55 protein-coding genes, 1 tRNA gene and 2 pseudogenes (2 of these 58 running past the window's edge) are annotated in these 54685 nt (G+C 68.5%); 23 read left to right on the top strand and 35 right to left on the bottom strand.

What is annotated here, in order from left to right; genetic code table 11:
- The 7 genes in view from deoC to H531_RS0103020 are tightly spaced (at most 9 nt apart) and all read left to right on the top strand, a layout consistent with a single transcriptional unit that may run on beyond the window.
- Positions 1–434, top strand: the 3' portion of a protein-coding gene (gene deoC, locus H531_RS0103050) for a deoxyribose-phosphate aldolase (protein ID WP_022797891.1). The gene continues 226 nt to the left of window position 1, outside the view; 434 of the gene's 660 nt are visible here — the last part of the coding sequence; its start codon lies off the left edge, out of view; the stop codon is at positions 432–434.
- Positions 424–1527, top strand: a complete 1104-nt coding sequence (locus H531_RS0103045) for a phospholipase D-like domain-containing protein (protein ID WP_022797890.1) — start codon at positions 424–426, stop codon at positions 1525–1527. Before deoC ends, H531_RS0103045 begins: the two co-directional genes overlap by 11 nt.
- Positions 1503–2066 carry a Maf family protein gene (locus H531_RS0103040; protein WP_022797889.1) on the top strand — a complete coding sequence of 188 codons (564 nt, stop codon included), beginning with the start codon at positions 1503–1505 and terminating at the stop codon, positions 2064–2066. The genes H531_RS0103045 and H531_RS0103040 overlap by 25 nt, the downstream gene beginning before the upstream one ends.
- Positions 2063–2851, top strand: coding sequence for a rod shape-determining protein MreC (mreC, locus tag H531_RS0103035; protein ID WP_022797888.1), 789 nt, complete (start codon positions 2063–2065; stop codon positions 2849–2851). Before H531_RS0103040 ends, mreC begins: the two co-directional genes overlap by 4 nt.
- Positions 2848–3300: a rod shape-determining protein MreD gene (mreD, locus tag H531_RS0103030; protein WP_022797887.1), complete on the top strand. Its 453-nt coding sequence runs from the start codon at positions 2848–2850 to the stop codon at positions 3298–3300. The genes mreC and mreD overlap by 4 nt, the downstream gene beginning before the upstream one ends.
- Positions 3297–5027: a penicillin-binding transpeptidase domain-containing protein gene (locus tag H531_RS0103025; RefSeq protein WP_022797886.1), complete on the top strand. Its 1731-nt coding sequence runs from the start codon at positions 3297–3299 to the stop codon at positions 5025–5027. The genes mreD and H531_RS0103025 overlap by 4 nt, the downstream gene beginning before the upstream one ends.
- Before the next feature lie 9 nt (positions 5028–5036).
- Complete coding sequence (locus tag H531_RS0103020; RefSeq protein ID WP_022797885.1) at positions 5037–5564, top strand: septum site-determining protein MinC; 528 nt, start codon at positions 5037–5039, stop codon at positions 5562–5564.
- Here H531_RS0103020 and H531_RS0103015 read toward each other — a convergent pair.
- From H531_RS0103015 to H531_RS14235, 9 genes are all read right to left on the bottom strand, one after another.
- Positions 5554–5991 (bottom strand): DUF420 domain-containing protein, encoded by a 438-nt coding sequence (locus tag H531_RS0103015; protein ID WP_022797884.1) that lies wholly within the window; start codon positions 5989–5991, stop codon positions 5554–5556. The genes H531_RS0103020 and H531_RS0103015 overlap by 11 nt on opposite strands.
- Positions 5988–6263, bottom strand: coding sequence for a hypothetical protein (locus tag H531_RS0103010; RefSeq protein ID WP_022797883.1), 276 nt, complete (start codon positions 6261–6263; stop codon positions 5988–5990). Before H531_RS0103010 ends, H531_RS0103015 begins: the two co-directional genes overlap by 4 nt.
- Before the next feature lie 20 nt (positions 6264–6283).
- Complete coding sequence (locus tag H531_RS0103005; protein WP_022797882.1) at positions 6284–6859, bottom strand: hypothetical protein; 576 nt, start codon at positions 6857–6859, stop codon at positions 6284–6286.
- Between the two features lie 28 nt (positions 6860–6887).
- Positions 6888–7280: a hypothetical protein gene (locus H531_RS14700; protein WP_245540653.1), complete on the bottom strand. Its 393-nt coding sequence runs from the start codon at positions 7278–7280 to the stop codon at positions 6888–6890.
- 87 nt (positions 7281–7367) lie between these two features.
- Entirely contained in the window at positions 7368–8513 is a 1146-nt protein-coding gene (gene argJ, locus H531_RS0102995; RefSeq protein ID WP_022797880.1) for a bifunctional glutamate N-acetyltransferase/amino-acid acetyltransferase ArgJ, read from the bottom strand.
- Positions 8504–9550: an N-acetyl-gamma-glutamyl-phosphate reductase gene (gene argC, locus H531_RS0102990; RefSeq protein ID WP_022797879.1), complete on the bottom strand. Its 1047-nt coding sequence runs from the start codon at positions 9548–9550 to the stop codon at positions 8504–8506. Before argC ends, argJ begins: the two co-directional genes overlap by 10 nt.
- Complete coding sequence (locus H531_RS0102985; RefSeq protein ID WP_022797878.1) at positions 9544–9723, bottom strand: hypothetical protein; 180 nt, start codon at positions 9721–9723, stop codon at positions 9544–9546. The genes argC and H531_RS0102985 overlap by 7 nt, the downstream gene beginning before the upstream one ends.
- A 4-nt stretch (positions 9724–9727) precedes the next feature.
- Positions 9728–10633: an ornithine carbamoyltransferase gene (gene argF / locus H531_RS0102980; RefSeq protein WP_022797877.1), complete on the bottom strand. Its 906-nt coding sequence runs from the start codon at positions 10631–10633 to the stop codon at positions 9728–9730.
- Between the two features lie 197 nt (positions 10634–10830).
- Positions 10831–11352, bottom strand: coding sequence for a PadR family transcriptional regulator (locus tag H531_RS14235; protein ID WP_033399256.1), 522 nt, complete (start codon positions 11350–11352; stop codon positions 10831–10833).
- Between the two features lie 80 nt (positions 11353–11432).
- Here H531_RS14235 and modA point away from each other — a divergent pair, with 80 nt between their 5' ends.
- The 3 genes from modA to H531_RS0102960 are packed head-to-tail and all read left to right on the top strand — an operon-like array spanning position 11433 to position 13812.
- A complete protein-coding gene (gene modA, locus H531_RS0102970) occupies positions 11433–12185 on the top strand; it encodes a molybdate ABC transporter substrate-binding protein (RefSeq protein ID WP_022797875.1) in 753 nt (250 codons plus the stop codon).
- Positions 12182–12844, top strand: coding sequence for a molybdate ABC transporter permease subunit (modB, locus tag H531_RS0102965; RefSeq protein WP_022797874.1), 663 nt, complete (start codon positions 12182–12184; stop codon positions 12842–12844). The genes modA and modB overlap by 4 nt, the downstream gene beginning before the upstream one ends.
- Positions 12820–13812 carry an ABC transporter ATP-binding protein gene (locus tag H531_RS0102960; RefSeq protein ID WP_022797873.1) on the top strand — a complete coding sequence of 331 codons (993 nt, stop codon included), beginning with the start codon at positions 12820–12822 and terminating at the stop codon, positions 13810–13812. Before modB ends, H531_RS0102960 begins: the two co-directional genes overlap by 25 nt.
- A gap of 79 nt (positions 13813–13891) precedes the next feature.
- On the opposite strand, the gene H531_RS0102955 is transcribed toward H531_RS0102960, so the two are convergent.
- The 3 genes from H531_RS0102955 to H531_RS0102945 are packed head-to-tail and all read right to left on the bottom strand — an operon-like array spanning position 13892 to position 17673.
- Positions 13892–14884 carry an ABC transporter permease gene (locus H531_RS0102955; RefSeq protein WP_022797872.1) on the bottom strand — a complete coding sequence of 331 codons (993 nt, stop codon included), beginning with the start codon at positions 14882–14884 and terminating at the stop codon, positions 13892–13894.
- Positions 14884–15912 (bottom strand): ABC transporter permease, encoded by a 1029-nt coding sequence (locus H531_RS0102950; RefSeq protein ID WP_022797871.1) that lies wholly within the window; start codon positions 15910–15912, stop codon positions 14884–14886. The genes H531_RS0102955 and H531_RS0102950 overlap by 1 nt, the downstream gene beginning before the upstream one ends.
- Before the next feature lie 51 nt (positions 15913–15963).
- Positions 15964–17673: an ABC transporter substrate-binding protein gene (locus H531_RS0102945; RefSeq protein ID WP_022797870.1), complete on the bottom strand. Its 1710-nt coding sequence runs from the start codon at positions 17671–17673 to the stop codon at positions 15964–15966.
- Between the two features lie 71 nt (positions 17674–17744).
- Between H531_RS0102945 and hisS the strand changes: the two genes are divergently transcribed.
- The 5 genes from hisS to asnS are packed head-to-tail and all read left to right on the top strand — an operon-like array spanning position 17745 to position 23816.
- Positions 17745–19001, top strand: coding sequence for a histidine--tRNA ligase (gene hisS, locus H531_RS0102940; protein WP_022797869.1), 1257 nt, complete (start codon positions 17745–17747; stop codon positions 18999–19001).
- Positions 19002–19025: 24 nt separating this feature from the next.
- The gene (aspS, locus tag H531_RS0102935) at positions 19026–20771 is read left to right on the top strand and encodes an aspartate--tRNA ligase (RefSeq protein ID WP_022797868.1); all 1746 of its coding nucleotides are present in this window, start codon (positions 19026–19028) and stop codon (positions 20769–20771) included.
- Complete coding sequence (locus H531_RS0102930) at positions 20764–21660, top strand: PhzF family phenazine biosynthesis protein (RefSeq protein WP_022797867.1); 897 nt, start codon at positions 20764–20766, stop codon at positions 21658–21660. The genes aspS and H531_RS0102930 overlap by 8 nt, the downstream gene beginning before the upstream one ends.
- A complete protein-coding gene (locus H531_RS0102925) occupies positions 21657–22487 on the top strand; it encodes an HAD family hydrolase (RefSeq protein ID WP_022797866.1) in 831 nt (276 codons plus the stop codon). Before H531_RS0102930 ends, H531_RS0102925 begins: the two co-directional genes overlap by 4 nt.
- Positions 22488–22499: 12 nt before the next feature.
- Positions 22500–23816, top strand: a complete 1317-nt coding sequence (gene asnS, locus H531_RS0102920) for an asparagine--tRNA ligase (protein ID WP_022797865.1) — start codon at positions 22500–22502, stop codon at positions 23814–23816.
- On the opposite strand, the gene pdxT is transcribed toward asnS, so the two are convergent.
- The 6 genes from pdxT to H531_RS14230 all read right to left on the bottom strand — a co-directional run bounded on the left by pdxT (position 23813) and on the right by H531_RS14230 (position 27122).
- On the bottom strand, positions 23813–24388 hold the full coding sequence (pdxT, locus tag H531_RS0102915) for a pyridoxal 5'-phosphate synthase glutaminase subunit PdxT (RefSeq protein ID WP_022797864.1): 576 nt from the start codon (positions 24386–24388) through the stop codon (positions 23813–23815). The two genes, asnS and pdxT, sit on opposite strands and share 4 nt — an antisense overlap.
- 23 nt (positions 24389–24411) lie before the next feature.
- A complete protein-coding gene (uvsE, locus tag H531_RS0102910; RefSeq protein WP_022797863.1) occupies positions 24412–25248 on the bottom strand; it encodes a UV DNA damage repair endonuclease UvsE in 837 nt (278 codons plus the stop codon).
- Positions 25245–25760: a YceI family protein gene (locus H531_RS0102905; protein WP_022797862.1), complete on the bottom strand. Its 516-nt coding sequence runs from the start codon at positions 25758–25760 to the stop codon at positions 25245–25247. The genes uvsE and H531_RS0102905 overlap by 4 nt, the downstream gene beginning before the upstream one ends.
- Positions 25761–26291 (bottom strand): flavin reductase family protein, encoded by a 531-nt coding sequence (locus tag H531_RS0102900; RefSeq protein WP_022797861.1) that lies wholly within the window; start codon positions 26289–26291, stop codon positions 25761–25763. It lies immediately after the preceding gene.
- Positions 26292–26915, bottom strand: coding sequence for an SDR family NAD(P)-dependent oxidoreductase (locus H531_RS0102895; RefSeq protein WP_028490611.1), 624 nt, complete (start codon positions 26913–26915; stop codon positions 26292–26294).
- Positions 26916–26993: 78 nt separating this feature from the next.
- Complete coding sequence (locus tag H531_RS14230) at positions 26994–27122, bottom strand: bacteriorhodopsin-like (RefSeq protein WP_245540652.1); 129 nt, start codon at positions 27120–27122, stop codon at positions 26994–26996.
- 53 nt (positions 27123–27175) lie between these two features.
- On the opposite strand from H531_RS14230, the gene H531_RS13805 reads away from it, so the two are divergent.
- Positions 27176–27430 carry a hypothetical protein gene (locus H531_RS13805; RefSeq protein WP_245540651.1) on the top strand — a complete coding sequence of 85 codons (255 nt, stop codon included), beginning with the start codon at positions 27176–27178 and terminating at the stop codon, positions 27428–27430.
- Here the strand turns inward: H531_RS13805 and H531_RS0102885 are convergent.
- Positions 27351–28796, bottom strand: coding sequence for an SDR family oxidoreductase (locus H531_RS0102885; RefSeq protein WP_022797860.1), 1446 nt, complete (start codon positions 28794–28796; stop codon positions 27351–27353). The two genes, H531_RS13805 and H531_RS0102885, sit on opposite strands and share 80 nt — an antisense overlap.
- A 96-nt stretch (positions 28797–28892) precedes the next feature.
- Here H531_RS0102885 and H531_RS0102880 point away from each other — a divergent pair, with 96 nt between their 5' ends.
- Positions 28893–30296 carry a phytoene desaturase family protein gene (locus H531_RS0102880; RefSeq protein WP_022797859.1) on the top strand — a complete coding sequence of 468 codons (1404 nt, stop codon included), beginning with the start codon at positions 28893–28895 and terminating at the stop codon, positions 30294–30296.
- On the opposite strand, the gene H531_RS0102875 is transcribed toward H531_RS0102880, so the two are convergent.
- The 9 genes and pseudogenes from H531_RS0102875 to fsa form a co-directional block, all read right to left on the bottom strand.
- Complete coding sequence (locus H531_RS0102875; RefSeq protein ID WP_022797858.1) at positions 30211–31482, bottom strand: alpha/beta fold hydrolase; 1272 nt, start codon at positions 31480–31482, stop codon at positions 30211–30213. The two genes, H531_RS0102880 and H531_RS0102875, sit on opposite strands and share 86 nt — an antisense overlap.
- Positions 31483–31487: 5 nt before the next feature.
- Complete coding sequence (locus H531_RS0102870) at positions 31488–32228, bottom strand: class I SAM-dependent methyltransferase (protein WP_022797857.1); 741 nt, start codon at positions 32226–32228, stop codon at positions 31488–31490.
- Positions 32215–32880, bottom strand: a complete 666-nt coding sequence (locus H531_RS0102865; RefSeq protein ID WP_022797856.1) for a DUF4397 domain-containing protein — start codon at positions 32878–32880, stop codon at positions 32215–32217. The genes H531_RS0102870 and H531_RS0102865 overlap by 14 nt, the downstream gene beginning before the upstream one ends.
- A gap of 112 nt (positions 32881–32992) precedes the next feature.
- Positions 32993–33115, bottom strand: coding sequence for a hypothetical protein (locus H531_RS15075; protein WP_022797855.1), 123 nt, complete (start codon positions 33113–33115; stop codon positions 32993–32995).
- An 18-nt stretch (positions 33116–33133) separates the two neighbouring features.
- Positions 33134–33997 (bottom strand): annotated as a pseudogene (locus tag H531_RS14435) (cation transporter); the annotation flags it as partial.
- A 25-nt stretch (positions 33998–34022) separates the two neighbouring features.
- Complete coding sequence (gene pdxS, locus H531_RS0102840) at positions 34023–34904, bottom strand: pyridoxal 5'-phosphate synthase lyase subunit PdxS (RefSeq protein ID WP_022797851.1); 882 nt, start codon at positions 34902–34904, stop codon at positions 34023–34025.
- Between the two features lie 152 nt (positions 34905–35056).
- Positions 35057–36199: a peptidoglycan DD-metalloendopeptidase family protein gene (locus tag H531_RS0102835; protein WP_439332788.1), complete on the bottom strand. Its 1143-nt coding sequence runs from the start codon at positions 36197–36199 to the stop codon at positions 35057–35059.
- A 115-nt stretch (positions 36200–36314) separates the two neighbouring features.
- The gene (rho, locus tag H531_RS0102830; RefSeq protein WP_022797849.1) at positions 36315–37595 is read right to left on the bottom strand and encodes a transcription termination factor Rho; all 1281 of its coding nucleotides are present in this window, start codon (positions 37593–37595) and stop codon (positions 36315–36317) included.
- The gene (gene fsa, locus H531_RS0102825; RefSeq protein WP_022797848.1) at positions 37592–38263 is read right to left on the bottom strand and encodes a fructose-6-phosphate aldolase; all 672 of its coding nucleotides are present in this window, start codon (positions 38261–38263) and stop codon (positions 37592–37594) included. Before fsa ends, rho begins: the two co-directional genes overlap by 4 nt.
- 404 nt (positions 38264–38667) lie before the next feature.
- Here fsa and ileS point away from each other — a divergent pair, with 404 nt between their 5' ends.
- The 4 genes from ileS to nfo all read left to right on the top strand — a co-directional run bounded on the left by ileS (position 38668) and on the right by nfo (position 44333).
- Positions 38668–41799, top strand: a complete 3132-nt coding sequence (gene ileS, locus H531_RS0102815) for an isoleucine--tRNA ligase (RefSeq protein WP_022797847.1) — start codon at positions 38668–38670, stop codon at positions 41797–41799.
- 165 nt (positions 41800–41964) lie between these two features.
- Positions 41965–43002: a M24 family metallopeptidase gene (locus H531_RS0102810; protein WP_022797846.1), complete on the top strand. Its 1038-nt coding sequence runs from the start codon at positions 41965–41967 to the stop codon at positions 43000–43002.
- Positions 43003–43509, top strand: a complete 507-nt coding sequence (locus H531_RS0102805) for a septal ring lytic transglycosylase RlpA family protein (RefSeq protein ID WP_022797845.1) — start codon at positions 43003–43005, stop codon at positions 43507–43509.
- Positions 43509–44333, top strand: a complete 825-nt coding sequence (nfo, locus tag H531_RS0102800) for an endonuclease IV (RefSeq protein ID WP_022797844.1) — start codon at positions 43509–43511, stop codon at positions 44331–44333. Before H531_RS0102805 ends, nfo begins: the two co-directional genes overlap by 1 nt.
- 2 nt (positions 44334–44335) lie before the next feature.
- On the opposite strand, the gene H531_RS0102795 is transcribed toward nfo, so the two are convergent.
- Genes H531_RS0102795 through H531_RS0102785 form a run of 3 tightly spaced genes read right to left on the bottom strand, consistent with a single transcriptional unit; the run spans position 44336 to position 48055 of the window.
- Entirely contained in the window at positions 44336–44995 is a 660-nt protein-coding gene (locus H531_RS0102795) for a site-2 protease family protein (RefSeq protein ID WP_022797843.1), read from the bottom strand.
- Positions 44992–45597: a zinc metalloprotease gene (locus H531_RS0102790; protein WP_022797842.1), complete on the bottom strand. Its 606-nt coding sequence runs from the start codon at positions 45595–45597 to the stop codon at positions 44992–44994. Before H531_RS0102790 ends, H531_RS0102795 begins: the two co-directional genes overlap by 4 nt.
- Entirely contained in the window at positions 45572–48055 is a 2484-nt protein-coding gene (locus H531_RS0102785; RefSeq protein ID WP_022797841.1) for a CBS domain-containing protein, read from the bottom strand. The genes H531_RS0102790 and H531_RS0102785 overlap by 26 nt, the downstream gene beginning before the upstream one ends.
- 65 nt (positions 48056–48120) lie before the next feature.
- Here H531_RS0102785 and H531_RS0102780 point away from each other — a divergent pair.
- Positions 48121–48195 (top strand) — tRNA-Val (locus H531_RS0102780).
- Between the two features lie 200 nt (positions 48196–48395).
- On the opposite strand, the gene H531_RS0102775 is transcribed toward H531_RS0102780, so the two are convergent.
- On the bottom strand, positions 48396–49085 hold the full coding sequence (locus H531_RS0102775; protein WP_022797840.1) for a metallophosphoesterase: 690 nt from the start codon (positions 49083–49085) through the stop codon (positions 48396–48398).
- Positions 49086–49199: 114 nt separating this feature from the next.
- On the opposite strand from H531_RS0102775, the gene ftsH reads away from it, so the two are divergent.
- Positions 49200–51044 carry an ATP-dependent zinc metalloprotease FtsH gene (gene ftsH / locus H531_RS0102770; RefSeq protein WP_022797839.1) on the top strand — a complete coding sequence of 615 codons (1845 nt, stop codon included), beginning with the start codon at positions 49200–49202 and terminating at the stop codon, positions 51042–51044.
- On the opposite strand, the gene H531_RS0102765 is transcribed toward ftsH, so the two are convergent.
- From H531_RS0102765 to galT, 3 genes and pseudogenes are all read right to left on the bottom strand, one after another.
- A complete protein-coding gene (locus tag H531_RS0102765) occupies positions 51041–52579 on the bottom strand; it encodes a glycerol-3-phosphate dehydrogenase/oxidase (protein WP_022797838.1) in 1539 nt (512 codons plus the stop codon). The genes ftsH and H531_RS0102765 overlap by 4 nt on opposite strands.
- Positions 52551–54060 (bottom strand): annotated as a pseudogene (gene glpK, locus H531_RS15070) (glycerol kinase GlpK). The gene H531_RS0102765 and the pseudogene glpK overlap by 29 nt, the downstream one beginning before the upstream one ends.
- Positions 54057–54685, bottom strand: the 3' portion of a protein-coding gene (galT, locus tag H531_RS0102755; RefSeq protein ID WP_022797837.1) for a galactose-1-phosphate uridylyltransferase. It continues 418 nt past the right edge of the window; the window shows 629 of its 1047 coding nt (coding positions 419–1047); its start codon lies beyond the right edge, outside the window; the stop codon is at positions 54057–54059. Before galT ends, glpK begins: the two are co-directional and overlap by 4 nt.

Genomic DNA, 54685 nt, shown 5'->3' with positions numbered 1-54685 from the left:
AGGCCGCCCTCGCCTTCGCCCGAGGCGCGGACGAGGTGGACATGGTCCTCCACCTGGGCCGGGCCAAGGCGGGCGACCTCGCCTACCTGGAGGAGGAGGTCCAAGCCGTGCGCCAGGCCGTGCCGCGGGCCGTTTTGAAGGTCATCCTGGAAACGGGCCACTTCTCCCCGCAGGAACTCCGGGGGGTCGCGGAGGCGGCCCTCCGGGGCGGGGCCGACTTCCTGAAAACCTCCACGGGCTTTGGGCCCCGGGGGGCAAGCCTGGAGGACGTGGAGCTCCTGGTGGGGCTGGCCCAGGGGCGGGCCCAGGTGAAGGCGGCGGGGGGCATCCGCGACCGGGAGACCGCGCTCCGGTTCCTCCGGGCCGGGGCCACCCGGTTGGGCACCTCCAGCGGGGTGGCCCTGGTGCAGGGGGGGGAGGGCCATGGGTACTAGGGGGCTTCCCGGGTACCTCGTACTCCTGGCCCTCCTCCTCTTCTGGCTCTTCCAGGAGCTCCGCCCCGCCCCCCCGCCCACCCCGGGAACAGGCCAAGCCGAGGCCTACTTCATGCCCCAGGACGGCGAGAAGGCCAAGGCCCGGCTCCTTTCCCTCATGGAAGGGGCCAGGGAAAGCCTCCTGGGCGCCTTCTACGAATTCCGGGATCTAAGGATCGCCAGGGGCCTCCTCGAGGCCCACCGGCGCGGGGTGGAGGTGCGGATCTACGGGGAAAGCGACCACCGCCAGGACTTCCGCCGCTATCTCGTGGCGGCAAGCCTTGGCCAGACCCAAGAACCCCCCCGGGTACCCCAGGCCCTCCTCCGGGAAAGGGTGCGCCCCACCTCAGCAGGGTGTGAGGAGATCGCGGGGATCCCCGTTTGCTACGACGAGCGGGAGGGCTTCATGCACCACAAGTTCCTGGTGGCGGACGGGGAGAAGGTCTGGACGGGGAGCACCAACATGACCTGGAACGCCTTCGCCCAAAACAACGAGAACAGCCTCTTTTTCCCCTCTCCCACCCTGGCCAAAGGCTACGCCCAGGAGTTCCGAGCCCTCTTTGGGGGGGAGAAGGAGGGCCTGGGCCGGCCCGTGGCCTTTGCCCTGGAAGGGGTGGAAGGCACCGCCTACTTCAGCCCCAAAGGGGGGGAGGCGGCGCGAAGGGCCCTCCTTAAGGCGGTGCGGGGGGCGAGGCGGGAGATCCTGGTGGCCGCCTTTGTCCTCACGGACCCGGAGGTGGTGGAGGCCCTGAAGGAGGCCCACCGCCAGGGGGTCGCCGTGAAGGTGCTCCTGGAAACCCGGAACCTCGCCGATAGCCGCGAGAAGGAGCTTCTCCTCGCCGGGGTCCCCGTGAGGGGGGACGGCAACCCCTACACCCTCCACCACAAGGTGATGGTCCTGGACGGGGAACGGGTGGTCACGGGGAGCTACAACTTCTCCACCCGGGCCTGGCGGGTGAACAACGAAAACCTCCTGATCCTGAAAGGCTCCGCCCTCGCGGAGCGCTACCGAAAGGAGGTTTTAAGGCTGTGGGAGGAAGGGAAAGCCCTCTGATCCTGGCCTCGCGAAGCCCCAGGCGCAAGGCCCTCCTGGAGGCCCTAGGCTACCCCTTGCGCGTCGTCTTCCCCGAGGGGGAGGAGGAGGACTTGGACCTCCCCCCAAAGGCCCTGGCCCAGGCCCTGGCCCGCAGGAAGGGGGAAGGGGTGGAGGGGGACTGGGTCCTGGCTGCGGACACCGTGGTGGACCTGGAGGGAAAGGTCCTGGGAAAACCGCAGGACCCGGAGGAAAACCGCCTCTTCCTCCGCCTCCTCTCGGGGCGGGCCCACCTGGTCCACACGGCCCTCTACCTGCGCACCCCCCATGACGTGGTGGAGGAGGTGCACACGGCCCGGGTGCGCTTCCGCTCCCTGAGCGAGGAGGAAATCGCCTGGTACGTGGGTAGCGGCGAGGGACTGGACAAGGCGGGAGGCTACGGGGCCCAGGGGTTAGGCATGGCCCTTTTGGAGGGGGTAGAGGGGGATTTCTACACGGTGGTGGGCCTGCCCGTGTCCCGGGTCTTTGCCCTGCTTTGGGAAAGGGGGTTCCGCCCGTGAGGGAAACCGCCCTCCGCCGCGGGCTCTTCCTTACCCTCCTCCTCCTCGGGCTTGGGCTTGCCGCCCTCACCCGGCCCATGGCCCCCCGCCTCTCCCTGACCCTTTCCCCCCTCACCGCTCCCTTGCCCGCCCTGGGCTACCGCCTGGGGCAAAACGTTAGGGCCGCCTGGAGCGCGCTTTGGAACCGTCAGGACCTCTACGCGGAGAACCGCGCCCTGAGGGCGAAGGTGGCCCTCCTGGAGTCGGAGAACCGCCGCTTGGCCCTCGAGGTGGCTCGGCTTGAGCGGGCCCTGGCGGTGCGCCAGACCCAGGCCCCAGGCCTCCTCGCCGTGGCCCCGGTGATCGGGGAGGACCTCTCCGGGCTCTACCGCCGCCTCCTCCTGGGCATGGGGGAGCGGGAAGGCCTCCGGGCGGGCATGCCCGTCATCGCCCCGGAGGGGCTGGTGGGCCTCATCGTGGAGGTGGGGGAACGGCAGGCCCTGGTGCGGACCCTTTTGGACCCGGAGAGCCAAGTGGGGGTGCGTCCGGAGAAGAGCCCCGGACGGGGGGTGGCCCGGGGAGCCCCCCCCGACCACCTGGTGGCGGAGTTTCCCCCCACGGTGAGGGTGGCCCCCGGGGATCTCCTCCTCACGGGGGCCCCTCTGGGCCTCTTTCCCGACGGTATCCCCGTGGGAAGGGTAGAGCGGGTGGAAAGGGTGCAGGGAGGCTTGAAGCAGCGGGCCTGGGTCCGCCCTGCGGTGGACCTCTCCCTGCTGGAGGAGGTGCTGGTCCTGAGGCCCCTATGACCCTCTTCGCCTTCCTCCTCACCCTCTTTCTCTCCGGCTTCCTCGCCGCCTTCTGGCCCCAAGGGGCCATGGCCCCCGACCTCTTCCTGGTCCTCGCCCTCTGGTACGCCCGAATGCGGCCCTACTACCTGGGCCTCCCCGGGGCCTTCCTCCTGGGGCTTTGCCAGGACCTCATGGGCTACGGCCTTCTGGGCCTCCATGCGGTAGGCCTCCTCGCCGCCGCCTACGCCCTCTACGCCGCGGGCCGGCGCCTGGCCTTGGAAGAGGGCCTCACCGCCCCCTTAGCCTTCTTGTGGGCCTTCTCGGCCAAGTGGCTGGGCTATTTCCTCGTGGCCTACTGGCTCAGGCTGGCGATCCCCCCCCTTGCGCCCCTGGACCTCCTCCTCGAGGGCCTCTTCACCCTGCCCCTCTTCCTCCTGGCCCTGCGCCTTCGGGCCCAAGCGCCATGACGAGCCGCCTTTACGCCCTCATGGCCTTCTTCCTCCTGGCCTTTGGCCTCCTGGGCCTTAGGGCGTGGCAACTCCAGGTACTGGAGCACGAGAAGTACGCCCTGAGGAGCCAGGGGAACTACCTGAAGACAGAAAGGATCCCCGCACCTCGAGGGCGCATCCTGGACCGCAAGGGGCGGGTGATCGCCCAGGATCGCCTGGTGGTGGACCTGGTCTACGAGGGGGGAGAGGTGGCCTTCAAGGAGCGGCTTCTCCCCCTCCTCGGCCTGAAGGAGCTCCCCCCAGGCCCCGCTGTGCTCCTAACAGGCGTCCCCGAGCCCCTCCTGCCGACCCTGGCTGAGCTCACCGCCGGGCAGAAGAACCTGAAGCTCTCGGAGCGCATTGAGCGCACCTATCCCAACCCCATTTCCGGGCCGGTCCTGGGCTACGTCCTCCTGGCCAACGCCGAGCAGGTCAAGCAGGGGTACGGCCCCGAGGAAGAGGTGGGCCAGGCGGGCCTCGAGGCCGCTCTGGAGCCTTACCTCCGGGGCAAGGCGGGGGTGAAGGCGGTGGAGGTCAACGCGCGGGGGGAGCGCCTGAGGGAAACGGTCCTGGAGGAGCCCACCCCGGGGAAGGACGTGGTCCTCACCCTGGACCTGGACCTGCAGAAGGCGGCGGAAAAGGCCCTGGAGGAGGCCCTGACGGACATCAACGCGGGCCGGCGCCTCCACGGGCTTCCCCCCGCCCACCGGGTCAAGGGGGCCATCGTGGCCCTAGACCCCACCACGGGGGAGGTGCTGGCCATGGCCAGCGCCCCCTCCTTTGACCCCGGGCTCTTCGCCCGGCGGCCCGTGCCCAAGGAGGTCCAGGCCCTCCTCCAAGACAAGGACCTCCCCCTCCTCAACCGGGCCCTCCAGCCCTATACCCCCGGCTCCACCTTCAAGCTGGCCACGAGCTACGCCCTCCTGGAGGAGGGGTACGTGAGCCCCTCCACCACCTACCGCTGCAGCCCCTACATCGTCTATGGCGGCCAGGTGCGGCGCAACTGGGCCCCCCGGGATATGGGTCCCATGACCGTGAGGGAGGCCATCGCCTTTAGCTGCAACACCTGGTACTACCAGGCGGTGGCCACGGACCCCTTAGGCTTCGTGGACCGGCTGGCGCAGAGGGCCCGGTGGCTCGGACTCGGGGAGGCCACGGGCCTCGAGGTGGCCGAAAGGACGGGCCTCCTCCCCACCCGGGCCTGGAAGCAAAAGACCCTGGAGGAACCCTGGTACCCCGGGGAAACCCTTTCCGTGGCCATCGGCCAGGGGCCCGTGCTCGCCACCCCCGCCCAGATCGCCCGGATGCTGGCCACCCTGGCCAACGAGGGGAAAAAGCCAAGGCTTCACTTGGTGAAGCGCCTGGGAGAGGAGCCCGTGGCCCCGCGCCTGGACCCCGTGCCTGGCCGCTACTGGCAGGTCCTAAAGGAGGGGCTAAGGGAAACCGTCACCCAGGGCACCGCCCGCCACATCCTGGGGGATTTCCCTGTCCCCACGGGAGGCAAGACGGGCACCGCGGAGACCCCGGGCAAACGTCTGGGCCTGGAGCACGCCTGGTACATGGGCTATGGCCCCGCAGAACCCGGTACGCCCTATCCCCCCCTGGTGGTGGTGGCCTTCTTTGAGAACGGGGGCGAGGGGAGCCGGGTGGCCCTCCCCGCCGCGAGGAAGGTGATGGCCGCCTACTGGAAGGTGCCCTCCCCGTAAAATGACCCCATGCGGCTCCGCGCCACGCCCAAATCCCTCGCCCTCCGCCTGGACGGGGACGAAGCCCCCGAGGACCTGAAGGCCCTGAACCTCCCCGAGGGCCTGCCCCTCGAGGTGGAGGTGGCAGGCCCCGTGGCGGAGGAGGTCCTGAGGGCCCTCCTCTCCCTGGGAAGGCCCCTCACCCTGGTGCCCCCAAGGGGGCACAGGCCCACGGGGACCCTGGTGGTGCCCAAGACCCTAAGGGCCGGGGAGCGGGTGGAGCATCCCGGGACCGTGGTGGTCCTCGGGGACGTGAACCCCGGGGCCGAGGTGGTGGCGGGGGGGGACGTGATCGTGGTGGGGAAACTCCGCGGCCTCGCCCACGCCGGGGCCTTGGGGGACGAGGAGCGTTTTATCTTCGCCCTCGAGCTTTCCGCCAAGCAGGTGCGCATCGGCCCCCACCTGGCCCAGGCCCCGGAAGGGGGAAAGGGCCGGGGGGCGGAGCTCGCCCGGGTGGAGGCGGGCCGGGTGGTGGTGGAGGCCTGGGCTAGAAGGTGACGCTCCCCTTCTCCACCCCGTAGCGCTTCAGCACCAGGTAGATGACCCAGCCCGTGAGGGCCACATAGAGCCAGATGGGCACCAAAACCCTCGCCCAGCGCTTGTGGGAGGCAAACTCCCCCCTGAGGGCCCGGGAGATGACGTAGAGGGCCAAGGGGGCGTTCAGGGCCGCAAGGAGGGTGTGGGTGAAGAGGAGGAAATAGTAGGCTCCCCGCCAGGCCTCAGGCCCCCCATAGGCCGTGGTGCCGTAAAGCCCCCAACGGGCCAGGTAGAACCCCAAGAAGAGGGCGGCTAAAGCCGTGGCCAGGAGCATGGTCCGGTGGTGCCAGACCCTTTCCCCCCGGCGGATGAGGGCCACGCCCCAAAGCAGGGCCAGGCCCGAAAGCCCAATGGACCCGACAGCGAGCAGGCTGAGAAGTTCCTTCATCGTCCCTCCGAAAGGCGCTCCGCCAGGAGGCGGACGGGCTCGAGGCGCGCGGTGCGGGCGTAGCTGTACCCCCTCAGGTAGTGCTCTTCCCTTCCCGTGAGGCTGTAGAGGCGGAGGTAGGCCACCGCTAAAAGCCCGTCCCGCTCCCGGGAGGGGGGCAGGCGGTGGAGGAGCCTGGCGACCTGCTGCAAGCGGTTCACCTGGGCGGCCTCGAGGGGGGTCTCCCGGAGGGCCCGGGCCAGGTCCTTCAGGGTCTCGCCTAAGCCCCGCACGGCAGAGAGTCTACCACGCCCTAGGGCAGGGGGCGCTCGGCGCGGTTGCCCGCAGCGTCCACCGCCACCAGGGCCGCCCCGGGAGAAGCCTCCACTACAAAGGGCACCGCGGTCCCCTTGGGTAAGGAAAGGGGGATGTACCGGCGCCCCGAGCGCAGGGAAACCCGCTCCACCCCTACGTTGTCCTCCACCAACCCATAGACCCTGAGGAGGTTCCCTTCCCGCTCCACCCGGTCTATCCGGATCCGGGGCGGGGTGGCGTCCAGGGCTAGGGTCACGCTGCGCTCCCCGCGGTTTTTCGCCCCGTCCTCCGCCTGAAGCCGCACCTCCACCCAGCCCGAGCTGGGGGCCTCGAGGCGAAAGCGGAACCGCACGAGCCGCTTGCCCCGCTCCTCCTCGGGAAGGACCTCCTGTCCGTTGACCCGCACGCTCACCACCCCCGAGGGGTCAAAGGCGTAGCCCTCCGCCAGAAGGCTTCTTCCCGGCGCCACCCCGCCCCCCAGGGGGGTCACCAAGCCCACCTGGGGCGGCTCGGTGTCCGGCCTGGCGCAAGCGGCGAGGAGAAACGGCAAAAAAAGGAGGGGAAGACGACGCATCCCCTCCATCCTACCCAGGAGAACCCCCCTAGCGGAGGATCACCCCCAGGCGACCCGCAAAGTAGGGTCCAAAACCCCCACCGGTAAAGACGAGGGCCCCCAGCTGTCCCTCGGCGTAAAGGTTCAAGGCTGGATCTGGAAGCCGGAACTCAAGCCCCGCAAGCCCGTGCGGGTAAACGCCCAAGCCGCCCGCAGCCGTCGTGGCCCCAAGGCCCAGGCCATAGTACCAGCTGGTGTCCAGGCCAACGCCGGCCAAGGGGCTCTTGGCCAGGATGAGGGCCACATCCCCGCCGAAGCCGCCCAGGCTGAGCCCCGCGCCAAAGCGGAGGTTCATGGTCTGGTACTGGAGCCCCAGGTAGGTGGGGTACCCCGAGTAGACGCCAAAACCCGGGGTCTGGGCATAGGCCAAGGACAACGCCAAACCGGTCAAAGCTAGAATAAACAACTTTTTCATCCCTCTCACCTCCAAGCCTAGTCTACCACCTTGGAAGCCTTACGGCAAGAGGCGCTACGTGGTGTAAAGGGCATTGATGCGCACGTACCCCTCCGTGAGGTCGCACCCAAAGGCCTCCCCCTCCCCCTCCCCCTCCCCCAGGTCCACGAAGACCTCCACCTCCTCGGCCCGCATGGCCTGGCTCGCTCCCTCCCGGTCAAAGGGCAGGGCCCCGCCCTGGTAGAGGGGAATCCCTTGAAGGGCGATGCGCACCCGAAGGGGGTCAAACCGGGCTCCCGAGTTGCCGAGGGCGGCCAGGATCCGGCCCCAGTTGGGGTCATTGCCGTAGAGGGCGCTCTTCCAGAGGGGGCTTTGGGCCACGGCCCTGGCCGCCCGCCTCGCCTCCTCCTCCGTGGCCGCCCCCACCACCCGCACGGTCATGAGCTTGGTCGCCCCCTCCCCGTCCCGGGCAACCTTGCGGGCAAGCTCCCGGGCCACGGCCTCCACCGCGGCCAAGAGGGCAGGGAGGGGCACCTCCCCATAGGCCCCGTTGGCCAGGAGAAGGGCCAGGTCGTTGGTGGAGGTGTCCCCGTCCACGGTGACCTGGTTGAAGGTGCGGTCCACGATGCCGCGCCAGGCCTCCCGGAGGGCCTCCTGGGGCACCTTGGCGTCGGTCACCAGGAAGGCGAGCAGGGTGGCCATGTTGGGGTGGATCATGCCGCTCCCCTTGGCCACGCCCACGATCCTTGCCCCCGCCACCTCGGCCTCGGCCACCTTGACCGCCGTGTCCGTGGTGAGGATGGCCTCGGCGAAGGCCTCGGCAAAGGGGGTGAGGGCGATCTGGGGTAGGCCAAGCTCCACCTTCTCCAGGGGAAGGGGCACCCCGATGACCCCGGTGGAGGCGGTGAGGACCGCCTCCGGGGGAAGGCCCAGGCGGAGGGCCGCCGCCTCGGCCATGCGCCGGTCGTCCTGAAAGCCCCGCTCCCCGGTGGCGCAGTTGGCGTTCCCGGCGTTCACCACCACCGCCCTTAGGGGCTTGCCGGAGGCGTAAAGCGCCCTCCCCCGGTGGATGGAAGGGGCCGCGGCCCGGTTTCTGGTGGCCGCATAGGCCCAGGCAGCGGGGAGGCCGGAGACCAAAAGGGCGAGGTCGGGCTTGCCCGAGGGCTTGATCCCGGCCCGGGTAGCCCCCGCCCGGAAGCCCCGGGGGAGCCTCACGGCCATAGGCCCTCCTTGGGCAGGGCGGTCTCCTCGGGGAAGCCCAGCATCAGGTTCAGGTTCTGCACCGCCTGGCCCGCCATGCCCTTGACCAGGTTGTCCAAGGCGGCGAAGACCAGGACCTTGCCGGTCCTCTCCTCGTAGAGGGGCTTAAGGTCCACCCGGTTGGAGGCGGAGGTGCCCTTGGTCTCAGGAAGGCCCTCGAGGACCCGCACGAAGGGCTCGCCCGCGTAGAAGTCCCGGTAGAGCTCCTCCAGGCCCCCTTGGCTCCAGGCACCCTTCACCTCGGCCTCTGCAGTGAGCAGGATCCCCCGGGTCATGGGCACCAGGTGGGGGGTGAAGGAAAGCCGTAACGCCCTCGCCTCCCCGTGGGTCCGCACCCACCTCCCCTGGGCCAAAACCCTCCCCAGGTTTCTCTCCATCTCCGGGAGGTGGCGGTGGACCCCTCCCGCCTTGTAGGGCTTCAGGTTTTCGTTCACCTCGGCGAAGAAGGTGCCTTCCCCCTCCCGCCCCGCCCCCGAGACGCCGCTTAAGCCCACCAGGAACCCCCCCTCCAGAACCCCTTCCGCCGCAAGCGGCGCGAGGGCCAGGGTGGCGGCGGTCACGTAGCACCCCGGGTTGGCCACGAGCCTGGCCTCCTTTAGCTCCTCCCGGTGAAGCTCGGGCAGGCCGTAGATCGCCTCCTTGTAAAGGTTCGGGCTCTTGTGGGGGATCCGGTACCAGGCCTCGTAAACCTCGGGGGGCAGGCGAAAGTCCCCGGAGAGGTCAATGACCCGTTTGCCCGCCTCGAGGGCCTTGGGAGCGATCTCCATGGCGAGCCCGTTGGGAAGGGCCAGGAAGACCACCTCAGCCCGCTCCAGGACCTCCTCTTGTGAGGCGAAAGGCCTCCCGTCCCAAAGCTGGGGCCAGGCGGCCTCAAGGGGCCTTCCCTCGTGCCTGCGGCTCGTGAAGCCCACGAGCTCCACCCCGGGATGCCCCTTGAGGAGCCGGAGGAGCTCCGCTCCCCCATACCCCGAGGCCCCGAGGATCCCTACCCTCACCACAGGGCCTCCAGCGCCGCCTTGGGGAAGGTTTCCGTCCAAAGGTCCAAAACGTGAGCGTGCCTCGAGCCTATGGGGGCCATCCGGCAAACCTCCCCCTCAAGAAGCTCCACCCCCCTTTCCGGCAGGGGGAGCTTCAGGAACTCCTCCAAGCGAAAGCGGTAGGGCCGGACCATACCCCTACTTTAGCAGGGAGAGGAGGACGGCCTTGGCGGTGTGGAGGCGGTTTTCCGCCTGGTCAAAGACCCGGCTCCGCGGCCCGTGGACCGCCTCCTCCGTGGTCTCCTCCCCGTAGTGAGCGGGAAGGCAGTGGAGGAAGACCCCCTCGGGGTGGAGAAGGGAGAGGAGCTCCCCGTTCACCTGGAAGCCCTGGAAGTCCTTGAGGCGCTTCTCCCTTTCCGCCTCCTGGCCCATGCTGGTCCAGACGTCGGTGTAGAGGGCGTGGGCCCCCAGGGCGGCCTCCTTGGGGTCGTGGGTGAGCTGGGCCCGGGCCCGGCGGAGAAGCTCGGGGTCGGGCTCGTAACCCTTAGGGGTGGCGACCCGCACCCTGAGGCCCACGAGGGGGGCCACCTCCAGAAGGGAGTGGAGGACGTTGTTCCCGTCCCCCACCCAGGCCACCTCGAGGCCCTCGAGGCCCCCGAAGGCCTCCTTCAGGGTGAGGAGGTCGGCCAGGGCCTGCAGGGGGTGGGCCCGGTCGGAAAGGGCGTTCAGCACGGGGATCCGGGCGTGGCGGGCCAGGGCCTCCACGGTCTCGTGCCGATGGACCCGAGCGGCGATCCCCTCCACAAAGCGCTCCAGGTTCTTGGCGATGTCCTTCACGGGCTCCCGCTCCCCGATGCCCACCTGCTTCTGGTCCAGGTAGACCGCGTGCCCCCCCAGGTGGACCATGGCCACCTCGAGGGTGGTCCTCGTGCGTAAGGAGGGCTTCTCAAAGAGCAGGGCCAGGGTCTTGCCCTTTAGGTCCTCCCCCCGGTACCGTTCCCCCTTGAGCCGCCCCGCCAGGTCCAAGAGGCGCCCCACCGCCTCCTTCCCGTAGGCCGAAAAGTCCAGAAGGTCCTTGGGCACGGTCAGGGTCTCTCCCCCCATGAGGCTTATAGGATAGCGCAAGACTGCAAACTTATGCAAGACCTCGCCAGGGGGAACGTGCGCCCCGGCGGGGGCCAAGAGGGCGCGAAGCCGCCTTATGCTCTTTGCTTTTGATTCCTGCGCTCCTATGCCCCGAAAACCTCGCAGGGACTTTCTACCGCGGTCCCCTTGCGGGCTTGGGCCCGCATAGGCTGGTATTAGAACCCCTCTTCCAACAGGGCTTCCACGTAGCGGAGGCCCGCCACGGCCATCTCCCTCCACCATAGGGCGTAGACCCGCCCCAAGCCCTTCGTCCCCTCGGCCTCCTGCCCCAGGCGCTGGAGGAGCGCCCGGTAGGCCTCCCCCTGGGCCAGGAGGAAGGGCCTGGGGTCCCGGCCCAGGAGGAGATGGAGGGCAAGCTTGAGGCGCAGGAGGACCCGGGCTTCGGGAAGGCGGCCGAGGGGGGTTTGGAGCCAGGCCTCGGCCCAGAGGCGGCCCTGAGGGGTGAGGGCGTAGAGGACTCCCGGGGGGCCCGAAGGGGAGGGGCGTGCCCCCTCCTCCCGCACCAGCCCCAGCTCCAGAAGGCGCCCCAGGGCCCGGTACACCTGGACCTTTCCCAAGCGGCGTAGGGGATGGAAGGGCCCCCCGGGGGCAAAGAGGCGGGCCAGGTCGGGGGCGGCGGCCGGCCCCAGGAGGAGGGCCCCGAGGACGGCCTGCTCGTTGAGGGAAAGCCGCGGCACCTTCCCATTCTCCTCCTCCCGGCTTAGTATGGAAACGGTCACAGCGTAACCGTGTGGCCCGAAAGCGGGAGGTGTGAACCATGCGAAAGACTCCACGGACCTTCGCCCTGGCCTTGGCCCTCCTGGGCCTGGCCCTAGCCCAAGGGACCGAGGTCAAGGTGGCGGTGGCGGCCAACCTCCGGGACGCCTTTTTGGACATCGTCCGGGCCTTCCACCAGGCCAACCCAGGGGTACAGGTGCAGGCCAACTTCGGCTCCTCTGGCGCCTTTACCCAGCAGATCCTCCAGGGCGCGCCCTTTGACCTCTTCCTGGCCGCGGACACCGGCTTCCCCAGGGCCCTGGCGGAAAGAGGGTTGGCGGAGGAGCCCCCGCGGGTCTACGCCCGGGGGAAGCTGATCCTCTTCCTTCCCAAGCGGGTGGGGATCAAGCCCAAGGACCTCGCCGTCCTCCTGAACCCGGCCATCCGGAAGGTGGCCCTGGCCAACCCCGAGGTGGCCCCCTATGGCCGCGCGGCCAAGGAGGCCCTGACCCAAACGGGGCTTTGGGAAAAGGTCCAGCCCAAGCTGGTCTACGGCCAGGACATCGCCCAGACCGCCCAGCTCACCCTGGTAGCGGCGGACGCGGGCTTCTTCAACTTCTCCGCCCTCTTCACCCCCGCCTTCCGGAACCAGGGAGAGGCCTTCCTGGTGCCGCAGCGGCTCTACACGCCCCTGGACCAGGCCGTGATCCTCCTAAAGGGAAGGGCGAGGCCCGAGGTGCGGCGCTTCTACGCCTTCCTGTTCGGCCCTGAGGCCAAGCGGATCCTCGTGGCCTACGGCTACCAGGTGCCGTGAGCGAGACCTGGACCGTCCTGGCCCTAAGCCTCAAGCTCGCCCTTCTCACCGCCCTCCTCCTCCTGCCCCTGGCGGGGAGCCTGGCCTGGCTCACGGCCCGGCGCACCTTCGTCGGGAAGACCCTCCTCGAGGCCATGCTCCTCCTGCCCCTCACCCTGCCCCCCACGGTCCTCGGCTACTACCTCCTCCTTCTTTTGGGCAAGGGAGGGCCTCTTGCCCGGCTGGGCCTCGAGCTCGCCTTCACCTTTCCGGGCATCCTCCTCGCCAGCGTCCTCTTCAACCTGCCCCTGGCCTTCAACACCTACCGGGAGGCCTTCCGCACCCTGGACCCCACCCTCTTGGAGACCGCCCGCACCCTAGGGGCGGGCCCCCTAAAGGTGTGGCGGGCGGTGATCCTGCCCCTCACCTGGCCCGGCCTCCTCTCGGGCACCCTCCTCACCTTCGCCCACACCCTGGGGGAGTTCGGGGTGGTGCTCATGGTGGGGGGGAGCATCCCCGGGGAGACCAAGGTGGCCAGCATCTACCTCTTTGAGCTCACCCAGGCCCTACGGCTGGAGGAGGCGGACCGTCTGGCGGGCCTCCTCTTAGCCTTAGGTTTCGGGAGCGCCCTGGCCCTTAAAGTCCTGGAGAGGCGATGGAAGTCCGGTACCGCATCCTGAAGCCCATCCGGTTGGAAGTGGCCCTGCGGATAGAAGGGTTCACCGTGCTCCTGGGCGAGAGCGGGGCGGGCAAGACCACCCTCCTCAGGGCCCTGGCGGGCCTCGTCCCCGCGGAGGGAGAGCCTTTTTCCGGCCTTCCTCCCGAAAGGCGTCCCGTGGGTTACCTGCCCCAGGACCTGGCCCTCTTCCCCCACATGACCGCCTGGGAGAACGTAGCCTTCCCCCTGCGGGGGAAGGGCCGCAAGGAACGGGCCCTGGCCCTCCTGGAACGGGTGGGGCTTTTGCCCCTGGCGGAGCGCTACCCCAGGGAGCTCTCCGGGGGGCAGCGGCAGCGGGTGGCCCTGGCCCGGGCCCTGGCCCGGGACCCCAAGCTCCTCCTCCTGGATGAGCCCACCAGTGCCCTGGACCCCCTGACCCGGGACCGCGTGGTCGGGGAGCTGGTGGCCCTCATCCGGGACACGGGCCTCCCCACCCTGGCGGTAAGCCATGATCCGGCTCTGGCCCAGGTGGCCGACCGGCTGGCCGTCTTGGGCTCGGGGGGGATCCTCCAGGAGGGCCCTCCCGAGGAGGTCCTGGGCGCCCCGGCCTCCCTGGAGGTGGCCAGGCTTCTGGGCTACGAGAACCTCCTTCCCGTTCGGGTGCGGGAAGGAGGGGTAGAGGCGGAGGGCGTGTTCCTGAGGCTGGCCCTCCCCCCTTGGGCCCGTCCGGGGCAGGTGGCCTGGCTCGGGGTGCGGGCGGCGGAGGTTCTCGTGGTGCGGGAGGATCGCCCCCCACCTTTAGAGAACGTGCTCCAGGGCTATTTGGAGCGCCTGGAACCCCAGGGGCTAGCCTACCGGGGGGTGTTCCGAGGGCCCCTTACCCTGGAAATCCTCCTGCCCCGGCACGTGCAGGAAAAGCTCCGCCTTCGGCCCGGCCAGGCCGTCCGCGTGGCCCTCAAGGCCCGTTACCTGCACCTGATGCCGGCCTAGGGGGCATAGGCAAGGCGCAAGCCAAAGAAGGGGCTCGCGCCCCATCCGGAGGGGCGGCGGGCCATGCGGCGCACAGGGGCTACGGGCTCCGGGGATCCAAGGCATCCCGCACCGCATCCCCTAAAAGGTTCCACCCCAGGCCGAAGAGTACGATGGTGAGGGCAGGGAAGAAGCTCACGTACCAATACCCGAGGGGGTTGCCTGGAGGCCCCTGGATCCAGCTCCGCGCAAAGGCCACGAGCTGGCCCCAGTCCGCATAACCCACGGGGAGGCCGATACCCAGGAAGGAAAGGGCTGCAGCGGAGAGGGGCACGGAACCCAGGTCCAACACGGCGACCACTGTAGCTGCCGTGAGGCTGTTGGGAAGGATATGCCGAACGATGATGCGCGTATGGGAGGCGCCCATGGCCCGGGCCGCTTCTACGAAGTCCAGAGCCCGGACGCGTAGCACTTCCCCCCGCACCACACGGGCATACCCTGCCCAGCCCACCAACACAAAGGCCAAGATGATGTGCTCGAGGCTCGGTCCCAACAGGGTGGTGATGACCATGATGAGAACAAAGCTGGGGAAGGCAAAGATAACCTCCAGGACACGCTGGATCACGTTGTCCACCACCCCGCCGAAATAGCCGCTCACCGCACCTACCACCACCCCCACCAGAAACTGGAGCGCCACCACCACCAGGGCCAGGCGCAGGGCCGTCCGGGTACCCCAGACCAAGCCGTAGAAAACGTCATAACCGCTGGAGGTACCCAGAAGCGGCCGCACCACGCCGACCTCCGTCTCCACAGGCCCCAGGGGCGGCGAAGGCTCGGGGCGGTAGTTAATTCGGGCGATCTGGTAGCAGCTGGCAGGCGTAGCCAAAAGCGCCCTCCAGAAGACCGGACCCAGAGGGTCGTAGACCTCCGCGGTGGCCTTCGCCCCCAGGTCCCGCAGGCAGTTGTTGCCCACAGGTCTGGGCGGAGCGATGAGGGGGGCGAAAAGGGCAACAAGGAAGTAGGCGGACACGAGAAGCAGGCCCAGCCAGGCCAGCCGGTTCCTGAAGAAGCGCTTGAAGAAGCGGCCTCGCATCAGTCGTACCTCACCCGGGGATCCACTAAGGCATAAAGGATATCCGTAACCAGGTTAACCAGAACCGTGATCACCGCCGTGAGCAAGGCGAAGCCCATGATGCCGGGCACATCAAACAAGGTGGCCGCCTGAGCCCCCCAGGAGCCGATGCCGGGGTAGGCGAAGATGGTCTCGGTAATCACGGCTCCCGAGAGCAGGCCCATCACCGTGAAGCTGGCCAAGGTAATCACAGGCAAAAGGGCATTACGGCGGGCATGCTTCAGGTTGACCACCCGGTCGGGCAACCCCTTGGCCCGGGCGGTGCGGATGTAATCCTGGGAAAGCACCTCCAGCATGGAAGAGCGCGTCACCTTAAGAAGTGTGGCGCTGGACACCGTGGTCAGGGTAGCCACAGGCAGGATCAGGTGGTGAAGCACGTCCCAGAAAACCTTCCAGTTTCCTGCCAAAAGCGCGTCCACAGAAAGCATCCCTGTCCTTCGGGGAATGGGATTCAAAATTAGTTCTATCTGATTTTCGGGCGAAAGTTGCCCGGGACCAGGAGCCAGCCCTAAAAACCCATAGAAGATGACCAGGAGCAGGATGCCCATGACAAAGGTGGGCACATTATAGGCCACCACCACGAAAACCCTAGCCGCCTGATCCAGCCAGGTGTCCTTGCGCAAGGCGGCCAACGTGCCAAGCCACACCCCCACCAGGATGATGGGCACGCTGGCGAAGAGAGCCAGCTCGAGGGTGGCCGGAAAGCGCTCCTTGATGGTATCCACCACCGGCTTGTTAGAGGCCTTAGAGAAGCCAAGGTTGCCCCGGAGGGCCTCCTTCAGCCAGCTCCCGTACTGGACCCAGAAAGGCTGGTCCAGACCCTTCTCCCGGATCACCTTGTCCAGGTTTCTCAACTGCTGCTCGTTCTGCACAAAGGCCACGGCCCGCTGCTCTGGCGTGAGGAACTGGAGCAGGCCCACAATGGCCAGGCTTAAGGCAAGGAGGACCAAGGGTAGCGAAAGCAATCTGCGTACAAGGAAAGCCAGCATGGCACCGCGGAGGGGAGCCCCGCGGCCTAGCCGCGGGGCCCCTAAGGGGATTCACTTGGACAGATTACGGAAATATGTACCGAAGTAGTTGGAGAACATGGGGTTAAAGTTCTCCTCTACACCTTTTAGCTTCTCGTTGTACACGATGAAGCCAAGCCCGGCCGGAACGTTGATGTAGCAGGCGACCTCGTAAGCCCTGAGGCCAACCTGGCGGTACAGCACCTTGCGCTTCTCGCGGTCCGTGGTCTGGCGGGCCTGATCCAGGAGCTTGTCCAGGACCGGGTCGGAGCAGTTAGAGCGCGGGTGGTAGTACCCCTGGGAGTGGTAGAAGGTGTAAAGGAAGTTGTCAGGGTCAGCGTAGTCCGGAGCCCAACCGATGATGATCATCGGGACCCCGCCCGTGCGGCTCTCTTTCAGGAGGTCGGACCAGGGCTTGGCCACCAGTTCCACCCTGAACTTGGGGTTGAGCTTCTCCACGTTGGCCTTAAGGATTTCCATGGCGGTCTGCGCCGCCTGGGCCCCGGCCCTGTAGGTGGCCTTTAAAACAAACCCCGTCTCCCAGAGCTTGCCCCCGAAAGCCCTCTTGAAGTAAGCCGTGGCCTTCTGAGGGTCATAGGTATAGGTAGGAAGGGTGGGGTCGTAGCCAAAGAAGGTTTCGGGCAAAAGCATGGTCCGCTTCACCCCTTTGCCCTGAAGCACCTCCTTGATGTAGCGATCATAATCGAAGGCGTAGTTAAAAGCTTTGCGTACGTTTACGTCGGCAAAGAAATTGGCGGGGATGCCCTTGCCATCCAGCTTACCCGACCCCAGATACTCGGGATTGCCGATCTTCTGGTTCATGAAGATGGCGGTGGCGGTATTGTTAGGAATATCGTCCATGATCTTGAGGCCCGGTACCCCTTGAAGCTGGGCTAGGACAGGCCGAGGGCCGGTCTCCACCGCATCTGCATCCCCCTTCTTCAGGGCCTCAATGCGGGTTGCCTGCTCCTTAACGATTTGGAAGATGACGTTTTCAATCTTGGGCTTGCCCCCCCAGTACTCGGGGAAAGCAGTTAGAACCACGGTGTTGGCGTCCCGCCTGGCCAAGCGGTAAGCCCCTGTACCCGAGGGCTTTTTGGATAGCTCGGAGTCGGTCAGATCCTTTCCCACCCAGCTCTTCCACGTCTTCTCCGTACCATCCCACTCCCCCAGGCTGATGGCCCACTTCTTGTCCACAATGGACTGCCCAGCAAAGGCGAGCTTGGCCAGGAAGGCTGGATCGGGCTTGGGAAGGGTGAAGACCAGGCGCCCTTCCCTATCGCATTGCACCGCCCGGGCAATGCGGTTCCAGGTAATGGAGGGGTCATCCGCTGCGTTAGCGGAGGTACCCAGGAGGCTCTCCGCCAGGAACCAGTTTCCCGACTCCGGGCTGTTGGTAACCAGGTTGCGGCGGAAAGTGTACTCCGCGTCCTCACAGGTAAAGGGGTTGCCCGAGTGGAACTTCACACCCTTGCGAAGGGTAAAGGTATAGACCTTTCCGTCCCCGGAGATGGTCCAACTCGTGGCCAGCAGGCCCTGGAGCTCGCTCACGCTCTTACCCTTGTAGGTAACCAGGGTTTCGTAGATGTTCTCCACCAAAGCCCCGCTGGCCGTGTCGTAGGTAGCTCCCGGGTCCAGGGTAGGGATGTCCGCCGACTCCATGTAAAGCAGGGTGTTCGTCGGCACCGCCGCCCAGGCGAGCCCCATGGCCAGGACCAATGCGCCCAAAGCTGCTCCTTTCATAAACGCCTCCCTCGTCCTCCACGGACGCCCCCAGTTTATGCAGGCCGCCCCAGCTTGTAAAGTGGAAGGGTATGGCGGTTCGGGGCACCAAGGACCTCTTCGGCAAGGAGCTCAAACTTCACCAGCACATCGTGGCCACCGCCAGAAAGGTCTTGGAGGCGGCAGGGGCCCTAGAGCTCATCACCCCCGTCTTTGAGGAGACCCAGGTCTTTGAAAAGGGGGTGGGCGCCTCTACGGACATCGTGCGCAAGGAGATGTTCACCTTTCAGGACCGGGGCGGGCGTTCCCTCACCCTGCGCCCTGAGGGCACCGCCGCCATGGTCCGGGCCTACCTGGAGCACGGGATGAAGGTCTGGCCCCAGCCCGTCAGGCTCTGGATGGCGGGGCCGATGTTTCGGGCAGAGAGGCCCCAGAAGGGGCGGTACCGCCAGTTCCACCAGGTGAACTACGAGGCCCTGGGCTCGGAAAGCCCCATCCTGGACGCCGAGGCCATCGTCCTCCTCTACGAGTGCCTGAAGGAGCTGGGCCTAAGGCGCCTCAAGGTGAAGCTCTCCTCCGTGGGGGACCCCGAGGACCGGGCCCGGTACAACGCCTACCTCAGGGAACTCCTCGCCCCCCACCGGGAGGCCCTCTCCGAGGACTCCAAGGAGCGCCTTTCGCTCAACCCCATGCGCATCCTGGACTCCAAAAGCGAGAGGGACCAGGCCCTCCTCGAGGCCCTGGGGGTGAAGCCTATGCTGGACTTCCTAGGCGAAGAGGCCAGGGCCCACCTCAAAAGGGTAGAGCGCCACCTGGAAAGGCTCTCCGTCCCCTACGAGCTGGATCCCGCCTTGGTGCGGGGGCTGGACTACTACGTGCGCACCGCCTTTGAGGTGCACCACGAGGAGATCGGGGCCCAGTCCGCCTTGGGAGGCGGGGGGCGGTACGACGGGCTTTCCGAGCTTCTCGGGGGACCCCGGGTCCCGGGCGTGGGCTTCGCCTTCGGGGTGGAGCGGGTGGCCCTAGCCCTCGAGGCCGAGGGCTTCGCGCCTCAAGAGGAAAGGGGCCCCGACCTCTACCTCGTCCCCCTCACGGAGGAGGCGGTAGAGGAGGCCTTCTACGTGGCCGAGGCCTTGAGGCCCCGCCTCCGGGTGGAGTACGCCCTCTCCCCCCGCAAACCCGGCAGGGGGGTGGAGGAGGCCCTGAGGCGAAACGCGGCCTTCGCGGGCTTTTTGGGCGAGGACGAGCTCCGGGCGGGGGAGCTCACGCTGAAGCGCCTCGCCACCGGGGAGCAGGTGCGCCTCGCCATCCCGGAGGTGGCGGGCTTTCTCCTTTCCACCTTGGGATGAGCATCCGGTAAGCTTTAAGGGATTATGCGCCGCACCCACTACGCCGGAAGCCTGAGGGAAGCCCACGTGGGGCAGGAGGTGGTCCTCGAGGGCTGGGTGAACCGCCGCCGGGACCTGGGGGGCCTGGTGTTCCTGGACCTGAGGGACCGGGAGGGCCTGGTCCAGCTGGTGGCCCACCCGGAAAGCCCCGCCTACCCCGTAGCCGAGCGGGTGCGCCCGGAGTGGGTGGTGCGCGCCTGGGGCGTGGTGCGCCGCCGCCCCGAGCCCAACCCCCGCCTGGCCACCGGGGCGGTGGAGGTGGAGCTAAAGGTCCTCGAGGTCCTCGCCGAGGCCAAGACTCCCCCCTTCCCCGTGGACGCGGGCTGGCGGGGGGAGGAGGAGAAGGAACCCCATGAGGAGCTCCGCCTCAGGTACCGCTACCTGGACCTAAGAAGGCGCCGGATGCAGGAGAACCTCCGCCTGCGCCACCGGGTCATCAAGGCCATCTGGGACTTCCTGGACCGGGAGGGCTTCGTCCAGGTGGAGACCCCCTTCCTCACCAAGAGCACCCCGGAAGGGGCCCGGGACTTCCTGGTGCCCTACCGCCAGGAGCCCGGCCTCTTCTACGCCCTGCCCCAGTCCCCCCAGCTCTTCAAGCAGATGCTGATGGTGGCGGGGCTGGACCGCTACTTCCAGATCGCCCGCTGCTTCCGCGACGAGGACTTAAGGGCCGACCGCCAGCCCGACTTCACCCAGCTGGACCTGGAGATGAGCTTCGTGGAGGTGGAGGACGTCCTCGCCCTGAACGAGCGCCTCCTGGCCCACGTCTTCCGAGAGGCCCTGGGGGTGGAGCTTCCCCTCCCCTTCCCCAGGCTTTCCTACGGGGAAGCCATGGAGCGCTACGGCTCCGACAAGCCCGACCTCCGCTTTGGCCTAGAGCTTAAGGAGGTGGGGCCCCTCTTCCGGGAGAGCGAGTTCCGGGTCTTCCGGGAGGCGGAACGGGTCAAGGCCCTCGCCCTCCCCAAGGCCCTTTCCCGCAAGGAGATCGCCGAGCTGGAGGAGGTGGCGAGAAGGTACAAGGCCCAGGGCTTGGCCTGGGCCCGGGTGGAGGAAGGGGGCTTCTCGGGGGGCGTGGCCAGGTTTTTAGAGCCTGTCCGGGAGGCCCTCCTTAAGGCCACCGGGGCCAAGCCGGGGGACACCCTCCTCTTCGTGGCGGGGAGCCTTAGGGTGGCGGCGGAGGCCCTGGGAGCAGTGCGGCTCAAGCTGGCCGACCTCCTGGACTTAAGGGAGGAGGGGTTTCGCTTCCTCTGGGTGGTGGACTTCCCCCTTTTGGAGTGGGACGAGGAGGAAGGGGCCTGGACCTACATGCACCACCCCTTCACCAGCCCCCACCCCGAGGACCTCGCCCTCCTGGAGGAAGACCCCGGGAGGGTGCGGGCCCTGGCCTACGACCTGGTCTTAAACGGCGTGGAGGTGGGCGGGGGGTCCATCCGCATCCACGACCCTAGCCTCCAGGCCCGGATCTTCCGGCTCCTCGGCCTCGGCGAGGAGGAGCAAAAGGAGAAGTTCGGCTTCTTCCTCGAGGCCCTGGAGTACGGCGCCCCGCCCCACGGGGGCATCGCCTGGGGGCTGGACCGGCTCCTCGCCCTCATGACGGAAAGCCCCTCCATCCGCGAGGTCATCGCCTTCCCCAAGAACAAGGAGGGGAAGGACCCCCTTACGGGCGCCCCGAGCCCCGTGTCCGAGGAGCAACTGAGGGAGCTCGGCCTCATGGTGATCCCCCATGGCTAGGATTCCCTACGCCCTCGTGGACGCCTTCGCCCCCGCCCCGGGGGCGGGGAACCGGGTGGCCATCGTCCTGGACGCCCGGGGAATGAGCCCCGAGGAGATGCAGCGGGTCGCCAAGAGGCTGGCCCTGCCCGAGACCGCCTTCCTCACGGAGAGGCGAGGCGCGGCCTTTGGCGTCCGCTTCTTCACCCCTTCGGGAGAGGTGGAGTTTTCCGGCCATGCGGCGGTGGCCCTGGGCCTCACCCTGGTGCGGCTGGGCCTGGCCCCCGAGGGGGCCACCCGCCTCTACCTGCACACGCCCACGGAGGCCCTGCCGGTGGAGGTGGAGTACGAGGGAGGGGAGCCCAGGAAGGCCCGGGTGCGGGGCCCCACCCCGCGCTTCCGCGACCTCCCCCCCTTCGCTGCCCTTAGGGCGGCCCTCGAGGCCCTAGGCACCGACGAACGCTACCTCCACCGGGGCCTGCCCTACGGCATCGCCTATACCGGGCTTTGGAGCCTCTTCGTGCCCCTCGTGGCCCCCGGGGTGGTGGACGCCCTGGAGCCGGAGATGCCGGCCCTGGCCGAGGTCTCCCGCAGGCTGGAGGTGGCCACGGTGCACGCCTACGCCCCCATGGGCCCGAGGAGCTTCTACGCTCGGGACTTCGCCCCCCTCCTCGGCATCCCCGAGGACCCGGTCACAGGTTCGGCCAACGCCGCCTTGGGGGCCCTCCTCGCCCGGGCCGGGGTGGTGCCCAGACGGGAGGGAGAGGTGCGGCTCACCGTTTACCAGGGGCACCGCCTGGGGAATCCCGGGGTGGTGGAGGTCCTGGTGGAATACAGCCCCACTGGCCTGCCCTACGCGGTACAGATCGGGGGAGAGGCGGTGGTGGTGGCCACGGGAGACTTGGCGTGATCCGCCTGGTCTTCGTGGACGTGGACGGCACCCTGGTGGGCAAGGACGGGGTGCCCCCTTGCGTCTGGCCCGAGGTGGAGGCCCTGAGGGCCCTAGGGGTTCGGTTCGCCCTGGTGACGGGGAGGCCCGGCCGGGGGGAGGCCCTTTCCCTCGCCCGAAGGCTTGCCCCCGCAGGCCTCCACGTGTACGAGTCGGGGGCCGTGGTCCTCGCCCTCGCCCAGGACCCCCACGAGCCACCCGCCAGGCCCTTCCACGTGGAGGCCCTCCCGGAAGGGCCGGCCCGGGAGGCCGTTCGCCTGGCAAGGAGGCTTTCCCTCCCCTTGGAAGGGTACACGGCGGAAGGGGGCTTCTTCGTGGAGGGGGATAGCCCCCTCCTCCTGGCCCACCAGGCGCTTTTGGGCCTCGAGGCCGAAGGGGCCGACCTCCTTAGGCCTCCCTCCCCCCTGGTGCGCCTCCAGGTGCTGGCCGGGGCCCAAGCCCCCCTGGAGGCCTTCCTGGAGGGCCTTCCTCCTGAGCTTCAGGCCCACGTGGCGGAAAGCCCCAAGATGCCGGGGGTGCGGTTCGTCTCCCTCACCAAGGTGGGCGTGGGCAAGCTCACGGCCGCCCGCCTCGTGGCGGAGGCCTACGGCCTCTCCTTGGCGGAGTGCGCCATGGTGGGGGATGGGGAGAACGACCTGGAGCTGATCCGGGCCGTGGGGATGGGCATCGCCATGGGCAACGCCCCCCCCTCGGTGAAGCGGGCCGCCAGGAAGGTGGTGGCCCCCGTGGAGGCCTGCGGCCTGGCGGAGGCCTTGGCCGCGCTCCGGAAGAACCCTCCCTTCCTTTAGGATGGAGGCGGTATGCGGGTCTTCATCCACGAGATCGCCCGCCACGTGGGCCAGGAGGTAGAACTCCGGGGCTGGGTCTACCAGCGGCGCTCCAAGGGCAGGATCCACTTCCTCATCCTCCGGGACGGCACAGGCTTCCTCCAGGCCACGGTGGTCAGAGGGGAGGTGCCGGAAGAGGCCTTCCGGGAGGCGGACCACCTGCCCCAGGAGACCGCCCTCAGGGTGTGGGGCCGGGTACGGGAGGACGCGAGGGCCCCCGGGGGGTTTGAGCTCGCCGTCCGGAACCTCGAGGTGGTGAGCCGGCCCAAGGAGGAGTACCCCATCGGCCCCAAGGAGCACGGCATTGACTTCCTCCTGGACCACCGCCACCTCTGGCTACGCCACCGCAGGCCCTTCGCCGTGATGCGGATCCGGGACGAGCTAGAGAGGGCCATCCACGAGTTCTTTGGGCAAAGGGGCTTCCTCCGCTTTGACGCCCCCATCCTCACCCCAAGCGCCGTGGAGGGCACCACCGACCTCTTTGAGGTGGACCTCTTTGACGGGGAAAAGGCCTACCTCTCCCAGTCGGGGCAGCTCTACGCCGAAGCCGGGGCCTTGGCCTTTGCCAAGGTCTACACCTTCGGCCCCACCTTTCGGGCGGAGCGCTCCAAAACCAGGCGCCACCTTTTGGAGTTCTGGATGGTGGAGCCCGAGGTGGCCTTCATGACCCACGAGGAAAACATGGACCTCCAGGAGGAGCTGGTGAGCTTCCTGGTGGGCCGGGTGCTGGAGAGGCGTCCTAGGGAGCTTGAGCTTTTGGGGCGGGACCCAAAGGCCCTGGAGCCTGCCGCGGAAGGCCATTACCCCAGGCTCACCTACAAGGAGGCCGTGGCCCGGGTGAACCGGATCGCCGAAGAGGACCCCGAAGTCCCCCCCCTCCCCTACGGCGAGGACTTCGGGGCCCCCCACGAGGCGGCCCTAAGCCGCCAGTTTGACCGGCCCGTCTTCGTGGAGCGCTACCCAGCCCGCATCAAGGCCTTTTACATGGAGCCGGACCCCTCGGACCCCGAACTCGTCCTAAACGACGACCTCCTCGCCCCCGAGGGGTACGGGGAGATCATCGGGGGAAGCCAAAGGATCCACGACCTGGACCTCCTAAGGCGCAAGATCCAGGAGTTCGGCCTCCCCGAGGAGGTCTACGGGTGGTACCTGGACCTCCGCCGCTTCGGAAGCGTCCCCCACTCGGGGTTTGGGCTGGGCCTGGAGCGCACCGTGGCCTGGATCTGCGGGCTCGCCCACGTGCGGGAGGCCATCCCCTTCCCGAGGATGTACACGAGGATGCGGCCCTAGACCCCGGCGAGCTCCAGGAAGTAGCGGTGGAGGCGGGGGTCCTGCGTGAGCTCGGGGTGGAAGCTGCTGGCGAGGACCCTTCCCTGGCGCACCAGGACGGGAAGGTCCCCAAGCCTCGCCAGGACCTCCACCCCCTCCCCCAGCCTGCGGAAGACGGGAGCCCGGATGAAGACACCGTGGAAGGGGCCGAGGCCCTTTACCTCCAGGTCCTCCTCAAAGCTTTCCACCTGCCGCCCAAAGGCGTTCCGCTCCACGGCGGCGTCCAGAACGCCGAGGCGGGGCTGGTCCGGGTAGCCCAGGATCTCCCGGGCCATCCAAATGGCCCCGGCGCAGGTGCCGAAGAGGGCCAAGGTGCCCTCCTCCACCCGCCTGCGCACCGCCTCCTCCAGGCCGTACTCCCGGGCGAGCTTGCCGATGGTGGTGGACTCGCCTCCCGGAATAATAAGGGCCTTGAGGCCCTCGAGGTGCTCGGGCTTCCGCACCTCCCGGGCCTCTACCCCGAGCCGCCTAAGGGCCTCCTTGTGCTCGCGAAAATCCCCCTGTAGCGCCAGCACGCCGACCACGCCCCTCATCCTCGTCCCTGCGGTCCTTGCTGTCAAGGCAGGGCCTTCTCCTTGCCCTTGGCCTCCAGCATGACGTCGGCGGGGCCCGGGAGGGCGGCAAGAAGCCTCTCCCAGTCCTCCCGGGCCACCCGGAAGGCGTGGGCCCCGGGGCGCTTCACGGGGTCCTGGCTGGAGAGGTGCACCTTGGGCCGGCCCCGCCAGGTGGAAAAGGCCAGGCGAAAGGCCTCCGCCAGGGAAACCCTCCCGGGGTTTAGGGCGTGGTGGAGGGTGTCCACCACCACCGGCACCCCCAGGGCCTCCGCCGCTTCCAGGACCCCTTCCACGCTCCAGAGCCTTTCGTCGTTCTCCAGGGCCAAGAACCTTAAGACCTCCTTTTCCCCCCGCAGGTTCTCCACGAAGCGGCGGAGGGCCCTTTTCCTCTCTCCGTAGGCCCCGCCCAGGTGGAGCACCAAGACCCCCTCCTCCGCCCCGAGGAGGGCGAGCACCCGGGCCGAGTAGCGGAGCTCGGCCAGGGAGCGCTCCACCACCTTGGGGTCCGGGCTTCCCGGGTTCACGTAGGGCCCAGGGTGCATGGAGAGCCGCTGGCCGAGGCTTTTGGCCAGGGCCCCGAGGCGGGCGAGCTCTTCCTTGTGGGCCCGCTCCCAGTCGTAGGGAAAGAGGGGGTGGGAGGCGAAGGGGATGAGGTGCTGGCCGAGGCGGAAGAGGGCGAAACCGGAGGCGGCGTTAAAGCCGAGGATCCTCTCCAGGTCCCGGAGGTTTTCCGCCACCTTCTCCCGCACCCTCTCCTCGGTGAGGTGGGCGAGGCGCAGGGTGCGGTTGGTGGTGGCCTTTAGGGTGAGGTTCTCGCAGGGGTAGCCCAGGCGGATCACCGCAAGACCTCGGCCTCGAGGAAGACCTCCACCTCGTCCCGGACCTCGAGGAAAAGGAAGCGGGGCCGCTTGAGCCCCCACTGGGAGAAGCGGGTGGAGAAGCTCCCCGAAAACCAAAGGCCCCCGGGGGCCTCCCGAAGCTCCCCTAGGATCTCCACAGGAAGCCTCTTCCCCACCATCTCCAGCTCCCCTTCCACCACGAACCTGGGGCCTTCCCGGTAGGCCCTTTTGGGGTAGAGGCAGGCCTCGGGGTGCTCCCCAGCCTTCAGGATCTCCAGGGCTTTCCTGTCCCGCTCGCCGTTGCCCGAGTTCCAGGCCGCCTGCTTTAGGCAGACCTTTCCCGAGGCCTTCTCCAGCCCATCCCAAAGCACCTCTCCCCGGGCCGTGGGGTTCACGCCCTCCCAGCTTCCCAGGGGATAGTAGCCCCGGTACCGGGCCACCCCCGCCACGGCGTAGGGGGCCTGGGCCTGGGCCAGGAGCAAAAAGCACACCAAAACGAGGATCTTCCTCACTTAGACTTCCCCCTCACCCAAGGAAGGAAGGGACCTGGCGCGCTTAGGACTAAAGCTCCAGCGCTCGCCCAAGGTGGCGTAGTCTCGGAAGCCCAGGAAGAGGATGGGGCGCTGCTTGGCCTTTGCAGAACCCTCCACGTGGACCACCTCTCCCAGAAAAAGGGCGTGGTCCCCGTCCGAAGGCCACTCCAAGACGCGCATCTCGTAAACAGCGAGGGCCCTTTCGGGCACTTGGGTGTGGGCGAGGCGCCGGGCAGGGCGCAAGGCGACCCCAAGGCGTTCGGCCTTGTCCACCCTCCGCCCCGAGAGGTAACCCGCCCGGACCACCCAGGCCCTCTCCTCCCAGGGGAGGAAGGCGAGGGCTGCCTCGGAAAGCTCCCGAAGGAGGCCTAGGGTGTGGTTCTTGCGGTCCACGGCGAGGAGGAAGCGGAAGGGCTCCTTAGAAGCGGGCATCCACCAGGCTATGGGCATGAAGTTCCGCCCCACGGCGAGGAGGGCCAGGCGCATGGGATAGAAGAAGGCCCGGTACACCTAGACCTCCAGGACTTCCGGGGGAGACTCCTCGAGGACCCCCTCCAGCACCCTCCGGGCCGCCTCCTCCGGGGAGAGGGCCTCCTTAGGGGGGCCCCCGAGGGGCGTCCAAAGGCCCGTGGCCACGGCGGGCAGCCGCACCAGGACGAGGTGTACCCCCTCCCGGGCGAGCTCCTTCCGGGCCGCCTCGAGGTAGGCCTCGAGGGCCCCCTTGGCCGCGGCATAGGCAGCGAACCCGGGGACCCGGACGTACGCAGGGTAGGCGCCGAAGAAGACCCCCCTCGCCCCCCTCTGCCAGCGGGCGTGCTTGAGGAGGAGGGCGGCGGTGAGGAAGTGGGCGGCGAGCATCCCCTCCAGAAGGTCCCGGCCCACCTCCCGCACCCTCGCCCTGGCGGCCCATCCCACCGTGTGAAGGAGAAGGTCCAGAGGCCCCACCTCCTCCATAAGGGCCCTCACCTCCAGCTCGTCGGCAAGCTCGGCGGGAAGGGGCTTCCCCCCCACCTCCTGGGCCAAGGCCCTGAGGACCTGGACCCGCCGCCCCACGAGGAGGAGGTCGTGCCCCTTTAGGGCCCGGGCAAAGGCGCCGCCTAGGCCCCCCGTGGCTCCGGCGATGAGGACGCGCATGGCCTTCAGGCTAGGACCTGGGACGGCCGCGGTTTGTAGGGCAGGGAGAAAAGCCCCGGGCGGGCCGCCTTCAGGCGTTCAGGCGGCCTTGACCCCCTCCCCGAAGCCCTCCTCGAGGCTCTTGGCCCGGGCAATGGCGAAGATGAGAAGGCCGTAGACGGGCTTGGCCATGAGGTCGGCCAGGCTGTACCCAAGCTGGATGGCCACCTTCTGGGCATCCCCTCTTCCTCCTCGCCCTCCTGGCCCACCCCTACGCCACCTTGGCGGGCTACTTCCTCCTGGAGCACAGCCTGAAAAGCCTCCGGCTCGCCGGGGTGCGGGGACGAGAGTGGCTTTGGGTCTATGGGGCCACCCTCGGGGGTGTGGGCCTTGCCCTCCTCCTCTACCCCCGGACCATGGACCCCCTCGCTGCCTACATGGGCGCGGTCTTCGCCCTCACCCCGCCCCACCTCCTCGTGGTGGAGCTTTGGCTTGGGCTTCGGCCTCGCGCACGATGGCCCGCGCCAGGTCGCTGAAGATCCGCCGGTGCAGGGGATAGAGGGCCCACCAGTAGAGGAAGCCCGTGAGGCCCTTGGGCTCAAAGTAGGCGGTCTGGACGAGGAGGCTCCCCCCTTCCTCCTCCCGGGCCTCCCACTCCAGCCAGGCCCGCCCGGGCAGGCGCATCTCCGCCCGCAGGCGGAGGAGCCGGGGAGGCTCTACTGCCTCCACCCGCCAGAAGTCCACCGCCTCCCCGGGGAGGAGCTCGGTGGGGTGGCGCCTCCCCCGCCTCAGGCCCGGCCCCCCGAGGAGGCGGTCCAGAAGCCCCCTCAGGGCCCAGGCCCAGTTCCAGGCGAGCCAGCCCCGTTCTCCCCCTAAGGAGGAAAAGCTCCGGAAGAGGGCCTCGGGGCAGGCCTTGGCGTGGAGGACGCGGACCTCGCGGATGAGGCCTTCCCGGTCCTCGAGGCGGTAGCCCGGCCCGTAAAGCGCCCCGGACCAGCGGGTCTCCACCTCGCCCAGGGCAATCCTTTCCAAGGCGAGCTCCACCGCCTTGCGGTAGGGGATGGGGGAAACCTCGGGGAAAAGGGCCTTGGCCCGGGCGGTGTCCGCCACCAGGGGGTGGAGGATCCCCTCCACCAGGGGTAGGGCGAGCCGGTTGGGGATGGGGGTCACCAGACCCACCCACAGCGCGGCGAGCCTTGGGGCAAGCACGGGGACGGGCAGGATGACCCGCTTAAGCCCCCGGACCTCGGCGTAGGTCTCCATCATGGCCTTGAAGGAGAGGGGTTCCGTGCCGATCTCCACCACGCCGGAAGGCCCCCGCTCCAGGGCCAGGACCAAATAGGCCAGCACGTCCCGGATGGCGATGGGAGAGACGGGGTTCAGCACCCAGCGGGGGGCCACCATGAGGGGAAGGCGCTCCGTGAGGTAGCGGACCATCTCAAAGCTGGCGGACCCTGAGCCCACGATGGGCCCCGCCCGGAACTCCGTGGCGGGGAGGTTTGCCCTCAGGATCTCCCCCACCTGGGCCCGGCTTTGGAGGTGAAGGGAGGGCCGGCCTTCCTTGGGCAGGAGACCCCCGAGGTAGACCACGTGCCCCAGGCCCGTCTCGCGGGCCACCCGGGCGAAGGCCTCCGCCTGGCGGCGCTCCGCCTCCTGGAAGGGGCCTTCCGAAAGCATGGCGTGGACCAGGTAGTAGGCGGCCTCCACCCCCTCCAGGGCCCGCCTGAGGGCCCCCTCGTCCTCGAGGCTCCCCCGCACCACCTCCACCCGCCCCGCCCAGGGGCGCCCCCGGAGGCGGGTCTCGTCCCGTACCAGGACCCGCACCTGGTGGCCCCTCTCCAGAAGCCTCGGCACCAGCCTCCCCCCCACGTAGCCCGTGGCCCCCGTAACTAGGACGCGCACGCTCCAAGCATACCCGCGCTCTCCTCGGGGAAGGGTGGCGGGGGACCATGGTCCAGGCCAAGGTCTTTCCCGAACGCGGGGGCTACCCTAGGCCCCGTGCGGGCCTTGGTGGTGGGGGCGGGCATCGGCGGGCTGGTGGCGGCCAGGGCCCTAAGGCGGGCGGGCCTCGAGGTTGGGGTCTTGGAGGCCCACACCTACCCGGGGGGCCTCGCCGGGAGCTTCTACCACCGGGGCTACCGCCTGGACGCCGGGGCCACCCTGCTTTCCGGCTTCGCCCCTGGGGCCCCCCTGGCCTTGGTGGCGGAGGCCTTAGGGGTGCGCTTCCCCGTGGAACCCTTCCCTGAGGGCTTCCCCCTTATGGCGGTCCACCTACCCCGGGGGGAGGTGGTGCGCCCCGTGGGGCGAAAGGCGGAGCGGGAGGCCCAGCGAGACTTCTTCGGCCCCCAGGTCCTCCCCTTCTGGGCGTGGCAGGAGGCTAGGGCCCAGGCCCTCCTCGCCCTCGCCCCCCGCCTCCCCTGGCCCCCGGAAAGGGAGGAGTTTCCCCGCCTTCTCCCCCTCCTTCCCCGGCTCCTTCCCCTCCTTCCCGACCTCTTCTTGAAGGCGGTCCACCGGGCCCCCCAGGACCCCCACTTCCTCCGCTTCCTGGACGCCCAGCTCCTCATCGCAAGCCAAGCGGAGGCCCATCGCACCTACGCCCTCTACGCTGCCCTCGCCTTGGACCTCCCCCACATGGGCCCCGCCCTGGTGCCGGGGGGCGTGGGGCGGGTAGCGGAGGCCCTGGCCGAAGGGATCCCTGTGCGCTACAAGGCGCGGGCCGAGAGGCTCCTCCTGCGGGAGGGGCGGGCCTGGGCCGTAGAGGTGGCCTACGGGGGAAGGCGGCGGGGGGAAAGGGAGGTGGTGGAGGCCGACCTCTTCGTCCTGGACGTCCCCCTCGCCCCCCTCCTTGGCCTTCCCCTTAGGGCCCCCAAGGACGCCTGGGGGGCCTTCGTGGTCCACGGGGTCCTGCCCTTTAAGGCCTCCCCCCCCTACTTCCGGCAAAACGCCGGGGAGAGGCCCTTCGCCTTCCTCTCCTTGCGCCCCGAGGGGGAGAAGACGGCCTTCGCCCTAAGCCTCCACACCCCCCTCGGCCTCTGGGAGGGGCTTTCCCGGGAGGAGTACAGGGCGCTCAAGGCCCGGTGGGGAGGGATGGCCCTAAGCCTGGGGGAAGCCCTCCTTCCCGGGCTGAGGGAGGCGGAGTTCCTCCTCTTCGGCACCCCTAGGACCTACGCTCGCTTCGCCGGGCGGGCCTGGGTGGGGGGGTTCCCCCAGACCCACCCCTTCCGCTTCCCCCGGGTGCGGCCCTTCCCCAACGTCTTCCGGGTGGGGGAAGGAGTCTTCCCGGGGCAGAGCGTCCCCGCCGCGGCCCTTTCCGGCCTTAGGGCGGCCCGCCTGGCCCTCCAAGCCCTAGGCCTTTCAGGTAGCGAAGGAGAATCCCGGCCGTCCTTCCCTCCCGCTCCGTGAGGAGGTCCAAATGGGTGAGGCCGGGAAGGACCCAAAGGCGCACCTCCGTCCCCGGGAAGAGCTCCCCTAAAGGGAAATCCTCCGCCTTCGGGTAGAGGCCCCGCCCGGCCCCCAGGGCAAGGAGGGGGTAGGGGAGGGCCCGGGGCTTGAGGCCCGGGAGGATGTAGGGATACCCCCCCACCTCCAGGAGGAGCCGGTAGGGGAAGTACCACTCGGAAAAGCCGGTCTCTGGAAGGGCGAAGGCCCTTAAAAAGGCCCTCGGATCCGTGGCCTCCCCGGTGTCCCGCCAGGCGATGGGGCCCGCCCTTGGCCCCCTTGGGGTGAAGACGATTCTCCCCTGGAGTAGCCCCAGGAGGCTCAGGCCCTCCCTGGCCCAGGCCCGCCCCGCGCTCACGCTGAAGACGGGGAAGAGGCTGTAGTCGTCGTCCACCCGGAGAAGGGCCAAGGCCTCCCGGGTGGCCCGGTAGGGCCCGAAGGGGAGGGTCTCCTCAGGCCTCCTGGCCGCAAGGAAGGCCTCCGCCTCGGCCAGGGCGAGCTCCTTAGGCCCAAGCCCCGGCCACGCCAAGACGGGGCTCCCCTCCCCCCGCAGGAAGGCCCGGTAGCCCACAAGCCGCCCGAAGGGGAGGTCCGCCCCCTCATAAAAGGCCTCCTCCGCAAGGGGCACTACCCCGGGCGCCCCGTCCAGGAGAACGAGCCCGGAAAGCTTTTCCCCGTGGAGGAGGGCGTAGAGCCCCGCAAGGGCCGCGCCCAGGGAGTGGCCCGCGAGGACCACGGGGGCGCGGGCCCTTGCCGCCTCCACCGCCAGGTCCAGGTCCTTAAGGTGCACCTCCAGGCCCCACCCCCGCAAGGGGGAAAGGTCAGGGAGGGCAAGGGCGCGGTAGTAGGCCATGGGGTCCTCCAGGAGGAAGCCTGAGCGGTCCTCGAGGCCGTTGGCGCGCCTCTCCCAGGCCCAGACCTCGAGGCCAGGCTCCCTAGCCCTAAGGTGCTCCGCCAGGAGGGCGAAGTTGGTGCTCCCCCCAAGAAGCCCGGGCACCAGGAGGAGAATGGCCCGGGGATTTGGAGCCGGGTAGACCAGGGCGTAGCTATGGTCCAGGTCCGGCCTCCCCGTATTCGCCCCGGGGAGGGCCCGGTACTCCTGGCCGAGGGCCAGGAGGAGGGCGGCGGAGAAGGCCAAGAGCCGCTTCATGCCCCTCACCTTACCTCGGCGAGGACGAGGCCGAGCCGGCCCAGCCTGCGGACCTCCCCCCGGAACCCCGCCCCTTCCAGGAGGGGAAGAAAGGCCTGCGGCGTGGGGCGGAAAAGCCCCCAAGGGCCTCCCGGCCCCAGAAGGAGGAGGCCGAAGAGCCTCCCGCCGGGCCTAAGTACCCGCCTCGCCTCCCGGGCCGCCGCCACGGGGTCCAAAAACTCGTTCCAGGTGGGCCCGATGGCCACCCCCCCGAAGGCCCCGTCCCGGAAAGGAAGCCTTTCCCCGTGGGCGAGGAGATAGGCCCCAGGGCGGCGCCTTTGAGCCACCTTGAGGAAGACAGGGGAAGGGTCCACCCCCACCATCCCCTCCCCCAGGGCCTCCCGGTAGACGCCGGTCCCCGTGCCCACGTCCAGAAAAGGCCCTCCCGTGGGGAGAAGCCACCCCTTGAGGAGGTTAAGCTCCCCAGCGAGGTCCAGGCGCCCCCCGGAGAGGAGGCCCGTAGACCGAACCCTCCAGAGGTCGTAGCCCAGGGCCACGGGGGGGAACCGGTTGAGGAGGGCCAGAAGGGGCCTTTCCCGGAAGGCCCGGAGGTCCAGAAATTCCCCCTTCCGCGGAAAAACCCGGCCACACCCACGGCAGCGCCCCTCCTCGCGGAGGGGCCCCCGGCAGAAGGGGCAGGCGAGGAGGGGGAGAAGCCAAGGGGGAGGCCCCGGGAAGGGAGGCTTAGGGGCCTTAGCGGCTCCCACCGAGGACGGTGGCGTCCACCACGGCCACCGCGGTAAGGGTGCCCGCCTTCAGGCTTCCCAGGGCGAACACGGTGTACATCTTCCCGCCTTCAAGAGTGAACCCGGGAAGGGCCAGGGCCACGGTGGAGGTGCCGGCCGCCCGGACCTCGAGGTCGTAGGTCCCCGCGGGCACCGAGAGGTAGGTGCTGGCCTGGGGGAAGGGAAGCCCGGCGAAGAGCACCGGCCCCCCCTTCACCGCCACGTCCACCGCCGGGGCGTCGGGGGAAGCGTGGACCACCCGGACCCTGGCGTAGCCCGCCCGAGGGAAGAAGCCCGAAAGGAGGTCCGTGTAGACCTGGGGCTGGATCTGGGCCAGGAAGCCCGTGGCGGCCACGGTGTAGTAGACCCCCTCCTTGAGGTCCAGCTCGGCGTCTATCACCACGGGAGACCCCTGCCCCGAAGGCACCACCTGCACCCTCACCTTGGCGGCGGGAAGGGGAATGTAGGGGGTAACCTGCTTGAAGGCCAGGCCCGTGATGGCCTTCTGCCCGTTCACCAGGACGTCCACCGCCGGGGCGTCGGGGGAGAGGTGGGCCACCCGCACCATGGCCCCCTGGGCCAGGGCCAGGCCCGCCAAAGCCAAAAGGGCGATCAGGCCAAAGAACCTTTTCATCTTTCCCTCCTGGCACGAAGGTAGCAGGCGAAGGGAAGGCCTACCTTGCCCTGGACTACAAAAACCTTACCGAAAATCGTTCCACGCCACCGAGATCTCCCGGCACAGGGGTTCACCTCCTGAACCAAAGGAGGCGCAGGCTGTTAAGGGTCACCAGGAGCAAAGCCCCCTGGTCGGCGAGGAGGGCAGGCCAAAGCCCGGTGAGGCCGAGGAGGAAAAGCCCTTTGAGCCCCACGGCAAAAGCGATGTTCTAGTAGAGGTGGCCCCGGAAGTCCCCCCAAAAGAGGGGAAGCACAAACGCCACGAGGGCCGCAAGGAGGAGGACAAGGGGCGTGTAGCGGCGGCTAAAGGCATCTACGAGGCGCTCCACCTCCGCCTTCTGCAAAAGGGCCTCTTCGGCAAGGAACCCCTCTTCCGGAAGGCGCTCCACCCGCACGAGGAGGCTTCCCCCGTAGACCCTCTCCCCCACCCCCTTGGCCTTGGGGAGGGGCTCCCCGGTAAAGCCGCACCCGGTCCCCCACCCTCAAGGCGGAAAGGGGCACCTCCTCCACCCCTTCTCCCTTCACCCGGAGCGCCCGCCTCGGGAGAAGGCCTCCCAGGGAGAAGAGGGCCTTCCGGGCTTGGGCCTCGAGGACCTCCCCCACCAGGAAAAGGAAGACCACCACCGCCGCCTCCTGCGCCGCCCCGATGGTCAGGGCTCCAAAGGCGGCGAGGCTCACCAGGACCTGCATGCTGAAGGGGTTTTTGCGGAGGCCACGAAACCCTCTTAGGGCCACGGGGAAAACCCCCACCGAAGCGGCGAGGGCGTAGGGCCCGGGGCCCAAAGGAAAGAAAGGATCCAGGAGGAAGGCCAGAAGGAGGAGCCCCCCGCTTCCCAGGGCCCGGAAAGCCCCCCTTCCCGCTGCGCGCGAAGCCGGTAGCCGAGGGACCTGAGGCGGGCCTCGGCCGCCTTGAGGGTGCCTTCTCCCTCCAGGGCCAGGTAGGCCTTGCCGCTCGCATAGCTCACCTGGACCCCCACCACCCCCGGCACCTCCTTAAGGGCGGCCTCCACCTTGCGGGCGCAAGAGGCGCAGTCTAGGCCCTCCACCTGGAAGGCGTGCACCCTGGGGGCCTCCATGCCCCCAGGGTAGCATCAAACCGCCCTACCAGCCCCGCTTGGCAAGCCTTTCCTCTTCCCTAAGCTGGTCCAGGTTGATGCCCACCATGGGCTCGCCCAGGTCCTCGCTCACCTCGGCCAGGACCTCGGGGTCGTTGTAGTGGGTCACGGCCCGCACAATGGCCCGGGCCCTTTTCTTGGGGTCGCCGGACTTAAAGATGCCGCTCCCCACAAAGACGCCGTCCATGCCCAGGTGCATCATGAGGGCGGCGTCCGCGGGGGTAGCGATCCCCCCAGCGGCGAAGTTCACCACGGGGAGGCGGCCGTGCTCGTGGACCCACCTCACGAGCTCCAAGGGCGCCCCGATCTCCTTGGCGTAGGCCATGAGCTCGTCCTCACGGAGGGACTGGACGTAGCGGATCCCCTTCCACACCGCCCGGGCGTGGCGCACCGCCTCCACCACGTTGCCCGTGCCCGCCTCCCCCTTGGTGCGGATCATGGCCGCCCCCTCGGCGATGCGCCTTAGGGCCTCCCCCAGGTCCCGGGCGCCGCAGACGAAGGGCACCTTGAACCGCCACTTGTCAATGTGGTGCTCCTCGTCGGCGGGGGTCAGCACCTCGGACTCGTCAATGAAGTCCACCCCGATGGCCTCGAGGATCATGGCCTCCACGAAGTGGCCGATCCTCACCTTGGCCATGACGGGGATGGACACCGCGGCCATGATCTCCTTGATCCGCTTGGGGTCGGACATGCGGGCCACCCCGCCCTGCGCCCGGATGTCGGCGGGCACCCTTTCCAGGGCCATCACCGCCACCGCCCCCGCCTCCTCGGCGATCACCGCCTGCTCGGGGGTGGTCACGTCCATGATCACCCCGCCCTTAAACATCTCGGCGAAGCCCGTCTTGATTTGGAAGGTTCCCTTCTCCATGCCGCCTCCCATCCTCTAGCCTACCCTTAACCGCGTCAAGGGAGGGGGCTACGAAGGGCGCGGGCCTTAGTACCCCACCGCGGCCAAGCCCCGAAAGGGCCTCCTTAGGGCCCTAGTTTGGCCATCCCATGTTGCAAAACCATCGTATAACCTCAGGGCAGGTAGGCCAGGGGGTTTTGCGGCACCCCACCCACCCGCACCTCAAAGTGCAGGTGGGGCCCCGTGGACCAGCCCGTGGAGCCCACATAGCCGATCACCTGGCCCGCCTCCACCCACTCCCCGGGCCGCACGGCGATGCGGGAGAGGTGGGCGTAAAGGGTCTCCACCCCACCGCCGTGGTCCAGGATCACGTGGAAGCCATAGCCCAAAGCGCTCCAGCCCGCCACCTCCACCTGCCCGGACTTGGCGGCCGCGATGGGGGTCCCGTAGGGGGCCGCGAGGTCTATCCCGGTGTGGAAGCGCTGGAAGGCCCCCCGCTGACCGAAATAGGTGGTGATGCGAAAGCCCGAAAGGGGCCAACGCAGCCCCCCCTCCTGGTAGCTCACCCGGCGCACCTGGGGTTTGGGGGCCTGGGCCTGGCGAAGCCGGGCCTGCCTCAGGGCTTCCTGCCGCCGCCTTTCCTCGGCCAGGCGCCTTTCCTCCTCCTGGCGCCTGCGCTCGGCCTCGAGGCGGGCCTGACGCTCCTCCTCCTGCTTGGCGAGAAGCCGCTGGTAGGTGGTCCTGGCCCGGATCCCGGGGAGGAGGACGAGGTCCCCGGGCCTAAGCTCCGTGGGGTCCTGAATGCCGTTGGCCCGGGCCACGGCCACCGGGGAGAGGCCGAAGCGGCCCGCCAGGTCCACCAGGGTCTCCCCTTCCGGCAGGGACACGAGAAGCCCCTTGGCCCCTTTGGGAATGTAGATCACGCTCCCCGCCACCAGCCGGTCCAGGCTTTCCAGCGAGGGGTTGGCCGAGACCAGATCCAGGGGAGAAAGCCCGTAGCGCTGGGCCAGGGAGGCCAGGGTATCCCCGGGGCGCACCCGGTAGACCTCCACCCCGGGAGGCACGCGGGGTTCCCGCTCCTCAGCCGCCACCAGGGGGATGCGGAGCTCCTGCCCGACCTGGAGGCGGTCGTCCTTGAGGCCGCTGGACCACTGGATGTGCCTAGGGTCTACGCCAAAGCGGGCGGCGATGCCCGCCAGGGTGTCCCCCGGGCGCACCTGGTAGAGAACCCAGCCCTTCCTGGCCGCCCGGTCTACCTCCACCGTGGCCTCGGGAAGGGGAAGGGGGCTCAGAATGGGCAACTTGGCGAAAACCACCCCGGAACACGAAAACAGGCATAAGATCACCAGGATTTCCCGCAACGCTCACCTCCAACCCAAAGCCTAAACCCGGGGGGATCATACCAGCCCCCCGGGCGGGAAGGCAACCCCCCTAGCGGGCCGCCAGGGAAGCCAGGAACTCCCGGTTGCTCTTGGTGCGGGCCAGGCGGGAGAGGAGCATCTCCATAGCCTCGGCGGGGTCCATGTCCGCCAGGACCTTGCGCAGAAGCCACATCTTGTGGACCACCTCCTCGCCCAAAAGGAGCTCCTCCCGCCTCGTGCCGGACTTCAGGATGTCTATGGCCGGGAAGATGCGGCGCTCCTCGAGGCGGCGGGACAGGTGAAGCTCCATGTTGCCCGTGCCCTTGAACTCCTCAAAGATCACGTCGTCCATGCGGCTACCCGTCTCCACGAGGGCGGTGGCGAGAATGGTGAGGCTCCCGCCGCCCCGGATGTTCCGGGCCGCCCCCAGAAAGCGCTTGGGGAAGTACAGGGCCGCCGAGTCCAACCCCCCGGAGAGGGTGCGCCCCGTGGGCGGGGTCACCAGGTTGTTGGCCCGCGCCAGGCGGGTGATGGAGTCCAGGAGGATCATCACGTGCCCCCCCTCCTCCACGATCCGCTTGGCCCGCTCGTGCACGAACTCGGCCACCCGGATATGGTTCTGGGGCGGCTCGTCAAAGGTGCTGGCGATGACCTCGGCGCCCTGAACGCTTTCCCGGAAGTCCGTTACCTCCTCGGGCCGCTCGTCAATGAGGAGGACGATCACCTTGATGTCGGGCTCGTTTTTGAGGACGGCGTTGGCGATCTTCTTGAGGAGGGTGGTCTTCCCCGCCTTGGGCGGGGCCACGATGAGCCCCCGCTGCCCCCTCCCGATGGGGGCCAGGAGGTCAATGACCCGGGTGGAGAGCTCCTCGGGGGTGGTCTCCAGCCGGATCTGCCGGTCAGGGAACTGGGGGATGAGCTCGTCAAAGCGGGGTCGGTTCTTGGCCGCCTCCGGGTCCAGGTCGTTCACCGCCTCCACCTTGAAGAGGGTGGCGTAGCGCTCGTTCTCCCGGGGTGGGCGGGCCCGGCCCACGATGTAGTCCCCGCTCCTTAGGGCGTACTGGCGGATGAGCCCGGCGGAGACGATGGCCACCCGGGACTCCAGGTTGTAAAGGTTCTCCGTCAGGAACCCGTAGCCATCGGGGCTGATCTCCAGGTAGCCCTTCACCAGCTGCAGGCCTTCCCCCTGGGTCTGCCGCTCCAGGAGGGCCATGATCAGCTGGTCCTTCTTCATCCGCTTGTAGTTCTCAATCCCCGCCTCCTGGGCCAGGAGATGGAGCTCGGGAAGGATCTTGGCCGAAAGCTCCTGGTAGGAGAGGGGCGCCTCTGGGGTTTCCGCTTTCCTCCTCATGGCCTAACCTTCTCCCAGTCCTCCATAAACCGCCTAAGGCCGAGATCGGTAAGGGGGTGCTTCAAGAGCTGCTGGAAGACGGGGTAGGGCATGGTGGCGATGTCCGCCCCCAGAAGGGCCGCCTCGGTAACGTGCCGAGGATGGCGGATGGAGGCGGCGATGACCTTGACGGAGAGATCCTGGACCTGGATCATTTCCACGATCTCCCGGAGAAGCTCCCCTCCGTCCCAGGAGATGTCGTCCACGCGCCCCAAAAAGGGACTCACGTAACTGGCCCCAGCCCGGGCAGCGAGGAGGGCTTGGTTGGCCGAGAAGATGAGGGTCATGTTGACCCGAACCCCCTCGGCGGAGAGCCGCTTGCAGGCCTTGAGGCCCTCCACGGTGGTGGGGAGCTTGACCACGATGTGGGGATGGATCTCCGCCAGGCGCCTCCCCTCCGCCACCATGGCCTCGGCCTCGAGGGCCGTCACCTCCGCAGAAACAGGCCCTCCCGCCGCCTCGCAGACGGCCCGGAGGTGCCGGGCGAACCCCTCAAGGGTTAGCCGCTCCCCCCGGGCGGAAAACTCCTTGGCTACCAAGGTGGGGTTGGTGGTCACCCCGGAGAGGACCCCCCAACCGGCGATCTCCCGTATTTCCTCCAAGTTCGCGGTGTCCAAGTAAAGCTCCATGCTGGGCTCCTTTTGGCGGGAAGAGGATCGGCTTAGCCTGAGTCTAGCAGACCTTGCCGGGCGGTTGTCAAGGGAGGGGAAAGGCTGCTAGCATGGCCTTAGCCGCCAACGGGGGATTCTACCCCAGGGGGCACAGGTTGTAAAGGCGAGGATGGGGAGAGTACCCCTGCCCAAAAGCCTCAAGCGAGCCGGGGAGGGTGGGAGCTCGGCGGTGAGGGCAGGCGGGAAGATCACCCCGGAGCCGCGGGAGGAAAGGGCCAGGCCCGAGTAATGCCCGCCGGGCGGCGCCCGTGATAGCGCCTCAATGAGGGCCTGGGGGTTACCCCAGGAAGCGCGGTGGTACCGCGGAAGCGCACGCTTTCGTCCGCGCCCAAGGGCGCGGGCGTTTTGCTAGGAGGTGGCGGATGTTCAAGGAGGTCGGCGAGCCCAACTTCCCGAGGCTAGAGGAGGAGGTCCTGTCCTTTTGGAAGGCCAACCGGATCTTCCAGAAGAGCGTGGAGGCCCGCAAGGGAGGCCCCCGGTACACGGTCTATGAAGGCCCGCCCACGGCCAATGGCCTGCCCCACGTGGGCCACGCCCAGGCCCGAAGCTACAAGGACCTCTTCCCCCGCTACAAGACCATGCGCGGCTACTACGTGCCAAGGCGCGCAGGGTGGGACACCCACGGGCTTCCCGTGGAGCTGGAGGTGGAGAAGAAGCTCGGGCTCAAGAGCAAAAGGGAGATTGAGGCCTACGGCATTGAGCGCTTCAACCAGGCCTGCCGCGAGTCCGTCTTCACCTACGAAAAGGAGTGGGAGGCCTTCACCGAGCGCCTCGCTTACTGGGTAGACCTGGAGAACGCCTACGCCACCCTACAGCCCTCCTATATTGAGAGCCTCTGGTGGAGCCTCAAGAACCTCTTTGACCGGGGGCTCCTCTACCGGGATCACAAGGTGGTGCCCTACTGCCCCCGGTGCGGCACCCCCCTCTCCTCCCACGAGCTCGCCCTAGGGTACAAGGAGATCACCGACCCCTCGGTCTACGTGCGCCTCCCCCTGAAGGCACCCGAAAGGCTTGGCCTCAAGCGGGCGAGCCTCCTCATCTGGACCACCACCCCTTGGACCCTGCCCGGGAACGTGGCGGCCGCCGTGCACCCCGGGTACACCTACGCCGCCTTCCAGGTGGGGGAAGAAGCCCTCCTCCTGGAGGAGGGGCTTGGGAGGAAGCTTCTCGGCGAAGGGGCTCCGGTCCTCAAGACCTTTCCCGGCAAGGCCCTGGAGGGCCTGGCCTACGCGCCCCCCTACCCCCAGGAGGTGGAGAAAGGGTACTTCGTGGTCCTGGCCGAGTACGTGAGCCGGGAGGACGGCACCGGCGTCGTCCACCAGGCCCCCGCCTTCGGCGCCGAGGACCTGGAGACGGCCCGGGCCTACGGCCTCCCCCTGCTGAAGACGGTGGACGAGGAGGGCAAGCTCCTGGTGGAGCCTTTTAGGGGCCTGTTCTTCCGGGAGGCGAACCGGGCCATCCTCAAGGACCTGAGGCAGCGGGGGCTCCTTTTCAAGGAGGAAAGCTACCTTCACAGCTATCCCCACTGCTGGCGCTGCTCTACCCCCCTCATGTACTACGCCACGGAGACCTGGTTCATCCAGAATACCCGCTTTAAGGAGGAGCTCCTCAAGAAGAACGAGGAGATCCGCTGGGTACCCCCCCACATCAAGGAAGGCCGCTACGGGGAGTGGCTGAAGAACCTCGTGGACTGGGCCTTAAGCCGCAACCGGTATTGGGGGACCCCCCTGCCTATCTGGGTCTGCGAAGCCTGCGGCAAGGAGGAGGCCATGGGGAGTTTCCAGGAGCTAAAAGAGCGGGCCACGGGCCCCCTCCCCGAGCCCTTTGATCCCCACCGCCCCCACGTGGACCGGGTGGAGCTGAGGTGCGCCTGCGGCGGGACCATGCGCCGGGTGCCCTACGTGATTGACGTCTGGTACGACTCGGGGGCCATGCCCTTTGCCTCCCTCCACTATCCCTTTAAAAACAAGGAGGAGTTCCAGGAGAGCTTCCCCGCCGACTTCATCGCCGAGGGGATTGACCAAACCCGGGGCTGGTTCAATTCCCTGCACCAGCTCGGGGTGATGCTTTTCGGCTCCATCGCCTTTAAAAACGTGATCTGCCACGGCCTCATCCTGGACGAGAAGGGGCAGAAGATGTCCAAATCCAAGGGGAACGTGGTGGACCCCTGGGAGATCCTCCGGGAGTTCGGGGCGGATGCCCTAAGGTGGTACATCTACGTCTCCGCACCCCCCGAGGCCGACCGGCGCTTCGGGCCTAACCTGGTGCGGGAGACGGTGCGGGACTACTTCCTCACGCTTTGGAACGTCTACAGCTTCTTTGTGACCTACGCCAACCTGGACCGGCCGGACCTCAAGAGCCCCCCGCCCCCCGGGAAGCGGCCCGAGATGGACCGTTGGCTCCTCGCAAGGATGCAGGACCTGATCGGGCAGGTAACGGAGGCCCTCGAGGCCTACGACCCCACCACGAGCGCCCGCGCCCTAAGGGACTTCGTGGTGGAGGACCTCTCCCAGTGGTACGTCCGCAGGAACCGCCGCCGCTTCTGGAAGAACGAGGACGCCCTGGACCGGGAGTCGGCCTACGCCACCCTCTACGAGGCCCTGGTCCTCGTGGCCACCCTCACCGCCCCCTTTACGCCCTTCCTGGCCGAGGTGCTTTGGCAAAACCTGGTGCGAAGCCTAAACCCTGAGGCCAAGGAGAGCGTCCACCTCGCGGACTGGCCAGAGGTAAACCCCGCCCTCGTGGACGAGGCCCTGGTGGCCAAGATGCGGGCGGTCCTCAAGGTAGTGGAGCTGGCCCGGGCCGCCCGCGCCCGAAGCGGGGTCAAGACCCGGACCCCCCTCCCCCTCCTTCTTTTGACCGCTCCCACCGCCTTGGAGCGGGAGGGCCTCCGCCACTTCGCCCAGGAGATCGCCGAGGAGCTGAACGTAAAGGAGGTGCGGGTGCTGGAGCCGGGGGAGGAGGTCCTCCGCCACCGGGTCCTCCCTAACCTCAAGCTCCTCGGGAAAAAGTACGGCCGGCTTGTCCCCAAGATCCGGGAGGCCCTGGAAAGGGAAAGGGAGCGGGCCTCGGCCCTGGCCCTCCGGGGGGAGGCCATCCCCCTGGAGGTGGAAGGCGAGGCGATCCGCCTCCTCCCGGAGGAGGTCCTCCTGGAGGCGGAGGCCCCCGAGGGGTACCAGGCCCTGGAGAAGGACGGGTATGTGGCCGCTTTGGACGTGCGGGTCACGGAGGCCCTGAGGCTAGAGGGCCTCGCCCGGGACCTCATCCGCCTCCTCCAGCAGGCCCGCAAGGAGGTGGGGCTCAAGGTCTCGGACCGCATCCGGGTGGGCTACGAGGCGGAAGGCCCCTACCTCGAGGCCCTCAAGCGCCACGGGGAGTGGATCGCCTCCGAGGTCCTGGCGCGGGAGTTCGGGGAGGGCCTTTTTGGGGGGCACGAGGTACGGGTGGAGGACGAGGAAGGTCGGGCGGTCTTCCATCTGGCCAAGGTGGAATAGCCCCTACACCCTTTGCTTTTGGTTCCTGCCTAGCCAAAACCTCGAGGGGACGTTCTACCGGGGCCCCCATGCGGGTGCAAGCCCGCATGGGGTGGTATTACACCCGAAGGCGCCGAGCCCAAGCGGCGCTTTACCGCGGGGTGGGGCCAGGGGTATAGTGCCTCCGTGCGGGAACCCCAGACCCTCCTAGAACCCCTGGAGCTGGACGCCCTTTACGTGACCCGCCCGGAAAACGTGCGCTACCTCTCCGGCTTCCCCCACCCCGAGGACGCCCAAGTCCTCGTCACGGGGGAAGGAGCCCTCCTCCTCACCGACCCCCGCTACCCGGAGGCCGAACGGGAAAGCCGAATCCCCGCCCGGATCCTCAAGCGGGAGGAGCGCGAGGCCTTCCTGAGGGAGCTTCGCGGGCGGGTGGGCTTTGAGGCAGAACACCTCCCCTATGCCGCCCTGGAGCGCCTGAGGGAGCTCGCCCCGGTGGAATGGGTGCCCACCAAGGGGGTGGTGGAGAGGCTCAGGCTGAGGAAGACCCCGGAGGAAGTGGAGCGGATCCGCCGGGCCCAGGCCCTGGCGGAGGAGGCCCTCCACCACGTCCTTCCCCTCCTTCAGCCCGGGGTGGAGGAACGGGAGATCGCCCTTGAGCTGGAGTTCTTCCTGAAAAGGCGGGGGGCCGAAGGGGTGGCCTTCCCCCCCATCGTCGCCTCGGGGGAAAGGGGGGCTCTCCCCCACGCGGGGGCCTCCGGAAAGCGCCTCCAGGCCGGGGAGTTGGTCACCCTGGACCTGGGGGCCAAGGTGGAGGGGTACCACTCGGATATGACCCGTACCCTGGCCCTGGGGAAGGTGGCGGAGGAGCTACGCCGGGCCTTTCAGGCCGTGGAGGAGGCCCTGGAGGCCGCCCTTTCGGCCCTCTCCCCGGGGAAGGCGGCCAAGGAAGTGGACGCCCTGGCCCGGGAGGTCCTCAAGGGCTACGGCCTGGACCGCTACTTCGTCCACTCCCTGGGCCACGGGGTAGGCCTCGCCGTCCACGAGGGCCCGGGCCTTTCCCCCTACACGGAGGAGGTCCTGGAACCCGGCATGGTGGTCACCGTGGAGCCCGGGGTTTACCTGCCCGGGGTGGGGGGGGTGCGGCTCGAGGAGCTCGTCCTCCTTACCGAGGAGGGCCCAGAACTCCTCTCCCGCTTCCCCCGGGGTTATCGGGAGGTGTGAATGCGCCTGGCCTTTTTCCTGCCCTTCCTCCTCCTGGCCCTGGCCCAGACCTACACGGTGAGGCAGGGGGATACCCTCTACCGCATCGCCCGGGCCCACGGGCTTACGGTGGAGGCCCTCAAGGGCCTGAACGGCCTTACCTCGGACCGCATCTACCCAGGGCAGGTCCTCGTGTACCGCCGGGTAGGGCAGGAAAAGGCTCCTTGGAAGCCGGGCCGCGTTCTCCAGGAGGGCCTTGCCGTATGGTACGGCCCCGGCTTCCACGGCAAAAGAACCGCAAGCGGCGAGGTCTACGACATGCACGCCCTCACCGCCGCCCACCCCCGCCTGCCCTTCGGCACCCGGGTACGGGTCACCAACCTGAGGAACGGCCGAAGCGTGGTGGTGCGCATCAACGACCGGGGGCCCTTCGGGGGAAGGTACATCATTGACCTCTCCTACGCCGCGGCCAAGGCCATCGGCGCCCTTTCGGCCACCCGGGTGCGCCTCGAGGTCCTGGAGGACTGATGGTGCGCTACGGCTTTCACCTCTCCATCGCGGGGAAGAAGGGGGTGGCCGGGGCGGTGGAGGAGGCCATGGGCCTGGGCCTTTCCGCCTTCCAGATCTTCGCCAAAAGCCCCAGGAGCTGGAAGACCCGATCCCTAACCCCTCTGGAGGTGGAGGCCTTCCGCGCCCTTAGGGAAGCGGCCGGGGAGCTTCCCGCCGTGGTCCACGCCTCCTACCTGGTGAACCTGGGAGCGGAGGGGGAGCTTTGGGAAAAGAGCGTCATGAGCCTCGCCGACGACCTGGAGAAGGCCGCCCTCCTGGGGGTGGAGTACGTGGTGGTCCACCCAGGCTCGGGGAACCCCAAAAGGGTCAAGGAGGGGGCGCTACGGGCCCTCCGGCTCGCCGGGGTGCGGGAGAGGCCGAGGCTCCTCCTGGAGAACACCGCGGGGGGTGGGGAGAAGGTGGGAAGCCGCTTTGAGGAGCTGGCCTGGCTCCTCGAGGACACCCCCCTCCTGGCCTGCCTGGACACCTGCCACGCCTTCGCCGCGGGCTACGACGTAAGGGGGGACCCCAGAGGGGTGCTCTCGGAGCTGGACCGGACCCTGGGGCTGGACCGGGTGCCCGTGGTCCACCTGAATGACTCTGTGGGGACCCTGGGAAGCCGGGTGGACCACCACGCCCACCTCCTGAAGGGGAGGATCGGGGAGGGGCTCAAAGGGGTGCTTCTGGACCCCCGGTTCCGGGGGCGGATCTTCATCCTGGAAACCCCGAGGGGCCCCGAGGAGGACGCGTGGAACCTCCGGGTTCTCCGGGGCTGGCTAGCGGAGGCCGCCCCCCAGGGGTAGGGCTAGCCGAAAAACACGCCGAAAAAGACCCGCCGGGCGAAGCCCAGCACCTCCTGGACGGGCCCCCGGAGCACGGTGAGGAGGAGGAGGAAGGAGAGCCAGGCGTACTGCTCCAGCCGCCAAAGCAGGGGCTGCCAGGCGAGGGGAAGAAGGCTTTGCAGGATCTTGGAACCGTCCAGAGGGGGGATGGGCAGGAGGTTGAACACCGCCAGGACCAGGTTGAGGCTGCTGGCGAAGAAGAGGCCCAGGGCCAGGACCCCCGTGGCCGTGTGCGCCTCTCCCCGAAAGGCCTGGGCCACGCCCCAGGGGTCCAGGGCGAAAAGTCCCCGCACCAGAAGGGCAAAGAGGGCGGCCAAGGCCAGGTTGACGGCGATGCCGGCCACGGAAACCACGAAAAGCCCCAGGCGGTAGCGGCGGAAGGCCATGGGGTTTACGGGCACCGGCTTGGCCCAGCCGAAGCCCACAAGGAGGAGGAGCACCGTGCCCAAGGGGTCCAGGTGGTGCAAGGGGTTTAGGGTGAGGCGGCCTAAGCGCCGGGCGGTCTCGTCCCCGAAGCGGTAGGCGGCGTAGGCGTGGGCCCACTCGTGGAGGCTAAGGCTCAAGAGGAGGGCCGAGAAGGCGAGGAGGAAGGCCAAAGGATCCTGGTGCAAAAGGGCGATCATAGGCCGAATACCCGGTAGAGGGCGTCCAGGAGGCCAGAAAGCCCCGCTACCACGGAGCCCGTGACCCCGGCGTAGGAAAGCACCAAAAAGATGAGGAGGAAGCCCACGGGGCCCAGGGCCGAAACCTGATCCAAAAAGCGCCGGGCCTCGAGGCCTCCCACCGCGTAAAGCGCCCGAGCCCCGTCCAGGGGGGGAATGGGGAATAGGTAAATGGCGGCGTGAAGGAGCATGAGGCGCTGGGCCTCGAGGAGACCCTCCCCGAAGGGATAGGACAGGAACCGGCCCAGGAGGCCGTAGAGGAAGGCGGCGGCGAAGAAGCCCAAGGGCCCCATCAGGGCCACCAGGACCCCCTTCCGCCCGGGAAGGTTTGTGGGCACGAAGCGGGGCCAGCCGAAGCCCAAAAGGAGCAGGAGGACCAGGCCCAAGGGCTCCAGGTGGACCCGGAGGTCCCAGGAGAGGAAGCCGTAGCGCCGGGGAGCGACCTCCCCGTAGCGGTCCGCCAGGTAGGCCTGGAAAAGGTTGTGAAGGAGGAGGCCCAAAACGGCCAAGGCAAAGGTCACCAGGAAGACCGGGGGGTCATTGAGGAGAGGAAAGAGTCCCATCGCCCATCAGTCTACGGGCTAGGGCCAGTTCCTCCTCAAAGGTCTTCACCTCGCCCCGATTCCTGGCCTCGGCCACCTGCCTTAGGATCTCCCCTACCCTGGGCCCGGGCCTCAGGCCCATGGCCAGGAGGTCCCGCCCCTTAAGGAGGCGGCGCTTCTCCAGAAGCCAGGATTCCTTCTCGGGGAAAAGGGCAAGAAAGGCGCTCCTTAAAGGCTCCTTCCCCAAGGCCTCCCTCTCGGGGTCCTCGAGGGCCGCACCCTGGCCCACCCGCAGGAGGAGGTCCAGGGCTTCCCCTAAGCGCCGGGGCACGGCGAGGGCCTGAGCCCGTTTTAGGGGAGCTTCCTGAAAGTAGAGCAGGAGCAGGAGCCGGGCCTCCAGAAGCGCCTTGGCCGAGCCCTCCTGGGGTGGGCGCAGCCGGGCAAAGGGATCCCTCGGGGGTAGGCGGAGACCGTACAAGGGGCCAAGGGCGCCCAGGGCCTCGAGGAGGGCCAGGGCCTCAAAGAAGGTGTCCTCCTCCAGGGTGAGAAGGAGCTCGTCCCGAAGACGGCTCTTGCTCGCCGTGCGCAGGACCTCGGGAAGGAGGGCCGGGGGGAGGCCCTTCAGGGCCTCCTCGGCGAAGCGAAAGGCAAGCCTGGCGGCAAGCCGCGCCCCTCGGACGATGCGGCTCGGGTCCTCCACGAAGGAGAGGGGATGTAGGGGGCGCAGGAGGCGCCCCTTAAGGTCCGAAAGCCCCCCGTGGGGGTCCAGAAGCTCCAGGGTGGCGAGGGAAAGCGCCATGGCGTTCACCGTGTAGTCCCGCCGCTCCAGGTCCTTGGGGATGGGGGCGGGGCGCACCCGGGGCAGGGCCCCGGGGTAGGGGTAGACCTCCTCCCGGCTTTCCGCCAGGTCCACGGTGAGGCCGAAGGGAAGTCGCACCCTTGCGGTGCCGAAGGCGTAGTGTAGGGCGTAGCTTCCCCCGAAGCGCGCCACCAGGTAGCGGGCCACCTCCTCCACCCGCACCCCAGGCTCCAAAAGCAGGTCCAGATCCGGCCCGGACCGCCCCAAAAGGGCGTCCCGCACCGCTCCCCCTACCAGATAGACCCCCTGGGGAAAGGCCTCCTTCAGGGCCAGGACCACCTGCCTGGCCCCCTCGGGCAAGGCCTCGAGGACCCTCTGCCCCAAGGGGGCCTCGGGGGCGGGCCGTCTGCGGTAGAGATCGGTGCGGGTGAAGATGCCGAGAAGCCGCCACCCCTCCCCTACCCGTTCGCCCACCAGGACCCGACCCCCGCCCTCCTTAAGCCTGGCCTCGGCCTGGGAAAGGGGGGTCTCCGGGGGAAGGACCAGGGCCCGGGCGAGGAACCCCTCCACGGGATGGCCCAAAAAGCCTAAGCGTTCCGCCCTCCTCAGGTCCCGCCTGCGGGCCAGGCCCAAGACCCTGACCCCTTCCCCCTCCAGGGGCACCACCACGGGCATGGCCCCGTAGCCCCGTTCCTCCAGAAGGCGCAGGGCCTCGCGCACCGTGGTGGGGGAAAGCACCTCCACCGGGGCGGTCATGGCCTCCTTAAGGGTGGGCTCGGGCTCCAAATGGCGGGAGAGGCTTTGCAGGAGCCGCCTCACCGCCTCCCGCTCCCCCTTCACCCGGGCGAAGGCCGCCCGAGGGTGCCCCCCGCCTCCCACCTGGGCAAGCCAGCGGGCGACGTCCAGGCGGTCCTTGCTCCGAGCGATGAGGAGGACCTCCCGGCCCAGACGGAGGACCAGGAGTACCCCCTCCGCCTCATAGAGGTCCAAAAGGGTGTGGGCCAGGGGGGCCAGGGCGGGCACGTACCCCTCCTCCCTAGCCCGGGCGAGGAGCAGGCGGAACCCTTCCACCTCCACCACCCGCGCGGACCTTAGGAGGGCCCTAAGGATGCCCCTGGCCTCCTCTCCGAGGTGGGGGCGGACCCACTCCCGTACCCTGGGGATCTCCGCCCCCATGAGGGCCAGGCGGTGGGCGGCCTCGAGGTCCAAGGGCGTGGTAGAGGGGAAGCTAAAGCCCCCGGTGTCCTCCCAGAGGCCGGCGTAGGCCAGGGTGGCCTCCAGAGGGGTCAGGGCCAGGCCCCGTTCCCAAAGGAGGGGGACCAGGAGGCTCACCGTGGCCCCCACCGGCTCCACCCGCCCCCCCACCGCGGGCACGTCCCCGGGGGTCCTGGGGTGGTGATCGTAGACCAGGAAGGGTACCCGGCCCACCAGGGCCTTTAAGGGCCCGATGCGCTCGGGACGGGCGTTGTCCACGAGGACCACCTCGGAGACCCTGTCCAGCGGGATCTCCGAGGCCGGCACCAGGTCCAGGCGGTCCTCGAGGAGGGGCGCGATCTCCTTGAGGGGGCCCTCGAGGCCCCCCACCAGGGCGAGCAGGCTCCCCGGAAAGAGCCGCCCCGCAAGGACCATGGCACCCAAGGCGTCAAAGTCTAGGTTCTCGTGGGCCGCCACCACCCTCACAGGTCTCATCCTACGCCCTGCGTTGACAGGCCCCACGGCCCCGTGTTAACCTTCATGGAGGCTGAGGGCGGCTAGCTCAGCGGAAGAGCGCTCGCCTCACACGCGAGAGGTCGTAGGTTCAAGTCCTACGCCGCCCACCAAGTCCAGGACACAAAGCTTCCCCCCACGCTACCGTGGGGGGAAAGCGTTTGGAGGGTCATCCGCCCGCCCCCGGGCCTTGGCCCAGGGGGCGCCGGTAATGCCCTTATGCTTTGGTTCCTGCGCTCTTAGCCAAAACCTCGCGGGAACTTTCCACCGGGGCCCCCATGCGGACTTGGGTCCGCATGGAGGGGTATGACCCCTAATCTCCGGTTTCCAGCACAAGCTTGGGCCGGAACCCCAGGACATCCGCCGCCACCAGGTGAAGGGGAATGCCGTTATAGGCCTTGGGAAGGCGCTCGGGGTCCGCACCGTGGAGGTGGCCGTAGACGATGGCCTCCGGGTTCGCCTCCACCGCCTTCTGCAAAAGAGCGGTCGGCTCTCCCCCCGGGCCAAAGGGCGGGAAGTGGAAGGCGAGGATCAGGTGGCGGTAAGGCCTTGCCCTCACGGCCTTCAGGGAAAGCTCCAGCCGCTCCACCTCGCGAGCGAAGATCCGCTCGTCCTCGGGGGTCTTGGGAGGGTACTCCCAACCCCGGGTGCCCGCCACCGCGACCCCCTTGAGCACCAGGGCATCGTTTTGCAGGGCGTACATCCCTTCCGGCAGGACCGCCCGGAGCCGGCTGATGGAAGGCCACCAGTAATCGTGGTTGCCCTTAAGCAGCACCTTCTCTCCGGGAAGCGCCGAGAGGTCCATGAGGTCAGGAAGGGCCTCGGAAAGGCGCATGGCCCAGGAGATGTCCCCCGCCACAATGACCAGGTCCTGCGGGCCCACCACTTCGCGCCAGCCCCGGAAGAAGGCCTCGGGGTGCCCCTGCCAAGCGGGCCCGAAGATGGTCATAGGCTTCGGGCGCACGCGGGAAAGGTGGGGGTCGGCGATGGCGAAGACCCGCATGGGCCCTAGCGTACCCCAAAATGGGGGGCCTCCTCCGGGCAACCCAGGATAGGGTTGGTGGGCTTACCCTCTTCTCACCGGGAAGGCGCTACCATGGGGCAAGGGAGGTAGACGTTGCCACACCGAATCAACCCCTTCACCCTAGTCTTCGTGCTCCTTCTGGGCTACCTGGCCTACACCACCCTCACCGGTCCCCCCGCCCCCACCCTTTCCTACACGGAGTTCCGAGACCTGGTCCGCCAGGGTAAGGTCGCGGAGGTCACCCTGGAAGAAACCCGCATCCAAGGCCTCCTCAAGGAGCCCGAACGCTTCCTTACCCCCCAAGGGGAGCGGGTTTCCCGGCGCTTCCAGGTCCCCCTGCCTCCGGCCCAGGTCCAAGACCCCGAACTCCTTCGCTTCCTGGAAGGCAACGGGGTCAGGATCGTCACCAAACCCCCTTCCCTCTGGCCCCAGGTCCTCCTCTACATCGGCCCTACCCTGCTCCTCATCCTTTTCTTCTGGTTCTTCTTCATGCGGGCCCAGGGCGGGGCAGGCCAGGTGATGCAGTTCGGCCAGAGCCGGGCCCGGCTTTACGGCAAGGAGAAGCGCGTAAGCACCACCTTCAAGGACGTGGCCGGACACGAGGAGGCCAAGCGGGAGCTTATGGAGGTGGTGGACTTTCTAAAAAACCCCAAAAAGTACCTAGAGCTCGGGGCGGAGATCCCAAAGGGCGTTCTCCTGGTGGGCCCCCCGGGCACCGGGAAGACCCTCCTCGCCCGGGCGGTGGCGGGGGAAGCGGGGGTACCCTTCTTTTCCGTTTCGGCGAGCGAGTTCATGGAGATGTTCGTGGGGGTGGGGGCAAGCCGGGTTCGGAGCCTCTTTGAGGACGCCCGCAAAAACGCGCCCAGCATTATTTTCATTGACGAGTTAGACTCCATCGGCAGAAAACGTGGCGCGGGCATCGGGGGCGGCCACGACGAAAGGGAGCAGACCTTGAACCAAATCCTCTCGGAGATGGACGGTTTTGAAAAGGACACCTCGGTCATCGTTCTGGCCGCCACCAACCGCCCCGACATCCTGGACCCCGCCCTGCTCCGGCCGGGGCGCTTTGACCGTCAAGTGGTGGTCGGCCTCCCCTCCTTGGAGGAGCGGAAGGAGATCCTGCGGGTACACATGCGGAACAAGCCCATCGCGGAAGACGTGGATCCCCTGGAGCTCGCCCACCTTACCCCGGGCTTCTCGGGGGCCGACCTCAAAAACCTGGTGAACGAGGCCGCCCTCCTCGCCGCCCGGGAAGGGGAAAGGAGGGTCCGCAAGGACCATTTCCTCAAGGCCCTGGACAAGATCGTCCTGGGCCTGGAGCGCTCCGCCCTAAAGCTCTCCGAGGAAGAGAAGCGGGCCGTGGCCTACCACGAGGCGGGGCATGCGGTGGTGGGGGAGGTGCTGCCCCATGCCGACAAAACAGAGAAGGTCTCCATCGTCCCTCGAGGCATGGCCCTGGGAGCAAGATGGAGCAAGCCCGAGGAACGGGTCTTGGTTTCCAAGGACCACCTCATGGACGAGCTGGCCGTCCTCATGGCGGGGCGGGTAGCGGAGGAGCTCTTCACGGGCACCGTCACCACCGGGGCCCAGGACGATTTCAAGCGGGCTACCCAGCTCGCCAAGCGGATGGTCCTGGACTGGGGCATGGGGGAGCACTTCAAGAACATCGCTTGGGGCTCGGACTCGGGACCCATCTTCCTGGGCGAGGAGATCGCCAAGAAAAAGGACCATTCCGAGGAGACGGCCAGGCTCATTGACGAGGACATCCGCAAAATCCTAGACGAGGCCTACGCCAAAGCCCGTCAGGTTCTTCTGGCGCACGGGGAGGCCATGCACCGGATCGCCGAGGAGCTTCTCCGGGAGGAGACCATCCCTGGGGAGAGGGTCCGGGCCATCCTGAAGGAGACCATCCCCGTGGAACGGAGCCAAGAAAGCTAGCAAAGTCCAGGCAAGAGCGCCCGGGCCTCCTCCAGCTCCGCCCGCTTCCTCTCCTCGCCCCAGCCCAAAAGGGGCGCCATGAGCTCCACCACCCGGGGCAAGGCCTCCAGGGCCTTCCCCCGGTCCAGGAGGGCGAGACCCATCCTCCGGGCCAGCACGTCCAAGGGCTTCCTCGCAAGCTCCCGTCGCACGGCCCACACCACCTCCCCCTCCAGGTAGGGAAGCCCGGGGAGAAGGGGCCTCTCCCCCAGGGCCAGGACCTCCCCCGCCAGGGTCCCGTAGGTCTCGTAGAGGTGCCGGGCCCTTTCCTCGGGGAGGGGAAGGGGGGGCTTGGGCCCTGCCCCAAGGAGGGGGGTGGCGTGGCTTGGAGAGGGGGGAAGGGAAAGGCCCAGGTCTTGGGCGATCCTCTCCACCAGGTCCTGGGCCATGCGGCGGAAGGTGGTCCACTTTCCCCCCACCAGGGTGTAGAGGCCTTGCCTTTCCTCCAGGTAGTGGTCGCGCACGAGGAGCTTGGTCTCCCCCTTCCCCACCAGGGGCCTCAGGCCCGACCAGGCCGCCCGCACCCGGCCCGAGAGGTCCCCCAGGTAGGGCCTGATCTCCTCCAGGAGGTAGGCCACCTCCTCCTCCCGGGGGGGGGGGCAGGGGGTGGGCTCGGCGGGAAGGTCGGTGGTGCCGAGGAGGGCCATCCCCCGGTAGGGCAGGAGGAAGAGGACCCGGCCATCCCGCGTCTTAGGCAGGAGGAGGCCCGCCTCCAAGGGGTAGTCCAGCACCAGGTGGGCCCCGCTGGAGGGGGTGAGGAGGGGGGGGAGATCTTGGTCCAATAGACGCCGCACCCGGTCGGCCAGGGGGCCGGTGGCGTTCACCACCACCTTCGCCCGCACCTCCACCTCCTTGCCCGAAAGCCTGTCCCGCACCGCCGCCCCCCGCACCCTTCCCCCCTCCAGGAGAAGGGCCGTGGCCTCGGCGTGGTTCACCGCCACCGCCCCCCGCTCCAGGGCCGAGAGCACAAGGGCCAGGTTCAAGCGGAAGTCGGCGAACTGCCCGTCCTGGTAGGCCACCCCGCCCAGGGTGGGAGGCAGCTCCGGAAAGAGGCGGCGCACCGCCTCGGGGGGAAGGAGGCGGCTTGGGGCGAGGCGCCTTTTCCCCGCCAATAGATCGTAGAGCTTGAGGCCCAGGTAGTAATAGGGGAGCTCCAGGGGGCGGAAGAGGGGGGTGACCAGGGTGAGGGGCCGCGCCAGGTGGGGGGCGAGGCCCAGGACCACCTTGCGCTCCTGGAGGGCCTCCACCACCAGCCTAAGCTGGCGCCGGTCCAGGCGCCTCAGGGCGAGCTCCAGGTACCGCACCCCCCCGTGGAGGAGCTTGGTGGAGCGGGAGCTCGTCCCCGCGCCGAAGTCCCTGGCCTCCACCAAGGCGGCCTTGAGGCCCCTCAGGGTGGCCTCCCACAGGACCCCGGCCCCCGTGGCCCCGCCCCCCAGAACAAGGAGGTCAAAGGGCTCCTTCAGGCGTTCAAAGAGGGCTTCCCGGTCCATCCTCATCCTCCCTGGCCAAGCCCTTGGCCCTTTCCACCGCCTCCCGCCACCTGCGGTAGAGGGCCTCCCGCCTCTCTTGGGGCATCTCGGGGAAGAAGCTTCCCGCCTCCCGCCCAAGGGCGGGCACCTCCCCCAAGGAGAGCGCCCCCGCCCCCACCCCCGCCATGAGGGCCGCCCCCAAGGCGGTGGTCTCCGTCACCTCTGGCACCGCCACCGGCACCCCCAGGAGGTCCGCCTGGAGCTTGAGGAAGAGGCGGTTTTGTGCCATGCCGCCGTCCGCCTTCAGGAGCTTGAGCTTAAGCCCCGCCTCCTCCTCCATGGCCAGAACCACGTCCCGCACGGAGAAGGCCACCCCCTCCAGGGCCGCCCGGGCCAGGTGGGCCCGCGTGGTCCCCCGGGTGAGGCCCAGGATGGCCCCCCGGGCGTAGGGGTCCCAGTGGGGGGCGCCAAGCCCGGTGAAGGCGGGCACGAAGAACACCCCCCCCGCGTCCGCCACGCTCCCCGCCAGGGCCTCCACCTCCCCGCTTTCCCGGAGGAGGCCCACCTCCTTGAGCCACCCCACCGCCGCCCCCGCCACAAAGACGCTCCCCTCCAACGCGTAGGTGGCCCTTCCCCCAAGGCTCCAGGCCACCGTGGTAAGGAGGCCCCTTTGCGAGGGCACCGGCCTTTCCCCCGTGTTCAGGAGGAGGAAGGCCCCGGTCCCAGGTGCACTTCCCCTCCCCCTCTCCCAGGGCCCCCTGCCCGAAGAGGGCCGCCTGCTGGTCCCCCAGCACCCCCCGGATGGGAAGGGAAGCCCCGAGGAGCTCGGGAAGGGTCTCCCCGAAGTCCCCGTCCGAGGGCCGCACCTCGGGAAGGAGGGAGGCGGGGATCCTTAGGGCCTCAAGAAGATCTGGGTCCCAAGCCAGGGTGTGGAGGTTGAAGAGGAGGGTCCGGCTCGCGTTGGTGGGGTCGGTGGCGTGGACCCTGCCCCCGGTGAGCCGCCAGATGAGCCAGGTGTCCACGGTGCCGAAGAGGACCTCCCCCCGCTCCGCCCGCGCCTTTAGCCCAGGCACGTTCTCCAGGAGCCATAAGAGCTTCGTCCCCGAGAAGTAGGGGCCCAGGAGGAGCCCGGTCCGCTCCCGGAAGAGGGGCTCGAGGCCCCTCGCCCTCAAGGCCTCGCAAAGGGGCGCCGTCCTCCGGTCCTGCCACACGAGGGCGTGATAGAGGGGCTCCCCGGTTTTCCGGTCCCAAACGAGGGTGGTCTCCCGCTGGTTGGTGAGCCCCAGGGCCACAACCTCCCCCGCCTCCACCCCGCCCCTCCTAAGGGCCTCCCGCGCCGCAAAGAGGGTCGTCTCCCAAAGCTCCAGGGGATCGTGCTCCACCCAGCCCGGCCTGGGGTAAAGCTGCCGGACCTCCCGCTGGGCCCCCGCCACGGGCCTCCCCTCCAGGGTGAAGAGGAAGGCCCGGCTCGAGGTGGTGCCTTGGTCCAGGGCAAGCAGGTACTTCATAGAACCTCCCTAAGCCTTTGCGCGGTGTCTTCGGGCAGAGCGTCCACCACGAAGGTGCCCGCCCCAAGCTCCGTCCCCGCCAGGAACTTGAGCTTATCCCGGGTACGCCTGGGAGGGTAGAACTCCACGTGGAAGTGGAAGGTGCGCTCCTCCCCCAAGGGGGCGGCGTGGAAGACCATGACGTAGGGAAAGGGCTCGCGGAAGAGGGCGTCGTAGCGGGCCACCACCCGGCCCAAAAGCCTGGCGAAGGCCGCCATCTCCCCTTCCGAGAAGGTCCAGGGGCCGGGGTGCCTTTCCCGGGGCGCCACCCAGACCTCAAAGGGATAGCGGGCAAAGGGGGGCACGAAGGCGAGGAAGCCCTCCTCCTCATCCACCCCATAAGGGCCAAGCCTTGGGAGGAGTTCCAGGAGCACCGGGCCTTCCCGGAAGGCACGACTTTCCCTTTCCAACACGGGAGGAATGAAGGGATAGGCGTAGATCTGCCCGTGGGGGTGGTGGAGGGTGACCCCCACCGCCTCCCCGCGGTTCTCAAAGGGCATAACGAACCGGACTCCGGGAAGGGCGTAGAGGACCTCGTACCGGTCCCGCCACACATAGGCAAGAAGAAGGCGCTCCTCCTCCGAAA

The organism is Thermus islandicus DSM 21543, from assembly GCF_000421625.1.
Taxonomy (GTDB): Bacteria; Deinococcota; Deinococci; order Deinococcales; family Thermaceae; genus Thermus; species Thermus islandicus.
The sequence above is the reverse complement of the archived record's forward strand: the minus strand, read 5'-3'. Positions and strand labels throughout refer to the sequence as shown.

What these genes read in the sequence shown, in the direction of transcription:
- H531_RS0103045 (WP_022797890.1), top strand. Translation starts at nt 424, where the DNA reads ATGGGTACTAGGGGGCTTCCCGGGTACCTCGTACTCCTGGCCCTCCTC.
- mreD (WP_022797887.1), top strand. Translation starts at nt 2,848, where the DNA reads ATGACCCTCTTCGCCTTCCTCCTCACCCTCTTTCTCTCCGGCTTCCTC.
- H531_RS0103025 (WP_022797886.1), top strand. Translation starts at nt 3,297, where the DNA reads ATGACGAGCCGCCTTTACGCCCTCATGGCCTTCTTCCTCCTGGCCTTT.
- H531_RS0103020 (WP_022797885.1), top strand. Translation starts at nt 5,037, where the DNA reads ATGCGGCTCCGCGCCACGCCCAAATCCCTCGCCCTCCGCCTGGACGGG.
- H531_RS0103015 (WP_022797884.1), bottom strand. Translation starts at nt 5,991, where the DNA reads ATGAAGGAACTTCTCAGCCTGCTCGCTGTCGGGTCCATTGGGCTTTCG.
- H531_RS0103005 (WP_022797882.1), bottom strand. Translation starts at nt 6,859, where the DNA reads ATGCGTCGTCTTCCCCTCCTTTTTTTGCCGTTTCTCCTCGCCGCTTGC.
- argJ (WP_022797880.1), bottom strand. Translation starts at nt 8,513, where the DNA reads ATGGCCGTGAGGCTCCCCCGGGGCTTCCGGGCGGGGGCTACCCGGGCC.
- H531_RS0102985 (WP_022797878.1), bottom strand. Translation starts at nt 9,723, where the DNA reads ATGGTCCGGCCCTACCGCTTTCGCTTGGAGGAGTTCCTGAAGCTCCCC.
- argF (WP_022797877.1), bottom strand. Translation starts at nt 10,633, where the DNA reads ATGGGGGGAGAGACCCTGACCGTGCCCAAGGACCTTCTGGACTTTTCG.
- modA (WP_022797875.1), top strand. Translation starts at nt 11,433, where the DNA reads ATGCGAAAGACTCCACGGACCTTCGCCCTGGCCTTGGCCCTCCTGGGC.
- H531_RS0102960 (WP_022797873.1), top strand. Translation starts at nt 12,820, where the DNA reads ATGGAAGTCCGGTACCGCATCCTGAAGCCCATCCGGTTGGAAGTGGCC.
- H531_RS0102955 (WP_022797872.1), bottom strand. Translation starts at nt 14,884, where the DNA reads ATGCGAGGCCGCTTCTTCAAGCGCTTCTTCAGGAACCGGCTGGCCTGG.
- H531_RS0102950 (WP_022797871.1), bottom strand. Translation starts at nt 15,912, where the DNA reads ATGCTGGCTTTCCTTGTACGCAGATTGCTTTCGCTACCCTTGGTCCTC.
- H531_RS0102945 (WP_022797870.1), bottom strand. Translation starts at nt 17,673, where the DNA reads ATGAAAGGAGCAGCTTTGGGCGCATTGGTCCTGGCCATGGGGCTCGCC.
- hisS (WP_022797869.1), top strand. Translation starts at nt 17,745, where the DNA reads ATGGCGGTTCGGGGCACCAAGGACCTCTTCGGCAAGGAGCTCAAACTT.
- aspS (WP_022797868.1), top strand. Translation starts at nt 19,026, where the DNA reads ATGCGCCGCACCCACTACGCCGGAAGCCTGAGGGAAGCCCACGTGGGG.
- H531_RS0102930 (WP_022797867.1), top strand. Translation starts at nt 20,764, where the DNA reads ATGGCTAGGATTCCCTACGCCCTCGTGGACGCCTTCGCCCCCGCCCCG.
- asnS (WP_022797865.1), top strand. Translation starts at nt 22,500, where the DNA reads ATGCGGGTCTTCATCCACGAGATCGCCCGCCACGTGGGCCAGGAGGTA.
- pdxT (WP_022797864.1), bottom strand. Translation starts at nt 24,388, where the DNA reads ATGAGGGGCGTGGTCGGCGTGCTGGCGCTACAGGGGGATTTTCGCGAG.
- H531_RS0102895 (WP_028490611.1), bottom strand. Translation starts at nt 26,915, where the DNA reads ATGCGCGTCCTCATCGCCGGAGCCACGGGGGGCCTAGGCGGCGCCTTT.
- H531_RS0102875 (WP_022797858.1), bottom strand. Translation starts at nt 31,482, where the DNA reads ATGAAGCGGCTCTTGGCCTTCTCCGCCGCCCTCCTCCTGGCCCTCGGC.
- H531_RS0102865 (WP_022797856.1), bottom strand. Translation starts at nt 32,880, where the DNA reads ATGAAAAGGTTCTTTGGCCTGATCGCCCTTTTGGCTTTGGCGGGCCTG.
- pdxS (WP_022797851.1), bottom strand. Translation starts at nt 34,904, where the DNA reads ATGGAGAAGGGAACCTTCCAAATCAAGACGGGCTTCGCCGAGATGTTT.
- rho (WP_022797849.1), bottom strand. Translation starts at nt 37,595, where the DNA reads ATGAGGAGGAAAGCGGAAACCCCAGAGGCGCCCCTCTCCTACCAGGAG.
- fsa (WP_022797848.1), bottom strand. Translation starts at nt 38,263, where the DNA reads ATGGAGCTTTACTTGGACACCGCGAACTTGGAGGAAATACGGGAGATC.
- ileS (WP_022797847.1), top strand. Translation starts at nt 38,668, where the DNA reads ATGTTCAAGGAGGTCGGCGAGCCCAACTTCCCGAGGCTAGAGGAGGAG.
- H531_RS0102805 (WP_022797845.1), top strand. Translation starts at nt 43,003, where the DNA reads ATGCGCCTGGCCTTTTTCCTGCCCTTCCTCCTCCTGGCCCTGGCCCAG.
- nfo (WP_022797844.1), top strand. Translation starts at nt 43,509, where the DNA reads ATGGTGCGCTACGGCTTTCACCTCTCCATCGCGGGGAAGAAGGGGGTG.
- H531_RS0102795 (WP_022797843.1), bottom strand. Translation starts at nt 44,995, where the DNA reads ATGATCGCCCTTTTGCACCAGGATCCTTTGGCCTTCCTCCTCGCCTTC.
- H531_RS0102790 (WP_022797842.1), bottom strand. Translation starts at nt 45,597, where the DNA reads ATGGGACTCTTTCCTCTCCTCAATGACCCCCCGGTCTTCCTGGTGACC.
- H531_RS0102775 (WP_022797840.1), bottom strand. Translation starts at nt 49,085, where the DNA reads ATGCGGGTCTTCGCCATCGCCGACCCCCACCTTTCCCGCGTGCGCCCG.
- H531_RS0102765 (WP_022797838.1), bottom strand. Translation starts at nt 52,579, where the DNA reads ATGAGGATGGACCGGGAAGCCCTCTTTGAACGCCTGAAGGAGCCCTTT.